Source organism: Niastella sp. sgz303648, from assembly GCF_059587045.1.
On sequence record NZ_JCAPSW010000006.1, the window covers coordinates 288,356 to 346,026 of the forward strand.

Here is a 57,671-nt window from a genome sequence, read left to right on the forward strand (position 1 = left end):
GTTACAGTACCTCGTATAGCCACTACTATTTCGTTGCTGGCAGTATTAATAGCAAAAAATCCATAATATTGAGGATACGTTGTTTTGCCGAAAAAATCTTTCATCTGTATATTAAACAACAATTTGTAACCTGAAGGAAAAGGAGGGTAGTCGTTTGGGGAAGGATTGGTGTTATCGGGATTGGCATCGTATACATCATAAGCTATTTTAACAAACGTGCCATATAGTAAGGCATTGGGTGGTTGTACTGCGGTAGAATGTTGTAACATGTTACTTTGGTTTAAATGGTTATGGTGATTAAATGAGGGTGTAATTTAAACGGCAGGCTGATTTCAAAATACAGTACTAATACCTGATTTAGTGTTCTCCCGCCTTTTCAATAATAGTAGTAGCATGATAATATTTACGGGTACATCTATGTATAATATCTGATATAGAGTATGACTGTCCCTGTCTGTTAATTCAGGCATTTATAAACATCCATTACGCAACCGTATTCGTAAAAACATAACCCAGCACTAAGCCAAAACATATCTGCCTAAAACCCAGATAGGTTCTTCAATAATAATAAGTGTTACATAAACAATTTATAAAAAAATCCAATTTATTGGAGTCGGAAAAGTTATGAAAGCTTAATGTTGTAACATATATTTGTCCCGCATCATATGATTGATCTCCGTTAAACCTACTGTTTACTCTGTGTCATTGTCTTCGTGAGGATCTTTTCTATTTAAACCTGTTATAGAAGCTTTTTCTGCACATGATTATGTTATCCGGCATTAGCCGAACTGTTATACCATAGCATCTATGCCTTTGGTGTATATACGCTTCTATAATTTATTTCCCATGATTCGTTAATGCCATAATTGAAGAAAATTTATTGCAACATGCTTTGCAATCCTGTTGTGTATTCACAGGCAGGCCATCGTGTGCCTGTACCTGAAAATACATTGCAACAGGAACAGGAAGCGTATTGCATATGCTTAACACTTTGTCCCAATAAATTAAACCCTTAAGTACAATGAGAAAATTGCTTTTGATGGCATTCACATTCCTTGTAACTGCTGCAGGGGCATGGGCCCAGCAGGTTGTGAAAGGAAAAGTATCCGATGAAAAAGGCACTCCGGTTAGCGGAGCCACTATTAATGTAAAAGCCTCCGCTACAGGCACTGTAACAGACTCTGCTGGCTTGTTTTATTTAAAAATTCCTTCCGACGCCAAAGTGCTTGTAATTTCTGCGCTTGGTTATTCAATAAAGGAAGTTCCGGTAAACAATGAAACAGAATATAATATTTCACTTATTGCTGAAAGTGAGAACATGCATGAAATTGTGGTGGTGGCTTATGGTACTGCCCGCAAGCAATCGTTAACTGGTGCGGTTGCTACCGTTTCGGCAAACACGCTCGAAAAAAGACCTTTAACCAATGCTATAGCCGCTTTGGAAGGCGCAGCCGCTGGTATTCAGGTTAATAATACGGTGGGGCAACCGGGCTCTTCTCCAACGGTGCGTATCCGCGGATTTGCTTCTGTAAATTATAGTAACGATCCCCTGTATGTTATTGATGGTGTTCCGTTTGGCGGTAATGTCGCCGACATCAACCCGGCCGATATTGAAACTATTTCTGTACTGAAAGATGCCGCTTCTTCTGCCTTGTATGGCAGCAGGGCCTCGAATGGTGTTATTATTATGACTACCAAAAAAGGCAGCAAAAGTAATAGTAGTTTAAACTTTACCATGAACCAGGGCGTGTACGACAAAGGCATCAATGAATATGAAAAGATGAATGCCAACGAGTTTATGGAAACCATGTGGAAGGGGTATAGAAACTATCTCAAAAGTTCAAACCCTGGTACCTATCCTACAGATGATGTGGCCGGCGCCAAAGCTACTCAATCATTGATTAGCGACTACCTCAAACTGAACATATATAATAAAGCCGATAATGCCTTGTTTGATGCGAATGGCAAACTGGTATCCGATGCGCAGATTTTACCGGGATATGCCGATGACCTGAACTGGTATAAAGACTATGAACGCCTCGGTCAACGATCTGATTATAACTTAATGGGAAGATCCGGTACTGATAAAAGCGCTCTGTACTTTTCAGTGGGTTACCTCGATGAAAAAGGCTACATAAAATATTCTGACTTTAAACGTTTTTCAGGTAGGATCAATGCCGAATTACAGGCTACCAAATTTATCAAATTCGGTTTCAATGTAGGCGCTACGCATCAGATGGCCAATAATACGCCGGCTACTACCAATAGTGCTACCTCTTTTGTAAACCCGATTTATTATTCCAGAACTATTGCGCCCATTTACCCGGTACATCTGCACGATGCGGCAACCGGTGATTACGTGTTAGATGCCCTTGGCAATAAACAATACGACGATGGCAGTACTTCAAGGAACCAGTATGCCGGCCGTCATGCCATTTGGGAAAACGAATTGAATAAAGACCAGTTTACCCGCAATACCTTAATGGGACAGGCTTATGTAAACTTTAGTTTTTTAAACCAGTTTACATTGGGTATTACAACCGACCTGAATGCACGTAGCGATGATGAGGCCATTTATAACAATGCGATCATCGGCGACGGATCGGGCAATCATGGCCGGGCGTCGCGCAACAACTACAGGTATCTTAATTATACCGTAAGGCAATCGCTTACCTGGAACAATAAGTTCGATGCGCATTCGGTTGATGTAATGCTTGGTCATGAAAATTTCAATTATGAGTACAACTATTTGTACGCCTATAAAACAAACGAATCTTTTGCCAATGCTACCCAGCTCCAGAACTTCACAACCATTACCAGCTTAACCGACTACAAAGATGTATACCGCACCGAGGCTTATTTCAGCAGGGCCCGGTATAACTATGCCGATAAGTACTTCCTCGAAGGATCTTATAGAAGAGATGCTTCTTCGAAATTCTTTGGTAAATGGGGTAATTTCTATTCTGTTGGCGGTAGCTGGATGATTTCGAAAGAACCTTTCTTTGAATTTGTTTCTGATAAGGTTAATTACCTGAAACTTCGCACTTCTTATGGTGAAGTGGGAAGCGATGCCGGTCTTTCCTATTACGCCTGGATGCCATTGTACGATATGAACCAGAATGGCAATGCATCTGCCCTGTTTAAAAGCCAGAATGCAAACAAAAACCTGATCTGGGAAACTTCTGCTTCTCTTGGCGCTGCCATTGAAGGAAGAATTTTCGGCAGGGCTAATTTTATGGTGGAGTATTTCGACAAACAATCGCATAACCTGATCTTTGATGTGAACCTACCTTTGTCTGCAGGCGCTACCTCAGCATCAAATGCTGTATCTGTTATTACAAAGAACATTGGTTCGGTGTCTAACAGAGGTTGGGAATTTACTTTCGATGTTGATCTGGTGCGAACAAATGACTTTCGTTTTAATCTCGGCGCCAATGCCACTTTCATGAAGAATAAAGTGATGAAACTGCCCGACGAAAACAAGGCAAATGGTATCATCAATGGTTCCAAGAAGATCATGGAAGGACATAGCATCTACGACTTCTGGCTGCCTCAGTTCGTTGGCGTTGATCAAATGACTGGTAATGCCCTGTATTTACCCGATACGGTTATCTTCACTGCCTCAAATCCCATTCCTGCGCAATACCTGGTAACTATTAACGGGCAAAACTATACAACCTATACCACCTATGCAAAAAGAGACTGGAGTGGAAGTGCGTTACCCAATGTATTTGGTAGCGTTACTTCTACTTTCAGTTATAAAAGTGTAACACTGGCAGGATTGTTTACCTACGCAGTAGGTGGAAAAACATACGACAACTCTTATGTTACGTTGAGAAGCATGAGTGGTACGCCTTCGGCTTTGCACAAAGATCTGTTGAATGCCTGGGATGGTGCTCCTAAAGACATGACAGCAACTTCTCCCGACAGAATTGCTGCCAAAGGCATTCCTGTGGTTGACTTTTTCAGAAGCGATAAGAACAATGCTACCTCAACACAGTTCCTGAAGAATGGCTCTTTCCTTGTTGTGAAAAATGTGAACCTCAGCTACAAATTATCAAAGGAAGCTTTAAGCGCGATCAATTTAAGATCGTTGTCGGTTGGTGTAAGCGTTGAAAACCTGTATACCGGAACAAAGTTAAGAGGCATGAACCCGCAGCAGTCTTTCACCGGAATCAGCGACAACGCGTTTGTAACGCCAAGGATCTTATCATTCATGTTAAATGTTGGTTTGTAAAAACAAGAACTATGAAAAAAGTATTTAAAAATATATTGATTGTAACAGCAGTTTCGTCGATAGTGAGCTGTAAAAAAACTTATCTCGATACAGAGCCTACCAATGCTATTTCAATCGGTACCGTTTTCGAAACTACCGATAATGCAAAAATGGCCGTTAACGGCCTGGCCAAAATGATGACGCAACAATACCTGGGTACACAGGGCTTTAATGGCGAAGGCACTATTAAGATGTATTATGGAAACTATCCCGGTAATCATTTTTCTATAAACCTGTCGTCATGGGCGCCGATTATTAACTCAACTTTCAACGATAATACCACAAGCGTTTACTGTTATTATCCCTGGTATTATTATTACAAAATAGTAGCCAATGCCAATGCGCTCATACTGCATGTAGATGATGCTACCGGCGCTGCTGCACAAAAGGATTTTATCAAAGCGCAGGCATTAACCTACAGGGCATACAGCTTTTTAATGCTGGCGCAGTTGTATGGCAATCGCTGGGATGATTCACATGCCGGTTCAACACCCGGTATTGTTTTAAGGATCGATGAAACAGACGGCGATCAGGCAAGAGCTACCCTCGGGGATACGTATAAACAAATATATGCCGATCTGGATCAGGCAATTGCCTTATATAAAAGCTCGGGTTTGAAAAGAACCAAAAATTATGAAGTAGATGCCAATGTAGCCTATGCCATTTATGCAAGGGCAGCATTAACACGCCAGGATTATGCGAATGCCGAAACCTATGCGGTGAAAGCTATGGATGGTTATCCGCTGATGACCAACACCGAGTACAATGCAGGATTTTGTAATGCTAATCGCGAATGGATATGGAGCAGCTATGGCTCTTCTGATGAAACCTTATACTTTTATTCCTATTTTGCTTACATATCCTACAACTCAAGTGCAAGTGCTGTAAGAACCACGCCAAAGATGATCAGCAGAGAATTGTATAATAAGATACCTTCAACAGACATACGCCGGAGTTTGTTCCTTGATCCTACGGGATACACCTACACTACCTCAACCGGCAATGCGGGTTCATCTACGCTGCTGTATAAATATGCGTTTACTGCGCATCCAACTTTGTACAGTACTGCAAGCGTATATGCCTACATGCAGTTTAAAATTGCCGCCAATGATTTGCCAGGTGTTGGTAATCTCAATCATTTCAGAAGCGCCGAAATGTACCTGATTGAAGCAGAAGCCAAATACCGCCAGGGTAAGCCGGATGCCGATGTACAGAATCTGCTGGTGGCGCTAAATAACACATCGGGCCGCGATGCCAGCTATACCTGTACCAAAACAGGCGTTGATTTGCTGAATGAAATTAAACTGTACAGGGCCATTGAATTATGGGGCGAAGGTTTCGATTGGTTTGATATGAAAAGATGGAACGACCCCATCAATCGTAAAGCATATGCCGGCGGTGGTAATTTCATTACGAGTTTGGCAGTAACCATCACTCCCGATGCCAACAACAATTGGACCTGGAAACTTCCATTGAAAGAAACAGATTTTAATACGCTGGCTGAATAATATTAGTCCCGCCGTAGGCGGGAGAAAGTTGGTTTTTAGGTTTTAATTCGTGTTATGCAATCAAAAGTGGCTGCCTCAAAAGAAATTTTGGGGTAGCCCTTTTTTTAATTCTTCGCGCTACCAAATGCCTTCAACTCTTTCGGAAACCACGACTTATACCTTTTAAGCTTTTCTCCGGTGCTTTCATTCACCGGTATGCCCCAATATGTAAAGAAGCTTGTTAAGTTTCTGTTGGTGGCAATTGACAAACGTTCAACAAACCGGTTTATCTTAAATTGGTTCACCTGTTTATAGGTGCTGTCGCCATATTCTGCCATCAGTTCATCGGAGGGATGATCTAAATACCATTTGAAAGTTTGTTTGAATGGCTTCCAGCCAAATTGTTGCTGTATTTGCATAAAAGGGATCAATCCCAGAAAAGGATCCTGCTGGTAATTTTCGTAATTAGCTCCTTTGGCAAAATAATCCTTCATTAATTTTTCCTGGTATTCCTGTTTGATATTGGCATGTGCCCCTTTACGTGATTTTACTACGTTATCAAATACATATAGAGCATATAAATTACAACTCACTTCGCCTGTTCCATCAAATACCCATTCATAGTTTTGAAAATCATGTCCTATTTCATGAAAGAAACCCCAGTTGGCTCCACCTTCGCTGGGTTGCAATAATTTTTGTGGATTGGCGATCACATCGAGCGATACCAGTCCTGCCGAAGGACTATGGCCAATCATTATGGGGTAGCCTGCATGCATGGCCCCTGCGGTTATTTGTTCATCAACCACCATTCGAATGGGCCGCAGAAAAGGGGATGGCAATTGTGCCAGCTCCGTGGCTGTTGATATGATGGTATCCCATAATGTCATTACTTTTTCCGGATCATTGATTGTTTGTAAGGTAGATGCCGGCAGGGTAATAATTACTTTATCGGAAGCTATTTCTCCCCACGGGGCTTTATTATTTTCCAGCATCGTTTTCCACTGTTGCAGGGTGGTGCTACCTTTTTTAAATACAGGAGCCGGTATTACGTTTTTAAATTTTACTTCAGCGGTAAGCGGCTGTTCGTCGGTCGTTGCCAGGTATATTAACCCCCCAAATGGCGAAGTAGCAAAGCGAAAATTGCTATCCAAACGTATAATTGATATAACATCGGGCATCCGCCTCCAATCGTCCATCGGGTCACAATTGCCCAGGTAATCATAAGTTCCGATGATTAAATAGATTTCTTTTTTTAAAACATCAGATGGAAGTGAAACGTAAACCGGTTGACCGGGTACAGCATACAAACCGGTACTATGATAAGCTGGTGTTCGTGGATGAGCAAAAGAAAATCGCTTCGATAAATTGTATTGGATACTGTTTACCGATTGAGAAATAAATCGATAAGTAGTATCAATTAACTGATACCCCGGTTTTACACTTCCCGGGAAATATTTGGCTGAGGCATGTTCGCTGAATTTTAAATTGGGGATTTGTAAAAACTGGCTCCATTGCAACAGTCTATTACGCAGAGTTGTATCATCATGTTTTACCGGATGCTCCGGCGATACAACGAGTGAAGTTACATCCTGACAGTATAGGATACATGGAAATAAATAGCAATTTGTACATAGCAATAAGGCAAGTACTTTTCGGGTAAAGGGTTGTTTGGGTTTCACCGGGAAATGATTTAATGCGGTGAAATTATCGTTCTGTATTATAATAAAACGATAAAATTATTTTTCGCCCTGTAGCCTTTGTTTTATGAAGCATTCGCCTTTACCTGGTAAAGCAAATTGCCAACATTATCGCAGATATCATGTAATATTCGAATATATTCTTCCGACTTGCGGTGATTTCGCAACTGCTTTGAGGAAGAAAAAATATCGAAAAACCATACGCTGCTTTTTTGATATTTTTCCATGGTAGCGAAATGTCCGACATATAAATTGGTAAGCTTACTTATTTGTTCATTATTTTCACGGGCCGCATACTCCTGTAAAAAAGGAATGATTTCACGGTAAAACTTCCTGAATGAATTGACATCGGCTTCTTCATGAACATGGCGGTCGCCTCTTGCATCGGCAAGTATGATTCGCCCGGTTTCTTCGATATATAATAATGATCTGATGAGATTTTGCGCCTGCATAGCGGGGTGCATTTAAATGATTCAAAATTGTTTATCGTTGCGGCGTTTCATTTGTTACAAAAGAAGGCACCATTAGCAAAGCAATCGTACCAACAGTATAAAAATGATTGTACGGCACGCAGGATAATGAAGATAATATAAATTTTATAGTAAACCACACAAAACAACATGAATATACGGGTAACGGTAATGATGCTTGTCATAGCCCTGCATGCTTCTGCTCAGGATTTTGTACAAACTGCCGCAGCGCTATTGCCAGATAGATAGTTTGGAAAAAGTACCTCAATAATACATGAACTGGCCGTTAAAGGATTAGTGGTTATCCCGGAAAATAGTTACTTTCAAATAGCTATTAATCAGGGAAAAGATTAAAAAAAATAAACATGAGAACGATCCTTGCCACACTGCCTGTCCTGTTTGTTGTTAACAACTACCTTCGTAAAAAAAATAAATACCGGTTGTGTGTTTTCGGTTTCAGCTTTGTCTCAAACTCTTAACCGGATTGATGAGAGATGATCTTATTGTTTGAAAGCTAATTACAAATAATGCAATGAAAACAGTAAGCATCGCGGTCAGGGGAAATATCCACCAGTTTATGTCAATCCTGTAGATGAAATTTTCAAGCCACTTATGAAGGAAATACCATGCCAGTGGGGTAGCGATCAGGCAACCTGTAAACACAAGTTTTAAAAAGTCTTTCGATAAAAAGATCGCCAGGTATGATGTAGAAGCCCCCAGTATCTTGTGTATTCCTATTTCCTTACGGCGTTGAAACATTACAAGAGAAACTATGGCAAATAAACCAAGGCAGGATAGGGCTATTGCTATGATCGCCGCCAAAAAAAATATGGTTGACAGGCGTTGTTCTTTTTCATACCAACGCCGTATATTTTCAGTAAGGTAAGTAGGAGAAAATGTGTTGTCGGGCTCAATTATCTTATACTCATCGGCAACCATATTTAATGTGGCAGAAGGATTGGCTGTTTTTACCTTTACAAGTATATAACTCAATACCTCCTGTGGATTCATTTGTAATGCAACAGGCATCAGTTGCTCATGCATGGAATAGATGTGAATGTCGGGAATAACGCCTATTATCGTCCATTTAGGTTTTGCCTTATCGGGGTAAAAGGAAAGTCCCACCACCTGATCGGAGCCGAATTGTTTGGCCATACTTTTAGTAACAATAACGTGTGTTACAGAGGTATCCCCCTCTGATTTATATTGCCTGCCAAAATCCCGGCCTTCAAGCAATTTTATGTCGAAAGTTTTCAAATAGTCATACCCCACTGTCAGCAGTTCAGTATTAATGGATTTATCGTTATACCGGAACCCTATACTCCGGTTGCTTTCACCGTTATCTCCTCCAATACCAATATTCATGGAGCTTCCGGTTATGCTAACTAACTGCGGCCGGGAGAATAGCCGGTTTTGCAATTGTTCAATATATTGCCGGGTTTTATCAGTATGTTTTACCGGGATACTAATAACAGACTCCTGTGAAAAACCCAGCGGTGCAGTACGCATATATTGAAACTGGTGATAAATGATCAGTGTGCTGCATATAAGTATGTTGGCCATTAAGAACTGAAATATGATCAATCCATTTCTTATTCCGGAAGAGTTGCTTACAAATACATTACCTTTTAAAACGGATGCCGCTTTAAATCGCGACATTAGTATTGCAGGATACCCTCCTGCCATAAAAGCCATCATTAGGATACCCAACACAATGCTTACGATGATGGATGGCTGCAATAGGATGGCAGCCTGAATGTTTTCAGAAAACAAAAGATTAAAAGATGGTAGCAAATAAGCCGATAAGAGAAGTGCGATGATTACAGCCACACAACAACAGAAAAGGCTTTCCACCCAAAACTGCCAGAATATTTGCGATGATCCCGCGCCGATTGTTTTCCTTACACCTACTTCCTTTGCTCTTGTAAAAGCATTGGCAACACTAAGATTAACGAAGTTGAAACAAGCGATGATTAGTACAGCTACAGCGATAAGAACGAGTAAATACAAGTATTTTTTGTTGGCCGTATTACCCATTCCCAACTCTTCGTCAAAATGAAGGGTTGTAAAAGGCGCCAGCTTCCACACATAACTATCCCCATTTTGGTCTTTTCGGTATCCCTGTTGAGTTAACTGATTTTCATCAAAAAGATTATATTTTTTTACAAGTTGCCGAAGCTCACTTTCCAACTGCTTTTTTGAAAAACCCGGTGCAGCCTGAACAAAAATGGTATGGTTTTGCTCCTGCCAGTTATTTTTAAAAATTGTATAATTGCTATTCAGCTCAATTCTTGCAAGCAGGTTGTAGTGTATAGATGAATTGTTGGGAGCATCCTGTATCACGGCCGAAACAGTTACATCCTTCCATTCTCCGCCTACGTTTATCTTTACGGTTTTTCCAATAGGATCTTCGGTTCCAAACAAGGCTTTAGAAGTGGAATAATCCATTACAAGGTCGCCTGTACCGGCAAGGGGAACGGTTTTGATACCGGATAGAATGGAGAAAGAAAACATTTCAAAGAAATCATTGTCAACCAGTATAAGGTCTTTTTCGAGCTCTTTATTTTTATACATGATACCCTGCCCGCCCCACATCACAGAGGAAGCTTTGCTGATTCCCGGTATGTTTGCTTTTAAAGCAGGTACCACGGGGTAAGCCATAGCTCCGTTTTTTTCATCACCGCCGGGGGTATGACTTACTTCGTACAGTTTAAACAGTTGTGATCTGTTTTTATGAAACCCGTCGAATGAAAATTCAAAGTAGAGAGTAAGGAAAAGCAACAGGCAGCAGGTGAAGCCAAGAGCCAGGCCTGCTATGTTAATGAAAGCGTTCAGCTTATTCTTCATTAAATTTCTCCAAACAATCCGGAAATAATTAAGCTTCATACAAGTTCTTTAGTAAGTAACCCAATTTCACACTGCATTAGCGTCCTAATTCCAACTGGTTTTTGACCAGGTTATAATATTCACCATCTTTCTGAATAAGTTCCTTATGATGACCTCTCTCAATTATTTCTCCGTTTTTCAGAACTACTACCTGGTCGGCATTTTTAACAGTCGATAACCGGTGTGCAATAATGATTACCGTTCTACGTCTAAAGAAATTCGTCAGATTATGATGAATTATTTTTTCGTTTTCTGCATCCAGCGAACTTGTTGCTTCATCAAAGAAAATATAACGCGGAGCCTTATATATGGCTCTTGCTATAAGTATTCTTTGTCGCTGACCGCCTGATAGTCCAATGCCTGCCGCACCAATTTTAGTAGTGCCTTTTAGTGGCAGGCTGTTTATGAACTCATCTATATTAGCTATTCGAATAGCGTCATTTAATTTAGCGTAATTGATCATTTCTTCGCCTGTAGCGATATTTCTTTCAATGGTGTCGGAAAAAATATATCCGTCCTGCATAACAACACCGCTATTTGATCGTAAGCTTTCGGCCGAAACAGACGAAATGTGCTGATCGTTGAAGAAAATATTTCCTGCCGATGGGTCATAGAATTTCAACAGCAGTTTCATCAGGGTTGTTTTACCGCTTCCGCTGGATCCCACAATGGCCGTGGTTTTACCCTCCGGAATGAGTAAATCGATATTTTTCAATACCAGGGGTGATTTTTTTCCGCCATACCGGAAGTTAACGTTTTCAATGCGAATCCCTGCCTCCTGTAAATGTTTGTTTAATGGCGAATCTTTAATGGGTACCTGTTCGGGCTGTTCTTCTTCCGGGTGATAATGGATTTCATCTAATCTTTCAAAACTTAATTTAGCATCCTGCAAAGAGCGGAAAAACGTGATCAGCTGGTTTACCGGAGAATTCATCTGGCCAATTATGAAAGTAATACTTAATAGCTGGCCCAATGTCATATTGTTTTCGATAACATAATTGGCCGAAAGAAATGTTACGAGAATATTTTTCAACTGGTTGATAAACTCAAATCCGGATATTTGAAATTGGTCTATTTTCAGGACCCGCACATTAAGCCTGAACAACTTACGCTGAATTTGTTCCCATTTACTTAGTTTATAACGCTGAAATTGATTCAATTTCATTTCAACAACCCCATTAATAATTTCATGTATTGAGCTTTGATTTTCTGTTCGTTGCTGAAAACGTGTATAATCGAGCGCTCTCCTTTTTCTTAAAAATAAGTAAGACCAGCAAATAGACAAAGCCGTTAGTAATAAATAAACGCCTAATATATAACGATTGTAATAATATAAGACGCCAAGGAATGCGGTAACAGTAAGGAATGAAAACAGGGAGAGCAGGCTTTGCGAAGTCAGGAATGTTTCAATCTTTTCATGGTCTTGTATACGCTGATTAAAATCACCTATTAATTTGGTTTCAAAGAATTTAACCGGCAGCTTAAGCAATTTGGTGAGGTAATCAGAAAGGATCTTTATATTTATCCTTGCTCCTACAATTAACATCAGCCAGCTTCTTATAATCTCTATAAATAATGAACCAAGGAACAAGGCCAGTTGCCCCATCAAAATGAGCAAAATGAAAGAGTGATTTTTGGGCTGAACTCCTTTATCGATGAGATTTTGCGTAAGGAAGGGAAGAACAAATGTTATACTACTCCCGAGGAATAGCAGTAAAAAGGTTATGCCCAGCTGCTTTTTATAAGGATTTAGATAGCCAATCAAATGCTTTAGAGATAAGTGTTTGACCGGGGGAGGTTGCTGTTGGAAAAAATCATCTGTTGGATACAGCAGGAGTGCAATACCGTTATTTCCTTCAACAGCCCAGTATTTCCTTACCTGATCGGCGCTACAGGAAATAAACCCCATTGCCGGATCAGCAATTTTATAAATATATTGACCGGATCTTTTAAAAACTTTGTACAGCACTACAAAATGCTTCTGATTCCAATAGAGAATGCAAGGCAGGTCGAGTTGGTGCAGATTCTCCAACCCGACTTTTGCAGATATAGTTTTAAAGCCTATTTTCTGGGCGGCCTCACTAATGCCTGCCAAAGAAACTCCCTCGCGGGTAATAAAAGAGTGGTCCCGCAGGTATTGAAGCGGATATTGCTTACCATAATGGCTCGCAATCATAGATAAACAGGCGGGACCACAATCCATCTGGTCGAACTGGTACGTAAATTTCATTATGCCTGATGATTAACGATTCTGATCCCATTCTGTTTATACACAGATTCTAACAAATACAATCCTATTTCCGGGTCCCAGTCTTTATCTAAAACATTGATCAGGTCTTTGACTTTAATGGGATCTCCGGTATTTATCAGATCAATGAACAACTTTATTCCATGAAATTTTTTCAATTCGGTTTGAATACCCCTTACATACATGTACATTTTATCGCTTTGAAGCGCATCGCAATATAAAATGCGGTATGGCTCCTCTACCTGAATGATATCTTCAAATCCAAAATGAATATCTTCCTTTTTAGGAAAAGGACTTTTCCTGTAGCCTGCGTTACTTCGCAGGCTATATCTAAGGTTTTTATACATATATCTCATCAGGTCTTTAAAAGTCATTGCTTCCAGTTCAGCAGGGAAATCGTAAGCGGCAAGTGTCTTTTCAATTCCGTTGGTGTCATCCAGCTGGTTGCAGTCAGGCTTCAGCATGAGATCTGTCTTTCGCAAATATTTTTCAGAGACCATGGCCTGTAAACTTGTTGCAAAATCATGATTAGACCGGTTGTTGCACCAGCAGGCTATGCCGATTGATAACCCTTCCTGCGTACCTACATGATAAATGTTCTCCGGCATAAAATAAAGATCTCCTTCCCGGAAGAAATGTTTAGCTGCATAGGGCAGGTATTTACCAATTTCCTGGTTATTATGTTTTTGTTCTCCGGCAATGCTTTCGTATTCTTCCGTATTCCAGGTATACATAGTTTTAGGTCCCGGCCCCAAATGAAAATGGATGACGCTTTTGCCCGGTAAATCTGTATGTATGCCCAGCGGTGTACTATCGTAATTTCCAATAAAAAAAGTAAATATGATACCTTCAGTCGGAACTCCTTTTTTTTCAAGCAGCGGCTTTAATTTCAATGCTATCAGCTTCGATAATTCGCGATGAAAACGTTCTCCCTGGTTGATGATCATACCGAATTTTTTGTCGCCGAATACCCTGGTGCTCCAATCGGATACATCTTCACCTTCCAATGGGGGACTATCATAAATTGCAAGCATTTCGTTCTTGTTTAGCTGCTTGCCTTCCACAAATACCCTGTATCCATATTTGTCTGTTCGCAATTTGGCGAGGCCAGCCAATAACTGCAATATATATTTTCGCATCAAAGCTGTTTCTTCTTTGGGCATACAATCAGCAAAGACGGCGGTTGTTGTCATATCCCCGGTGTTTTCAAAAAAATGGTCCCACCAGTCCGCATCAAACTTATTTATGGATGACTGCATAATGATACGATTGAAAATTAATAATGAATAATACGGATGCCATGATTAACATGGAGCATATTTAAAATGTAAAGGCCTACCTGCGGGTCCCATTCCTTGTCTAAGACTGCCACAAGATGCTTTACCTTCACAGGCTCGTTGTTATTGATCAGGTCTATCATCCGCTTTATACATTCGAAGTTTTTAAATTCCAGTTTTACGCCACGTACAAAAACATGCATTTTATCTCCGGTTATAGAATCTTTATACAATATCCTGAAAGGTGATTCTATCTCTACGATGGTTTCTGCATCACTAATTGCATTTTCTTTTTTAGGGGCAAGGGTGGTGCGATACCCTGCATTGCTATGTATCGAGTAACGATAATCTTTATACACCTCCTGCATGAGTTCTTTATAAGTCAGCCCGGCAAGCTCCGGAGGAAATTTAATAATATCCAACACCTCATTCAACCCGCTAACCTCATTCAGGTCGGTTTTATCGGGTTTTAACAGATCTTCGTTAAAGTCGAGAAATTCGCTCAGCATTACTTTTATTAACTTTTTGGCTATTTTTTCTTTTGTAAGATTATACTGCCACGCAGTGAGTGCAATCGAAAGCCCCTCCTGTGTACCAATATGATATTCGCCTTCGGGCATATAGTACAGGTCTCCTTCTTCAAATGCGAATTTGGTAGCATAAGGTAACAGTTGATCAATATCCTTCCTGGAGTAACCATTCTTTGAAATAAGATCTTCGTATTGAGCATTATCCCAGGTATACATAGTTTTACCTCCCGGTCCTAAATGAAAATGTATCACACTCTGACCAGCCTGGTCTTTATGAATACCCAACGGGGTTTTATCATAATTTCCAATAAATAAAGTAAAGTTGATGCCATCTCTTGGGAATCCAACTTTTTTAAAAAGCGGCGCAAGTTTAAGCGCTATAATTTTAGAGAGCTCCGGATTAAATTTCTCGCCTAAATTGATGATCATCCCAAATTTTTTGTCCTGAAATACCCGCTTCGTCCATTCATCCAGGCTTTCAGTTTCCAAAGGAGGAGAATCATACATTTCATTCATCCCATCTGCATCCAATAAAATCCCATCTGTATAAACCCTGTAACCGTATTTATTGGTTCTCAACGTTGCCAATGTTCTAAGGATTTCCAGAACATAGTTGCGCAGGGATGCTGTTTCGTTTTTATCCATACAGTTTTTGAATACGGCGGTATTTGACAGGTAATGAGTCTCGTCCATAAAACTGTCCCACCATTCAGTACTGAATTTATTTTGTTCGATTTCTGTTAATGTTGTCATACGAATAGTTTTACCCAATTTTCATTAAAGGGTAGGAAGCAGGAGAAACGCCCTACTTCCTATCCATGTTGATTAAGGAAATCTTACTTTTAACTTACATCATGATCATGATGCTGAAAAATATCATGATGATGCACATGCTGTTCTTTTACAGGTACTGTGCCGCCTACAATTGTATTTTCTTCCAGAGGTGTTAATACTTTAGCCTCCAGGAATTGCATGGCTTTTTTGATTTCATCTTGTTTCATTTTTTAAACAATTGAGTTTGTTAAAAAACCTTTTTTATATTTCGGCATCGGCTTATTCCTTTTTTTGTATTTTTTCTTTGGGTTACAAATTTTATAATCATTCCCGCCATTCTGCGCATGAATATTTTAAGTCATTATATGACCTGTATTATTATAAAATAGAAATGGATTGAGTTATCTGATAGATGGCTATCAGAGCAGGTGATAGGGTGCGGAGAAAATAGAAGCAACTATATCATCAGAAATGAAAATACTTACAACAGACTTTAATATTAACAGAACAAAAGAAGGTGCAAAGCACTTTCCGGGAAATTAGTAAAATCTGATACGTAAATGATTCGTAACAGAACAAGTAAGAATAAAAATGGAATTTATGTAGTCGCTATTTTTTAAAGTAAAACAAGGGGTGCGGAAACTTTATAAATAATGGATATCAGAATCTTTATGTAATAAAACTAATAAGACTTCTTTATAAAACCTCGATTTATCTCATTGATTTGGTAAGTGTGCCATTTTTGGCAAAAAGCGTGTTGATTTTGATAAAAACCGCGTTAAACAGGATTGTTTAAATTCGTTTGTTATAAAACGTTAGTGTTATAATAGTCTTGATAATAACAGTGTTGTAGATCTACTGCTGTATTTCATGTATTGTTTTTTTAATTTATATTTAGAAAATGGAATACTTCATATTGCTAAAAAATTTTACTTTCAAAGAATTATTGATAATGATAAGGAAAGATTAAAAAACAACTATGAATAAAACGATCCTTGCCATACTGCCCGCTTTGCTTGTTGTGTGTGCCTTTCAATGGTCAACACCTTATAGTGAAAAGAATAAACCTGATTCAATAATCACCGCAACGGTTAAAAACCGTATAGATTCTACCTTAAAAAGTTTTATCGATTCAGGCAAAACGGTTGGTGTATCGGCACTGATTTTTGAAAAGGGAAAGGAAGTGTATTACAATGCTTTTGGCGATGCCGACCGCGAGGCAAAAATTGCCATGGACCGCAATACCATTGTGCGCATCTTTTCCATGACCAAACCGGTAACCGGTGTGGCGCTGATGACCTTATACGAAAAAGGCGCCTTTCAGCTCGATGATCCGCTGTCGAAATATTTGCCTGAGTTCGCTGATATGAAAGTGTTTAAAGGAGTTGATCAAAATGGCAATATGATTCTGCAACCTGCCAAACGCCCGATCACGATACGTGATATAACCCGGCATACGGCCGGCTTTGCAGGTACTGATATTCCCGCGCTGGCCGACCTGGTACGAAAAGTGGATGTGATGAATCCTTCCAATACGCTGAGTGAAATGGCAAAAAGACTGGCAAGTTTGCCATTGCAATTTGATCCCGGTGATCAATGGGCTTACGGACCTTCGGTAGATGTACAGGCCTGTTTGGTTGAAAGGCTTTCGGGCAAACCGTTCGACCAATACCTGAAGGAAACCATTTTCGATCCGTTGAAAATGACGAATACCTGGTATATAGTTGCCGAAAATAACCGGCCACATTTTGCGGCCTTGTATAACCGAAGTGATAACGGCACGTTAACCCGCGTGCCCGATGAACAGGCCAATGCATTTAATACAAAAGACTGGGCATTGAAACCGGGCGGCTTCGGACTTACCTCTACACTCGATGACTATATGAAGTTTGCACAAATGCTGGTGAACAAAGGCCGTGCTGGTAAGGTTCGTATTTTAAAACCCGAAACAGTGCAGTTAATGTCGACCAGTCAACTAAGCGATACCATTTCAAAACGTATGTGGCTGCCCTCGAAAGGACGCGTTGGTTTTGGAATTGATTTCGCGGTGCGCACCCAACCACCTGCCACCAAAGACGAGAACAATGGCGTAGTGGGTGAGTTTTTCTGGGATGGCGCCGCCAGTACCGTGTTTTGGGTTGATCCGGTAAATGAATTGACCGCAGTATTATTTACTCAAATGGTTCCTTTCGATAAAGTGAAACTGCACAAACGCTTCCGCGATGCGATATATGGGGTGTATGAACCGAAGGGCAAGTAAGAATATTTCTCGCTAAGCCGCAAAGGCGCTTTTGAAGAAGCCGTGCCACGGTTCAAAATCGTGGCACGGCTTTGCTTTTCTTTGTGGCTTAGCGCCTTTGCGCGAACTTAAATATTAACTTGCTACCGTGAATACTACTGATTGGATTGTACTTTTTATTCTTTGTCTCGGCGTTACAGCAAGCATCTGGTTCCGTAAATTAACCGTTCCCGGTGCGTTTACCGGCGGTTGCCTTGGCTGGTTGGTATACAAAGGCGGCGATATCACTGGTTTAATGATGCTGGCTGCTTTTTTTGTTGCCGGCACCCTCGCTACTGCGATCGGCCGTAATGAAAAAGAGCGGCTGGGCATAGCCGAAAAAAATAAAGGACAACGCACTGCAGGACAGGTGCTGGCCAACGGCGGTGTAGCCGCACTGGCGGGCTTGCTGGCCTGGATATATCCTCACCAAATGATTATGTGGCAACTGGCGACTGCTGCTGCACTTTCTTCGGCCAGCGCCGATACTTTGTCGAGCGAGTTGGGTAGTGTTTACGGAAAGCGTTTTTATAATATCCTTTCCTTTAAAAAAGATAAACGTGGTTTGGATGGCGTTGTAAGTTTCGAAGGCACCTTATGGGGTATTGCCGGCAGCGGTATGATCGCTGTTATTTATCTGACCGGCTATGCTCACAGCGCTCATGCAATATGGATAGTATTGGCGGGCACCGCTGGTAACCTCGCCGATTCCATTCTCGGTGCATCTTTTGAACGGAAAGGATGGATCACAAATAATTGGGTGAACGGATTGAACACGCTGGTAGCTGCTTTAGCGGCTTTATTTTGTTATTGGTTTTTTTAATTGCTTCCTCACAACTTTATTATAGTAAGCACAAACCCCCTTCATCAAACAAACCGGGCATTCGGGTTTGGGCCTGCAAATCTCTCTCCCTAAAAATGACATAGCCATGCCGGCATCCCATTGTTTGGGGGGCAACATTTCCATTAATTGTTTTTCGATCTTTTCAGGAGTCTCTGTATTTACAATGCCTAACCTGTTTGCGACCCGTACTGTATGCAGATCAACGATAATGCCTGCCGGCGTTGCATTCGCTCCGCGTCGTATTACATTGGCCGACTTCCTGCCAATGCCCGGTAATGCAACAAGCGCTTCTATGTCAAGTGGAATATTGCTGTCTTTTTTAATTTCTTTTGCCATGCCAACAAGCCACTGTGCCTTGTGTCGAAAATTTCTCACCTTGCTTATGTAGGGAAATAATAGTTCGGCATCAGCATTCGACAATGCCCGCATATCAGGAAACGCTTTAAAAAATTCGGGAGCAATTTGATTGATCAGGTTATCGGTTGATTGTGCAGATAATACAACCATTACAATCCATTGATATGGATTTTTCGCTTCAAGCGGATGCTTCTTTTTGCTGTATTTTTTCAGCAATGGCGTCATGGCCGCAGGCCAATCGATAACTGAAGCTGAACGTTTCGTTTTGTTAGTGTGACATATAATAAATCTACGTAATTACAGTGATATAAAGAATTATTGTTATAGAATAACACCCGGGTTTCAAAAGGCGGGGCTGGTTAACCATTGTGGCAATTTATAAGGCTGCTTAAGCTGGAATTGGGAAGTAGGAGGTAAAAAGCAGGAAGTAAGATGCAGGAACTGAGATGTAAAAAGTATGAAGTAGGAAAGCAGAAGTCTGAAATAGAAAGCCGCAAGTATGAACTACGGCATTTTCTGACTTCAGACTTCCGATCTCATTATCGCCCGTTCGCGCGCAGCACCGTTATATCCTTCTTCAACTGATCATCATATGTTTTTTTAACAATATAATGCCATTGGCGTTCCGATACATCTACAAAAAATATTTCGCCGGTTTTATGCGCTGCTACAGCCTCCTGAAATTCTTTTGGCATCATTAGTTCTCCAAAAAACCAGTCGGTATCGCCATGGGTTTTATTGCCGTCCATAGTATACTGGTCAGAAAGCTGGTCCCATGATGCGCCGGAATTTGCTTTTTGCACGATGAGCTTTTTCAGACTGTCTACTTCAGAATTGGTTAAGGATCCGCCATCCAGAAAAATATAACTTGCCCGGTATTTAATGGATTCTGTTGCTTCAATTATTTTGTAGGTAACATAGCCCACCGAAAAAACATCTCCCTGTTTCTGCCGCAATAATCTTTTTTCGATGAGGCTGGAATCTTTACCGGCAGAAAGTTTAAGCAGGGCCGGCTTTAATTCGGGATTGGCGTCGATGAATTGTTGTGCCTGTTGAACATTGCCGATCTTTTGAAATTTTTCAACAACCGTTTGTTGTGCAAAACCTGTCGTTGATAAGAGTAGTAAAAAGAAAGCGAAGCTATTTTTCATATTTCTATTTTAGTTCTGTTGTTTTAAAAGCCCGGGTCACCTGCTGGTTAATTAAGGCATAGGTGATTGAATATACAATTTTTTCATAAATTCTGCCTGAACAGATAATATGGTATTGTTAATTAATTACAAAAATTCTACCATTTTGTTTCAGGCACACACTTATTTCATCCCGGTCGGGTTAACCGTTGCTTTTCCCTTGTTCCGGAAACGCTCAGCTGACCTCCGTTAGTGATGGGCTCTTTTCAAACAACATTACATATGCATAGACTATTTTATGTGTAGATGGTAGGAGTAATGCACCATTTACACCGGACTTCGCGGTGAGAAACTTTCTATATTGTAAAAAATATCAGCTTATCTGTCACTGACCTGATAACGATAGTTTATATAATCCAATTCAAGCCCGGCATTATATAAGGCTTTCATAAATTGGTAACGATTGGTTGAAGATATGTTGCGTAACTGTTGATAATATAGTATACCATCCTTTAAGTTCTGATAAAACGTTGAATAGTATTTTTTGTTTTTTAATAATTCCTCAGGATTTGTGTTTTCCAATTGTTCTTTCAGGTAATCAATATATAAATGTAGTTCCGCAACAAACATATGCGGCCTGTTTGTTTCTGTTAATATATTTTTTCTTCCGTAAATATGATCTGTCATGGTTTGCAGCGAAACCGTTTTGTCGAAGTTGACAATATTTGGGCCGGGACAAATTGTTACTGCGTTCAGTTTCTTAATAAAAGTTTCATCATAATTAATAGCAGCGGCATTGCTTAGTCCCACGCATAAACATTCTTTGCTTAATACCTCATTCAATTGCTTTTGGTATTCAACTGATGGCAGATTAAGCGATTGCAGTTGAGCAATTTTTAATTTCTGATATTTATGCGATGCTGTGCAAATAGGCTCTTTGGTAAATTCTGTATTAAAGGCAAGATGCTTTTCAGTGCAGGGACTACCTGGTTTACCATTCTTAATACGTAACAATTTTTCATTTTCACTACTGGTTCCCTTAAGGTAATGAAAGCGAACGCCTAACGGAGAGTTCCGGCTCAACGTTACATCATTTTCTTTTGCGGCACATAACAGCTTCAACGTTTCTTCATCAACAGTGGTAGCTTCGGGTACCAGCAGGAAGGGAGTACCCCATCCCGTACTTTGTATATCGTAATGTTGATGCAAAAAGTTGTCTTCCTCAGAAGTACCGATTCCTCCCTGTGCAGAAAATATCATTTGTGGAGGATACCTGAATGTTATATTACTTTTTTTCTGAAGCGCAGTATTATAAATTTCGAAAAGCGAATCAATAAGCTCCTGTTTTTTTGTTTTGAATTCCTCCAGTATCGGTCCCATCAAATAACCTTCAGTAGCAAAAGCGTGTCCTCCGCAATTCAAACCCGATTCAATTCTGAATTCACTTACCCAAATTCCTTTTTTGGCCAGATACTTTCCCTGTATTAATGCCGAACGGTAATCACTGACTTTTACAATTATTTTTTTTGAGAATCCTCCATCTTCGTTTATATCAAACTCTTTACATTGTTCAAGGTAATTATATAGCCGGGGGTTCATCCCTGCAGAAAAAACAACAGAAGAATTGCTGAGATTGCTTTGGGCATAACCCCGTAACGCAGCCACTGCATCGGAGCCATCTTTCCTCAATTCACCCTGCTTGGTATAATTATTTCTGTCTGTTTTTGTCATAATATTTACATCAATATGACCGGGCTGTATTTGACTACGCAGATATGCTTCCATTTTTTCTTTTTCCTGCGAATTGTCTGCCTTCATCATTTGAACGTACAGTTGTTTGAGCGAACTGTCTTCCGGCAACATTTCAAAGTATTTCACTATTTCAGAGCCTGCTTCAAATGCTGCTTTCCTCAACTTTGAAACCTGCGACTGAACGATTGTATTTACCAGGTTCAGGTAATCGGTAATTCGTTTGGCTCTGTAATCGTCTTCATGAGTGGGTATAGGGCAATATTCCAAACCGATTGCAGGATAATAATGTTTCCGCATCATTTCAATCAACCGGTCTTCAACTATTGAAATAACTGAAGAAATCCCAAACCGGGCAACTTTTACAGGACTATCAATGGTATAAGCCAAACCCATTACTGGTATGTGAAATCTATGATGCGATTGATAATGCATGATATTGGTTTACAGTTATTGACATGTAAAATCACCTTCAAACAAGAAGGGTAAAGCAAGCAATTGTTCAGATAACCTGAACACGTGCTTAAAAAAAGTTCTAAAAAAAGATGTATTATCTAATGCATCATTTGCCGGCTGGTAAAAATTCTTTCAAAATTTTTTTTCGGCAATTGTAATCCCTTTGCTAACAGGAAGAATGATTCCTGCAGCTGTGGAAATACCTTTAAATTGAGCGGGTAATTATTGGCGAAGATACTTATTAAGATATATTTATTGGTAATTATTTTAAGCGTGAATAGCACAACCCTGGTCAATGGTTACGGTGAGTAATGCCTTTATTTGAAAAACCACAAACGATTGATTTCAGGGGATGAGTCGCAGTGCAGGAAACTACTCAAAAACTACCCAAATAATGGCGCCGATTTATGTAACTGCCTCCTGTAAATTATGTATTTGGGTATGTTTACAAACAGTACACCGGCTAAAATAATAAACAGCGCAATGATTTGAATAAACTGAATATGCTCACCGGCAAACAGCCATCCGAGTAAGGTTGCTACCAATGGATTCACATAAGCATAGGTGCTCACAACAACAGCTGGCTGTGTTTTAATAAGCGACATATATGCCAGAAAGGTGATTAGTGAACTGGCAATGGAAAGGTACAGCAGGGCAACCATTGAATCTGTTCGTATGGTATCGATTGACAGATTCATTGCGTCACCTTTAAAAAGGCTTAGCAAAAAACAACATACTCCGGCACTAAGGAACTGTATACAGGTATTGACATACACCGAAGCACCGGTTGGTTTGTATTTCAAATACAGGGAACCTGCTACCCACAAAAAGCTGCCTGCTATCATAATAAGGATGCCCAATAATTGCATTTCTTCAGAAACATTGCCGGCCCTGCCTTTTTTAAAGCTGAGTAAAAGTATTACTCCTGATAAACCGGTGATCAGGCCTGAAATGATCCACTTACTGGAGAAATAAAATTTCCATTGCTTTTTATCGAGAATGATAAACCAGAAGGGGGTGGTTATAATTACTGATGCAAGACTTGATGAAAGAAATTGCTGCGCCCACACTACAGCAATTATGCCTCCGCCAAAAAGTACAAGTCCGCTGACAGCATTTGTTGCGATAGCTTTGAGTGCAGGCATTTTTTCTTTTCTCATCATGCAAAATACCATCAATGCAATGCCTGCTATCAATAAACGCAAAGCAGATAGCAAAAAGGGTGGAAAGCTTTTTAACGCAACCTGTACACCTAAAAATCCTGATCCCCAGATAATGTAAATTGCTGCAAAAGCGAGCAGCGTTTTAATTCTGCCTGTTAATATAGTTGGTGGCATAGCTTTTTATATTAAGCTTTTTTTGCAAACCGTTCTGCCTTTTCGATAGTTTTCGATTTCAACCAGGCATCGAGGCTCCATTGAAAATTTTCAACAGTAGATAACAGAAAGCTGGCGGCACTGAGGGTAAAAACCGAATAACTGAGCGGGGAAACAATGCCGAAAGAAATGGCCATTGAAACAGCGAATAAAAATGCAAGTATGCCACTTCCCAAAGCGGCCATTCTGGTAAACAAACCGGCTAACAATAAAATACCCAAAATAATTTCGGCGCCGGTGGCAATCATCGCTAACATATTAGCGAGGTAAAATGGTAAAAAACTCATCACTTTTTGCGCATAGGCCATAAAGTGCGACCAGTCGCCCCAGGCAACATTCTTACTTCCGTTCGGACCCCAAAAACCTATTCTGTCGAGCCCAAAAACCAGATAACCTGCTCCGATAGCGATTCTCAAATACAATTGTGCGACATTGATAAATCTGTTCATGGTTGTATTTTTTATAGGCAAATCAAAAATAGCATGGTGTTGGACTATTCAGATAGTCCAGATTTCAAATAAGCGGTAGTACAGCAAAGAAAAAACTTTTATCTTCATTTTAATTAGCCGGTAACATATATCTTAAATTATGCAGGAGATCATTCAGGAAAAGCTTCGGAATATTGAGCAACAACATGGTGCAAAAATTTTATATGCGTGTGAGTCGGGTAGCAGAGCCTGGGGCTTTGCTTCTGTGGATAGCGACTACGACGTGCGTTTTATTTATGTGCGGCCTGCAGGCGATTACCTGAGCATTCGCGATCATAAAGATGTAATTGAACTACCGGTGAATGAAGTGCTGGATGTAAACGGCTGGGACCTGAAAAAAGCGTTGCGTTTATTCCTGAAATCAAATGCGCCCCTGTACGAATGGTTGCAATCACCCATTATTTACCGACAGCAGGTAGATTTTACTTTGGAATTGCAAAAATTAATGCCTGGTTATTTTTCAAAACGCGCCGGTTGTCATCATTACCTGTCGATGGCTGCCAACACTTTTGAACATGACTTGCAAGGCGATCAGGTTAAATTAAAGAAATATTTTTATGCTCTGCGCCCGGCGTTAGCCTGTTTGTGGATCATTAAAACAAACCAAACACCACCGCCGATGGAATTCGGTCGGCTACGGACTGTTATTGAAGATGTCGGTTGGCATCGCGCGGTTGATGAATTATTGAAACAAAAAGAAATGGCTGATGAAAAGGCAATGATTAGTCCGGTACCTGTTTTGCAGCAATGGATCGGGGAAACTTTAAAATATTGTAAAGAGCAGTCTGATGCTATTCCACCTGTTACACAGGATACGGTTGAGCTGGATGCATTATTCAGAAAATATATAAACCATTAATGACTTTCGCACAATTAATACAGCAACCACAACATCTTTTACTGAAATGTATCAGTGGCAGCAAAGCTTATAATCTTAACATAGCCACTTCCGATACCGATATAAAGGGCATATTTGTTTTACCGAAACAGGAATTATATGGGTTAACATTTGCTGAGCAGCTTGGCAATGAAACCAATGATGAAGTTTTTTTTGAGATCAGACGCTTTGTTGAGCTGCTCACAAAAAACAATCCGAACATACTGGAATTGTTGAGCACGCCTCCTGAATGTGTTTTGTTTCGTCATCCGCTGATGCAATGGATCAAGCCGGAAGACTTTTTGTCGAAATTATGCCTGGATACGTTTGCCGGTTATGCTAAAACACAAATCAAAAAGGCGAGGGGATTGAATAAAAAGATCAATAAACCGCTTGAAAAAGAACGTAAAACGGTGCTTGATTTCTGTTATGTAGTGAAGGGCAATACAAGCATTCCGTTACAAAGCTGGCTTAATGAAAATGCAATAGTACAGTCAGCGTGCGGACTGGCGAATTTGACACACTTCAGAGATGGATATCTGCTGTACATACAATCACAAATTACCACCGGCGAAAAATTGAAAGGAATTATTTCGGGAATACAGGCAAATGATGTTCAGCTTAGTTCAATACCAAAAGGAATAGAACCCGCAGCCGTAATGCATTTTAACAAAGATGGTTATTCGGTATACTGCCGGGAGTATAACGAATACTGGCAGTGGGTGAACAAGCGGAATGAGGCCCGTTATCAAAATACGCTGACCCATGGAAAAAATTACGATGCCAAGAATATGATGCATACTTTCCGTTTGCTAAGCATGGCCGAAGAAATTGCCCTGGAGCATAAAGTAAATGTATACAGAACCGACCGCGACTTTTTACTGCGTGTCAGGGCCGGTGAATTTGAATACGATGATTTAATAAAAATGGCCGAAGAGAAAATGTTGAATATTGAAACGGCATACCGGAAATCTGATTTGCGGGAAGCGCCGGATGTACAAAAAGCCGAAGCTTTATTGGTTCAGCTAAGGGAATCGTTTTATTCAACATAACGACGAACTGATTACTTTGACAGTTTCATGCATATGAAAAAAATACCCAACCACTTTCTGTTCATTATATGCCTGTTGCTTCAGGCCCCTGTTATTGCTCAAAATGCTATTCGTATAGCCTGCATTGGTAACAGTATTACGGCTGGCGCCCGGCTTCCTCACCCCGAAAAAAATGCATACCCGGTGCAGCTGCAGCAGTTGCTGGGCAATGGCTATGAAGTAATGAATTTCGGTGTAAGCGGCCGCACCGTACTACGCAATTGCGACCGTTCATACATGGCTACCCCACTATATAAAGAGGCGCTGAAGAGCAACCCCAACATCGTATTTATAAAACTGGGCACCAACGACAGCCGGTTGCCTTATCGCTTACAGGTAGATAGCTTTAGTGCCGACTATAAAATGTTAATTCACTCTTTTAAAGAATTGCCTTCGCATCCGCGCATCATTCTGTTGTTACCGGTTACCTCGTACCTCACCGATACCATGAAACAAACCGATGACGCCATTACAAAACTGATTATTCCGCGCATCAGGCAGGTGGCTTATGATGAAAAGCTCGAGCTGGTAGATCTGCATTCCATTACAGCCGATATGGCGACTACTTTTCCGGATAGTCTGCATCCTTCGTCGTTAGGCGCTACAACCATTGCCAAAAGATTATATGAGGTAATAATCAGTGAAGAAGAAAAAGGCTTTGACATCTTTACAAAAATAAAAGAGCCTTTCACCGTTTCTTCATTTTATGGATATGAATGCGCCGATTTTACTTTCAACGGACGAAAAGCAAAAATTGTAAAACCGCGCAAAGTGGCTGCAGGCAAACCCTGGATATGGCGCGCACGATTCTGGGGAGTAGAGCCGCAAACTGATATCGCTCTTTTAGACAGAGGCTTTCATGTTGTGTATTGCGATGTGGCCGAATTGTTCGGCAATGCAGAAGCTATAGACGCCTGGAATAAATTTTATGCCTGGCTGCAAAAAGCCGGCCTGGCTAAAAAAGCATGCATGGAAGGCTTTAGCCGGGGCGGGGTATATGTTTACAACTGGGCTGCAGTAAATGCTGAAAAAATAGCCTGCGTGTATGTTGATGCGCCGGTGCTCGATTTGAAAAGCTGGCCTGGTGGTAAAGGACAAAGCAAAGGCAGCCCCGCCGACTGGGAAAAGTTTAAAAAAGATTACGGCTATACAAGCGATGAAGAGGCTATAAAATTCAGAGGAAATCCAATTGATAAAGTAGCGCAGATCGTAAAAGGCAATTTTCCCATGTTGCATGTAGTGGGCGATGCCGATGATGTGGTGCCGGTTAATGAAAATACCGGGCCATTTGAACAACAGGTGCTGGCATTAGGCGGACGCATAAAAGTAATTCATAAACCGGGCGTGAACCACCACCCGCATAGCCTGGCCAATCCTACGCTGATTATTGATTTTATTTTGAAAGCCACCAATAGAAACATAGTTTTTGCTACGGTGTCGGCCCCCGGCTCAGAATACCGCTTTGGCAACGGAACCGACTGGTGGGACAACTTTAGCGACATTCAACATGCGCTCGATAGCATTGGCAAAGTAGATGTTTTGCTTTTGGGTAATTCTATTACACAGGCAATCGGTAAAAGAAGTCTTGAACCCAAAGGCACCGGTGAACATGCATTCGATAGTGTGCTGGCAGGTTATAAATATGCAGTGGCCGGCATTCGGGGCGATAGAACTCAAAACCTGTTGTGGCGCGTTCAGCATACTTATTTTTCAAAAGCCGATCCGAAGGTTATTGTGGTAACAATTGGCGTAAACAATTTCCGCGACGACGATCCCGAAGAAGTAACAGCAGGCATCAAAGCGGTGCTCAATGCATTGACAGCCAAATTACCCAAAGCAAAAGTTATTCTGATTGGCCCTTTGCCAACAGGCAATACTGCAACGGATGATTATCGCAAAAAATACATGGCGGTAAATCAGCAAATAAAGGCCTTTGTTAATAACAAGAATATCTTCTTTTGCGATCCTTCCGGCGCATTAATAGATACGGCTACAGGCAATTTGATGAACGGTTGTTATCGGCCCGATGGCATTCACCTGCAGGAAAAAGGGTATGCCGTGTGGGCGGGTCAGTTATATCCGGTCATAAAATCGGTAATGGGTAAATAAAAGCTGCACCGTGGTGCCTTGCGTTGATAATCTGGTCACCGGTACGCAGCTTATCTTTTGGGAATGATAAATTCTTTAACGGCCTTGATAAATGCTTCGGCTGCGGTAGTAACACAGGCGCCATGTCCGCCTTCCAACGTAAGTGGAGTCGAAACCGGTAGCTCTGTCTGCAATAATTCGTCAATTCGTTTGTGATAAGCAGCCGTTTTACTGCCGGTGCAGATCAATACTGGCACATGAAAAGAATTGAGTCGTTTAATGGAGTCGGTATGTTCAGGAATAACCGATAAACCTCTTAATAATTGCATATTTTTTACCCGGCTATTCCATTGCGGATCCTGTTTGGGCGAAACCCCATTGGCACAATTGCCCACCGCACACACGAATTTTTCAAGTTGGTGTTCGGTGATTACACTGTTGGGATCAAAATCTTTTGTTATAGCAATTATTTCATCCATACCGGCCGGATGTTCTCCTTTTTCCTGCGCTATCCAGAATGCAGGTGGTTCAACCAGCACTAATGACCGTATTCTTCTGGGATGATTGAGCGCGAAATCCAATGCAATGACTGCTCCATATGAGTGCCCCACCATAATAACCGGTCCATCAATTTTTAATGAATCCAGCATATGGTTTATTCTTTCACTTTCCATATTTACAGAATAACCTGCAGGAATTGGCTGGTGGGTTAAGGTGTTATAAACATTCAGCCGTTCAATTCGTATCACTTTATATTGTACGGATAGCTGGTTGGCATGCCAGTCAAAAACGGTTAAGGGATAACTGCCGCCCTGCAACATCACCAGAGGAACGCCTGAACCCTGAACAACAACCTGTGCAGGTGATTGAGCATTTGCTGAATAATAAATGCAACCTAATGCGAAAAACAGGATGATGCATTTTATCCGTATCATAAAAATGATGATTGATTCACTGAAAGTACAATTACGCTACGATGCCCTGCATTATTTCTGTTGTGCGCCCCATAAAATGGCCATATGCTGCTGCTGCCTGTTCAATGGCCTTTTTTGATTTGGGGGGCGTTTCAAAATACTGTGCTTCTATGATGATCGTATCTTTTTTTATTGTCCGTTTCCAAACGCCTGCTGCTTTTCCATTTATAAGAATAACAGGTCTGAATAATCCATTGTTCGATATGGCCTTTTTTTGATTTGTTGCAGGAATGATGGTCGACCGGTCAGTATAGCCGATAATATATTCATCATAAGCCGGTATAAAGTAAACGGATTGTTTTTTGGGAGGAACAACAAATGAATCGGGCAGCCAATACGTATGTGACTGCATTTTTTCAGCAACAAATTTATCTTTTATAGCTTCCATGCCTTCTCTGGCCTCGGTAATATTTAAACCCGACCACCAGATGAAGTCCTGCAGGGTTGCCGGTGCATGGCTGTTAAAATATCGGTGAACCAGTTGGGCAATGGCTTCCTTTCGATCGTATGTTTTCTTTTTGGGCGCCCATTCGTTTAATAACGCGTAGGTGGGTTGCTGATCTTTAAGACTGCCGCTGCAAATGAGGCCTTCCAGTTCGGCCCACAGGAAAAGGTGCGATGCCCGGTTGTTATCAACTGCAATTTTTTCGTTTTTGAGAACGGTCACCAGTTCATCTCGTGTTAGATGGCCGTTTTTTGTTAATGCCTTTTCAAGTAACGTATTGCTTTTTTTGCGAACGGCGTCGGTAAGTTCCAGTTCCTTGTGCCGGGTTTTTAGTGAGGCTTTCAGTTTGGGAGCCGATAGGTCGAGCATCCAGTGTATATCATCCGGCGAAACAAAATGCCAGGTGGGTCGCAGTAAGTGCGTTCTTAATATTTCGCCTTTATGAATAGCCGCTTCTATTGTTTTTTCGATTGATCCCGGCAACCGGATGCCGATGGCCCATTTAGCCATGTTATAATCCTGCGACTGCATCACACCCATCCACGAAACAATGTCCTTAGCTTTTTTGAAAGTTGTTGCTGCAAGCTGATGACTGGCCAGGCGAATATTACCTATGTCGGTTGTATTCATGCTACTATTTCATGGATATGAACGATACGAAAGTAGTTATAAACCGTTACCGGATCCGGGTTACCGGCAACCGGCAACTGGTAACTGGTAACTGGTAACAGGTATCCTGTTTTTATACTTCAAGCGCTTCTTTATTGTATTTATTTCTGTATTCGATGGGAGATAATCCGGTTATCTTTTTAAATACCGACCTGAATGCTTTGATGTCGGAATAGCCTACATCGTACATGACTTCATTTACATTTTTCCGGCTGTTTTCGAATTGCTTTTTGGCGGCTTCAATTTTCACCCGCTGAATATATTCGATGGGCGTATTGTTGGTGGCTTTTTTAAAACGCCTGATAAAATGCCGTTTACCGATAGCATATTTTATGGCCAGCTCTTCGACCGATATTCGTTCTGTAATATTCTTTTCAATAAACTCCTGCGCCTGTTTAATGGGCTCGTCTTCATGCTTTTTTTGACCATTAAACATGATGAAAGGCGATTGGGTTTTTCGGTCAATTTCCAGGGCATATACTTTGGCGGCCATGATGGCCATTTCACGGCCGGCATATTTTTCAACCAAATGCAAAAGCAGGTTCCAGTACGAAGTGGCTCCGCCGCTCGAGTAAAGACCCTGTTGTTCGGTAACGATGCGGCCATCTACCAGCGTTACATCGGGGAACATGGCCCTGAATTCTTCCGCAAACCGCCAGTGGGTTGAGCATTCTTTGCCTTTTAACAAACCGGTTGAGGCCAGCAAAAAAGCACCGATGCACAAACTGGCTGCTTCAGCTCCCTGGTGATATTGATCAACGATCCATGGAAAAAATTTTTCATTCTTTTTGATGGCGGTTTTTAAATCGCCGCCGGTAGCGGGTATAATAATCAGGTCGGTTTTTTGTACTTCGTTTATTAGCCGGTCGGCATGAACCGTAAATATTCCATTGTGCAATTGTACTTCTTTCACAAGCCCAACAAGTTGCACATTGAATGCAGGCGGTTTGCCGGCAGCCTCTAAAAATTCGTTTACTCCCGTGAATATAACACGCGGGTCAACAATACTTGCCATGACTGCATCATGAGGAATAAGAATACTTACGTGTTTCATAATTATATAGCATTAAATCGTAGAAGAGTTGATTTAGGCAAATCAGGCATCCCCGGCTTTTTTGCCTCATTGCAAGGTAAGAAACAAAAAAGTCGCGAACAACCCTTCAGGAAGTCATTTTCACACTCTGTCAAACCTAATTACCGTCGGTACATTTGTATCAGCAAATCGATCACAGATCATTAAAAATTACAAAGATGAGAAAGCTAAAATTGCAGGTTCAGGTTTCGGTAGATGAGGTTTGTATGCGGCCCCAATGGCGAAATGAACTGGATGGTTTGGAACTGGGGATGATGCATTAGGTAATTATGTAAAAGAAATTACCGAACCGGTTGATACCATTGTTATGGGCCGCAACCTGGCGCAGGGTTTCATTCCTCATTGGGAAGGCGTGGCAGCAGACCCGAAAAATCCGATGGCGGATGCCGGCAAAAAAATGCATGAAACACCGAAGGTTGTTTTTTCCCGCGCGTTGAACGCAACTGTCCCGTTAGTTGCTTCCTGTATACGCCTGCCGGAAAATAAAATTAACTATTCAAAAGCTGCCAAAAATTAAAATATAATGGAAGATTTTTTAAGCAGATGAAGAAATAAACCTGTGCTGTATGCGAAAAATAATTGTATCGATGAACGTAACCCTTGATGGTTATATGGCCGGCCCCGAATGTGAGTTAGACTGGCATTTTAAAAGCTGGAACGAAGAAATGGCGCGGGCAACAGCTGAACAATTAAGCAGCGCTGATACTATTTTACTGGGAGGCATTACCTACAGGGGCATGGCACGTTACTGGACTTCGACCCCTGTTAGCCTGTTGGCTCCGAGAGAAGACCTTGACTTTGCCGACATGCTAAACAGATATCCGAAAGTGGTTTTTTCGAAAAGTATGTCAACGGTTAACTGGAACAATGCCCGCCTGGCCAAAAAAGATATTGCTGATGAAATAGATGAACTAAAACACAAAGATGGGAAAGACATGATCATTTATGGCAGCGGTAAAATTGTTGCCATCTTAACAAAACTGGGTTTGGTAGATGAATTTCGGATGTGGGTTCACCCGGTAGTGATAGGCAGTGGTAAGCCTTTGTTCAGAGATTTACAAAAAACGCTTCAACTGGAGTTGGTTAAAACCGAAACCTTTAGTTCGGGCGTGGTGATATTGTTTTACGCAGTTAAAAAATAAAAGTTACCCCGCCATGGCGGGGTAACGATTGTTTATACATAAAACTGTTCCGCTACAATTTTTCCATCTTTTACCTGATAAGTGCAAAGCTCAGTCATGTCCATGTGTTCTTTGTTCTTCATAGTAACATCCATGTGCATGGTGCAGGCAAAAGAATTACTGGCTACCAATGGCTCAGATACATCAAGCTCATTAACCTTGTCTACCATAGATCCCCATTTATGACCTTTTTCGAGGATGGCAGATAAACCCTTTGTTTCTTTTTCGAAAGCCGGGGAAGCATTTGGTTCAATACTAACTGCATCATTGGCAAATAATTCCTTCTGTGCAGTTTCCCACTGCCCCTTCCGGCATAATTCAACCAGGCGGTTGGCAATTTGAGTCGTATTCATAGCTTATTTTTCTATGAAGCTACTTAAAAAACAAAGACATATTATATTAAAATTTCATGAAGTGTGCGCTTTTTGACAATTGCCTATTGCCTGTTTCCCATTGTTTTCAACTTCTCAGGGTCCAATACATTGCTGATTTGAAAAATTCTATTGGTGCCTGGTTCAATACCGAATACCTGGCAAATTTTAAGTTCGGTACCATCATAAAATAATAGAGCAGGCTGATGATTTATTTCCGTTGCCGTAACCGATAGATTGGTATCGAATTTATGATAAAGGAATATCAACAGATCGGCCACTTCCTGTGCGCCGGTGCACCTTTGTGCAAACACTTTAAGCGACGAACCGCCATCAGCATAAAAGGCAATATCTTCCGACAATACGTTTTCGAGTGTTTTTGTATCCCTGCTCCTGATGGCATGCATAAACTTTTCAAGAATGGCCGGTGTTATGGCTTCTTTTTTGGTTGATTTTACCGGCTGGTGCAGCTGATCGAGCTTTCCTTTGGCACGGCTGAGCAGTTTTCTTGAATGTTCGGTAGTAATTGCAAGTGTATCGGCAATGTCTTCATGCGTATAGGCAAATGCTTCTTTCAAAATAAAAACAGCACGTTCTTTGGCATTTAACTGTTCAAGCAGAATCAACAGCGAATACGAAACAATTTCACTGAGGTTGATATTGGTGTCGGCCTGTTCTGTGTCAACAGGTTCCGGTAACCACATATCGCCCAATTGCAATTTCTTTCTTTTGTTTTTGATGTTGATAGATTGATTGATGACGCTACGGATGAGGTAATTCTTAGGATCTTCAATACCTTCTTTTCCCGCAGTCAAAAAATTATACAAAACATCCTGTACAGCATCTTTCGCATCTTCCGTTGTTCCCAATATATTATATGCATAAGGGAATAATATGTGTTGATAATCTTTCATGGCTGCGAATTTCCTTTTTCCGTAGTGAATAAAATTACAGGTGCAAAAAAATATTTCTCACGTTATTGTGCCACCGGTTAATTGCTAAGCCATTTGTGCAATAATTTATGCAAAGCGGGTACAAGGGCATACACCATTAAGGGCACCACAACGATGGTTGTGGCTAATGTTTGCAACGGGAGTGATTTAATTTTTTTAAGATGATCTCCAAAAAAGATCATGATCAGGGTAATGGTTGGATAAATGGCTATCCAGATCAGAATAGCCATTTTCCATTTTTTAGGTTGTTGGGCCATGGTTGGTTACAAAGATTTAATTGAAAATTTCATAGGAGGCTGCTACAAAATCCATTGCCTCGATGGCTGGTTCTTTTTCAAGGCCGCTGGCATCTCTTTTCTGCTGAAATAATTTGAACGAAGGCAGTTCAAGCAGCGTTTTTTGAGCCTGTTCATTATCATATATGGCAAAGTGATTAAAAGTTTTGCCGTCGTGGCCGAGATAAACATGATACCGAATGCCTGAATCACTGATGCCGGCTACTTCATTAATAAATGTGCTGATGTTTTCCTGATTCTGTTGTACAAAAGAGTCTTGTACTGTGTATGTTACTTTAACTATTTTCATTGTTTTTATTTTGATATTTGTTTGTAATGGAAATTTAAGTCTGCCGGTTTTAATTAAACTGACCCACTTTATAGTTGCCGGGTGTGGTTCTGAATGTTTTGTTTAGCCGGTTCCAGCTATTGATTTGCGCTATAGCCATGGCGAGGTCGGCGATTTCGGCTTTTGAAAAAAATTGTGTCAATGCATTATATAGCTCATCCGAAACATCCTGCTGGTGGGCAAACGTTAATGCTTCTGCGAAAGCCAGTATGGCTCTTTCTTTTTCGCTATAATATGGGCATTCTTTCCATGCGGCTAATGAATGCAGCCGCTGTTCGGTTTCACCCATGGCCACCGCTTCTTTATGATGCATATCCAAACAGTAGGCGCATCCGTTGATTTGTGATACCCGGTATTTCATCAGTTCAAGCAGTTTGTGATCAATGCCTGATTTTTTCAGATACATGTCGGTTTTTAACATGCCGTCCCAAAGACCCTTTGTTGTTTCCTGATAACCAATTCTTTGTGTCATAATTGTTTTCGATTTTTATTTGATTAAATGTGGTTTCCGGTATAAAAAACAAGAGAGGGAAAGAAAACGTGACAGGAATTTTTATTTTTTTTAAAAAAGCGCTTCCTGACTTAAAACACCCGCCTTTCTGATATTAATCATTTATCCCGCAACCGTTTTGTTATTCCTTTGACATCAGATTTTATGATGCACACCGGTAAATGATGAACCGGATTCTGCTGATGCCATTTGCTATTTTTTAATCATTATTACCTTTTATCAATTGTTGCCGAAGGGGGGTGAGCGGATACATTTCCGGCCGGTGAGCTGTGTACTTTCCGCACATTCTGAAGTGGAAGCACAGGTGAATGGCAGGGTTTATGCGGCGCCCATGCAGACCTGCTTTCATTATTGAATCGAAAAAAGGTTAAAGCGGATTGATTTAGAAACCGTTAGGTCGGTTCATAAATCGGGCACAATTTGATGCAGTTGACAATAAAATCGCTAAATTTAGAATCACGCAGCTGATTCTTAAACATTACAAATTCGCCATATGGGATCTGTCTCTCTCATAGTTTTAACCATCGCTGCCATTGCTTTTTCGGCCGGTGGAATACTCGTATCAAAAGTTTTGGTAAGACGATCAACAAATGCACAAAAGGGGCAACCTTATGAGTGCGGTATTCCTTCTGAAGGATCGCCGTGGAACCAGTTTAACGTTGGTTACTACCTGTTTGCATTGCTGTTCCTGATTTTTGATGTGGAGCTGATATTCGTATATCCATGGGCTGTAGTTGTAAAAAAGATCGGATTAATGGCGCTTGTTGAAATCGTTATTTTCTTTTTTATACTATTTACGGGGTTCTTATATGCTCATAAAAAGGGAGCATTGAAATGGATGTAAAACCTCCCCCTAACCCCCTCCGGTGGAGGGGGAACGAAAACAGAAAGTATCATTATGGAAAACAATATAAATAAAGAAGTAGAAGCCGGCTCCTCAACCGGCAATGGGAAGTTCCCCGGACAGATACACGAGTTGCCCGGGGGCGGAATGATTGTAAGCTCCTTAAATGATATTGTTAACTGGGCGCGCAGTAACTCGCTGTGGCCCCTCACATTTGCTACCAGTTGCTGCGGTATTGAAATGATGTCGGTAGCTTCTTCAAAATATGATTTTTCGCGTTTTGGTTTTGAAGTAGCACGCGCTTCACCCCGGCAGGCAGATGTAATTATCATTGCCGGCACCATTGTAAATAAAATGGCGCCCGTTCTGAAACGCCTGTACGATCAGATGCCCGATCCCAAATATGTGATAGCGATGGGCGCCTGTGCCATCAGCGGCGGTCCCTTCTTTTATAATACGTATTCGGTAGTCAAGGGCGCCGACCACGTGATCCCTGTAGATGTATACATTCCGGGCTGTCCGCCAAGGCCCGAGGCATTGCTGCATGCATTGATCAGTTTACAGCAAAAAATAAAAAGCGGTTTAACCCGTGAACAAATACGTGCCGATAAACAATAGCTATGACCAACGAAACAATAAAACAATCTATAACGGCTATTCAACCCAACGCTGTTTATGACGAAACCGGCGAATGGCTGAATATTCAAATAGAAGCAAATGCCTGGAAGCCTTTTGCACAATGGTTGAAGAATGGCGAATTGAAAATGGATTATTTGTTTTGTCTTACCTGTATCGACTGGTCGGCTACTGCAGCAGGTAAAACACTTTTGACCATGGTGTATCATTTTACGTCAACAGTTTTTCGTCATACGGTTGTGGTAAAAGTGAAACTCGATCGTACGAACCCCGAAATAGAAACCGTATCGGATATATGGCGAACTGCAGAGTTTCACGAAAGAGAAGTGTTTGAATTGTTTGGTGTGAAATTTTTGCATCACCCCGATCTGCGGCGGCTGATATTAACAGATGACTTTGAAGGCTTTCCGTTGCGTAAAGATTTTGAAGATCCGGTGAATATGATAAAGCTCTGAGGTATTGAATAGCGAACAAGACCCTGAAGATGCGACGCAACAAAAGTTGAATAGAAATACAAAAGCTGGTAACAAAAAAATACAACCTTGTACAGAGAAACACACATAATAAAAGATGGCGCTCCGGCACAGTTGATCGATGGAGATCTGACCGAAGCGGTGGCCGATGCCGGTGAACTGGTGATCAACGTAGGGCCGCAACACCCGGCCACGCATGGCGTATTGCACCTGGTGATCACGCTGCAGGGCGAAACCATCAAAAAAATTGAGCCGCATCTGGGTTACATCCATCGCAGCATTGAAAAAATGTGCGAGAGCCTTTCGTACCGCCAGTTTATTTATGTTACCAGCCGCATGGATTATTTGTCGGCCCATATGAACAACCATGCCTGCGCAATGTGCATTGAAAAGGGGCTGCAGATAGAAGTTCCGGAACGCGCCAAAGTAATTCGCGTTTTAATGGATGAGCTCACCCGTATTGCTTCGCACGAATTATGGTGGGGAGCCATGGCGATGGACCTCGGTGCTTTTACACCGTTTTTTTATGCCTTCAGAGAACGGGAAGTCATAAATGATATAATGGAAGAAACCTGCGGCGCGCGTTTAACCATGAACTATATGGTGCCCGGTGGGGTAATGACCGATCTGCATCCCAACTTTCAGAAACGCGTAAAAGATTTTATACAGCTTTTCAAAAATAAGATTGATGAATACGACGACCTGGTAACGGGTAACATCATTTTTCAAAACCGTACAAAGGGTATTGGTATATTATCGAAAGAAGATGCCATTTCATACGGTTGCACAGGACCGGTGGCAAGAGGCAGCGGTGTACAAAGCGACATAAGAAAGCTATATCCGTATGAAGTGTACGATAAAGTGGCTTTTGATGAAATACTTGAAACAGGTTGCGACAGTTTTGCCCGTTACCTCGTGCGTATAAAAGAAATGCGTGAATCGGTTAAGATCGTTGAGCAGTTGATAGATAATATTCCCGATGGAGATTTTCAGGCAAAAACAAAAGCAGTGCTGAAATTACCCAAAGGCGAATTTTATTCGAGAGTTGAAACAGCCCGTGGCGAACTGGGCGTATACATAGTTAGTGAAGGAGGAACAACACCCTATCGCATCAAATTCAGATCACCCGGTTTTTCGAATTTATCGGCCCTTGACCATATGTGCCGGGGCAGTAAGATCGGCGACCTGATGGCGACCATGGGAACGCTTGATTTGGTAATCCCCGACATTGACCGGTGATTTTGAGATTTTTGGATTTCGGGATTTTGAGATTTAATTAAATCACAAAATCACAAAATCCCGAAATCAGAAATAAATAGGGGTATGAACGAATAAAAATTATAAAGGATGTTTAGTTTAGAAAGCATTACAGATTCGATTCAGAAATGGTTGTACGGTACGTTCAATCCAACAATGGCGTTGATACTCGAAGGTGCTATCGTAATGCTTCTGGCTATTGGTTTGTTTGCCGTTTTGGGTTTAACGCTGGTGCTGATGGAACGAAAAGTGGCCGCCCGCATGCAAATACGACTGGGGCCTAACCGTGTTGGACCGAAAGGTATGTTTCAAACGGCTGCCGATACGTTGAAGCTGATCATGAAGGAAGGACTAACGCCCGATGGAGCCGATAAATTTCTGTTTAACCTGGCGCCTTTTGTTGTAATGATCGTAGCCATGCTGATTCTCGCCCCGATTGGATTTGCCAAAGGTTTTCAGATATGGGACATCAATATTGGTGTGCTGTATGTTTCGGCGGTGTCGTCTGTTTCGGTGATCGGGATTTTAATGGCGGGCTGGGCCAGTAATAATAAATATTCTCTGCTGGGAGCCATGCGAAGCGGCGCGCAAATAGTGAGCTATGAATTATCGGCGGGTTTATCAATTCTATCAATTGTTGTTTTGTCGGGCAGTTTGCAGATTTCTGAAATCGTTGCTTCACAACAAACAGGCTGGTGGCTGTTTCGTGGTCATATTCCGGCAGTTATTGCTTTTGTAATATTCATTATTGCAGTAACGGCCGAAACTAACCGGGCGCCCTTCGATCTGGCTGAAGCGGAGTCGGAATTAACCGCAGGTTTTCATACAGAATATTCAGGAATGAAGTTCGCGCTGTTTTTCCTGGCCGAATACATCAACATTTTTATTGTATGCGCTATAGGCGCCACCTTATTCCTGGGTGGATGGATGCCATTACATATAGGCCACTGGCAGGGGTTTAATCATATTATGGATTACATCCCCTCATCGGTTTGGTTCTTTGGAAAAACATTTTTCCTGATCTTTTTGATCATGTGGTTCCGCTGGACGTTCCCGAGGTTGCGGGTTGACCAGTTATTAAATCTTGAATGGAAATATCTGTTGCCGATAAGTATGGTGAATCTGTTGGTGATAACATTGATAGCCATTATGGGCTGGCATTTTTAGCCCCGGCCCCTGAAGGGGGACGGAAAAAACAATAACAATATGTTTTTAAAAGAATATATATCCGACGTATATCATGCAGTATCATCACTGCTGAAGGGTATGAAAACAACCGGTTATTATTTTATAAGGCCGAAAGAAATCATTACCCAGCAGTATCCTGAAAACAAGGATGAGTTAAACTTACCCGATCGTTTCAGGGGCGAAGTAATTATGCCGCACGACGAAAATAACGAACACGCCTGTACGGGTTGTACAGCCTGTGAACTGGCTTGTCCGAACGCAACTATAAAAATCATTACCAAATTCGACACTACGCCCGAAGGAAAGAAGAAAAAAGCGCTTGACACTTTTGTATACCATCTTGAATTGTGTACGATGTGCGGTTTATGTGTAGAGGCTTGTCCCACCAGCGCTATAAAAATGGGGCAGAAGTTTGAACACAGTGTGTTCGACAGAAACCAGCTATTGAAAAAGCTGAATACGCCGGGATCGAAAATCAGAGCAGGGGTTGAATAAATTTTAAAATCGTATGAACGCATCACAAATTATATTTTACCTCATTTCGGCCTTTGTGCTGGGAACGGGTATTGCGGCAGTTACAGGTAAAAAGATCTTCAGGTCGGCCATCTGGTTATTGTTTAGCCTGGTGGGCATAGCTGCCCTGTATTTCTGGATGCAGGTTGAGTTTATTGCGGCTGTTCAGATCATTGTATATGTGGGCGGTGTTGTGGTACTGATCATCTTCTCTATTTTTCTTACACAACGGTCGGGTAGTGAAATGCCAAAGCCGCCGTTGAAACGAACACTGTTCTCGCTGCTGGCTGTGCTGTTTGGTTTTGTCTTTTCGTACCGCATCATTTATGAATATGGTTTTACACCGCCTGTTGCATCAAAAACATTTTCGGCACCGATCAATGCTATCGGCGAGCAAATGCTCAGCACCACCGAATACGGATTTGTATTGCCCTTTGAAGTGGTGAGTATGTTGCTGCTGGCCGCCATGATAGGTTGTATCGTAATTGCCCTGAAAGCTGCACCCGGCAAAAAACCGGTTCATATAGATAAGCAACCGGTAGTAACAAAGTTGAATGGCGAATCTGATAAAAAAATGGTAGCGCAGGACCTGTCAGCTTCGTATAACGGCGCAAACGCCGACAAACCTCACAAAGAACCTATGGAGGAAAAAGCATCATGAATACAGTTCCGTTAACACATATATTATTTGTAAGCACTGCCTTATTTTTTGTGGGTATGTATGGTTTGTTTACCAGGCGTAACCTCATAACCATGCTGATGTCGATTGAGCTGATGCTGAACAGCGTGAACATCAACTTTGTGGCTTTTAATAAATACCTGTATCCCGATAAGCTGAACGGCATCTTCTTCACCTTATTTATTATAACTATAGCGGCTGCCGAAGCAGCGGTTGCCATAGCGATCATTATAAATCTGTACCGGAATCATCATTCGATTGATGTTGAGGATACCAAGGATTTGAAATATTAATAACAATAAACAATAGGCAATAGGCAATAGACAAAATTGAAAACCAATGCTGATTGCTAATCGCCCATTGCCCATTGCTAATTGCCAATTGCCCATTGATTATGAACTATTCATCATACATAGCATTGATTCCGTTATTGCCGCTGGCAGGCTTTGTTTTGCTCGGCTTCTTCGGACGGAAATATTTTAAAACATATTCCGGTATTGTTGGTTGTTTGGTGTTGCTGGCCGCTACCGTATTATCGTTATACACCGCTTACAATTATTTTTTTGTAGTGGGCAAAGTGAATGGTGCATATCAAACCATCACTGTATTGAAATATACCTGGCTGCAGTTTTCGCCCGGACTATCAATCGATATGGGCATACTGCTCGATCCGGCTTCGGTAATGATGCTGGTGGTTGTCACTTTTGTTTCGTTAATGGTGCATGTATTTAGTTTGGGGTATATGAAAGGCGAAGAGCGATTTTCGGTTTACTATGCTTTTTTGTCGTTGTTTACTTTCTCAATGCTGGGACTGGTGCTATCGAGCAATATTTTTCAGATATATATTTTCTGGGAATTGGTGGGTGTTTCATCATTCCTGCTTATTGGGTTTTATTACGACAAGCCATCGGCAGTTGCAGCCGCCAAAAAAGCATTCATTGTTACGCGTTTTGCCGATCTGGGATTTTTGATCGGTATACTGATACTGGCGTTTTACAGCGGCACTCTTGATTTTGGTACCCTGATACAACGGTTAACAGATGCGCAATCACCGTATCTGGCACAAATTACAGGCGCAGGTTTCCTCGGCATATCTATGTTAAGCTGGGCGCTTACGCTGGTATTTGTTGGCGGCGCCGGTAAATCGGCCATGTTCCCGTTGCACATCTGGTTGCCCGATGCCATGGAAGGTCCAACACCCGTATCGGCCCTGATACATGCCGCTACCATGGTGGTTGCAGGTGTTTACCTCGTTGCGAGATTGTATCCTGTGTATTTGATTGATCTGCCCGTATTAAAAATAATTACCTGGGCCGGTGCGCTGTCGGCTTTACTGGCTGCATTGATCGCCTGCACACAAACCGATATCAAACGGGTATTGGCTTATTCAACCATTTCACAAATAGGGTATATGCTGTTTGCGCTGGGCGTACCCGCTTATGGCGATGCAGCCGGCACTGGATATACTGCTTCTTTATTTCATTTGTTTACGCATGCCTTCTTTAAATCATTACTGTTCCTCGGCGCAGGATCGGTTATACATTTTATTCATAGCAATGAAATGAGCAACATGGGTGGCTTGCGGAAGTTTATGCCTGTTACGCATATCACTTTTCTGGTAGCCTGTTTGGCTATTGCCGGTATTCCGCCTTTTGCAGGTTTTTTTAGTAAGGAAGAAATTTTGCTCACCGCCTGGGAAAATAACCGGGCGATCTATTATATAGCGCTTATTACATCGGGCATTACCGCCTTTTACATGTTCAGGCTTTACTTTTCAGTATTCTATAATAAGCAACGCCAAATTTATGCCGAAGCCAATCATGGCGAAGGAAGCGGCAATATGAAATATCCATTAATGATACTCGCGGTGGCGGCAGCAACGGCAGGATTCATTCCTTTTTCAAAATACGTAACAGCGGATGGCAAAAGCGTTGAAACTGTTTTACATCTTAGTTTTTCTATTGCGCCTGTTGCCATGGCCGTTGCCGGTATTGCCTTTGCCTATATGTTGTATTTCAGGGAAAACCAGCAGCCGCAAAAACTGGCCGGTGCTTTAGGCGGACTGTATAAAGCGGCGTATAAAAAATTCTATTTCGACGAAATATACCTGTTCATTACCAAAAAGATCATTTTTAACCTGATAGCAAAACCCGCAGCATGGATTGATAAATATATTGTTGACGGGTTTATGAACCTGCTGGCCTTTTCAACAGCCCGTTTATCAGAAAGGATCAAAGCATTGCAATCGGGTAGCGTTCAAAACTATGCCCTGTATTTCTTTGGCGGCATTGTGGCAATTGCGGCGGTGTTTATATACTGGCTGAAGTAAATGCAAATTTGAAAATGTGATGATTTGAAAATTTGAAAATGAATGGCTACTGAATAGTAAGGGAACAGAGAATAGGCGGAGGGATAGCATTTAAAGAACCACAAACTACAAACCACAAACCAGAAACAAATAATCATGTCTCTTTCATTACTTATCATATTACCCCTTGCCACGGCGCTGCTTGTTTTGCTGAGCAGGGGCTTACGGCAGGTGCGGGCTGTTGCATTAGGCGGATCTGTTGTGCAACTGGTACTGGCTTTTGCATTGCTCGTTTTATATTGGCAGGCACGCTCGGCCGGTGATCATTCGCCTATGCTATTTGAACAGGATCATACCTGGTTTGCTCCCCTGAACATACATTTTCATACCGGCGTCGATGGCATATCCATCGCTATGATATTATTAACTGCTTTTGTAACCATCGCAGGCATATTGGTTTCGTGGCCGATGGAAAAGCTGAATAAGGAGTTTTTCTTTCTACTGCTGCTGTTAAGCATGGGCGCTTACGGGTTCTTTATATCGCTCGATCTGTTTACCATGTTCTTCTTTCTGGAAGTAGCGGTTATTCCAAAGTTTTTGCTAATCGGCATCTGGGGCAGCGGTAAAAAAGAATACAATGCCATGAAGCTGGCGCTGATGCTAATGGGTGGCAGTGCGTTGGTTTTTGTTGGACTGGCAGGCATTTATTTCAACACAACTACTGCTAATGGTAGTCATACATTCGACCTGATGCAGATTGCGCAAATGCAAATACCAACAGCAGTACAAAAATTATTTTTCCCTTTTGCTTTTATAGGTTTTGGCATTTTCACCGCATTGTTCCCGTTTCATACCTGGGTGCCCGACGGACACTCATCGGCCCCCACTGCGGCTTCAATGTTTTTAGCCGGTATATCGATGAAGCTGGGTGGTTACGGATGTTTGCGGGTAGCTACCTTTTTAATGCCCGAAGCGGCACATGCGTATTCAACTATTATTATAGTGCTGGCAACGATTGCCATTATATACGGAGCATTCGCTACCATGATGCAAACCGATTTAAAATACATCAACGCTTATTCATCGGTTAGCCATTGCGGATTTGTGTTGTTAGGAATTGGTATGCTTACCAAAACGGCCATAACAGGCGCTGTAATGCAAATGGTGTCGCACGGTTTAATGACGGCCCTTTTCTTTGCCGCCATTGGCATGTTGTACGATCGCACGCATACCCGGCAGGTAGCGCAACTGGGCGGCTTATTAAAAATAATGCCATTCATTTCAACTGTATTTGTGATTGCCGGTTTGTGTTCATTAGGATTACCAGGCTTAAGCGGTTTTGTAGCAGAGATGACCGTGTTTATGGGTTCGTGGCAAAACCCCGATACCATTTACCGCGTAGCTACCATTTTGGCCTGCGCATCAATTGTGGTAACGGCAGTGTACATACTACGTGCGATGGGTAAGGTAATTATGGGGCCTTTGCTGGTCGAAGGCGGCGGTTCCAATTCGCATGGTATAGGCAGCCTGACGGCCGATGCCGGATGGAATGAGAAAGTAGCTGCCGCTATATTGATCATCGGCATTCTGGCCATTGGCATGGCGCCCTTTTGGCTGAATGAATTGATCAGCGCCGATACAGGAGTTATTATGAGTAAGATCTTAGGCAATGGGCAGTAGTGAATAGGCAATGGGCAATAAGCAAAAGGCAATAGGCAATGGACAATAGGCAGTAGGCAATAGTATACAAAGCGGCAAACGCGGGTATAACGATAAACAAAAAACAAAAAACCATAAACCATAAACGGTTTTAATATATGGATTTTTTAATACTGATGAAACAGGAACTGATCATTACGGTGATCATCTTTATACTGTTATTGTTGAAAATCGGAAAGGAGCTCACCAATGAACAGGTAATCAATATTGCCAATGTGTTATTGCTGTTGAATCTGGCCGCGGGCTTTTTCTTCAACCGGCAGGGAGCATTATTCAGCGGCATGTTTCAAACCAATGCTTTGATTGTACTGGAGAAAAATATTTTAAGTTTCGGTACATTGATCATTTCGCTGCAGTCATCTTCCTGGTTAAAGAAACACGCACACGTAAGTGAGTTTTATATATTGTTATTGAGCACCTTGTTGGGCATGTTTTTTATGATTTCAGCGGGCAATCTGTTGATGTTTTATGTTGGGTTGGAGCTGTCGAGCATTCCATTGGCAGCCATGGCCAATTTTGATTTGGGCAAAAAGAAATCTTCCGAAGCAGCTATGAAGTTTATTATATCATCGGCATTTGCATCGGGTTTGTTATTGTTTGGTATTTCGATGGTTTATGGTGCAACCGGTACGCTTACTTTTAGCGAAATGGCTGCCCATTTAAACGGTGCCCCTTTGCAGGTGTTTGCTTTTGTGTTGTTACTGGCTGGCTTTGGTTTTAAAATATCGGTTGTTCCGTTTCATTTGTGGACGGCCGATGTGTACGAAGGAGCACCGGTGGCTGTTACATCCTATTTATCGGTGATATCAAAAGGATCGGTGCTGTTTGTGTTTATTTCAGTATTGTATACTGTATTTAAACCAATGGCGGCAACCTGGTACAATATGTTGTTCCTGTTATCGGTAGTCACCATTTTAGTTGGCAACCTGTTTGCCATCAGGCAAAATAACATCAAGCGATTTTTGGCTTTTTCATCCATTGCGCAGATAGGATTTATTCTTGTAGGTATAACCGGAAGTTCGCAAATGGCTGTAGCCTCGGTAGTATATTTTGTACTGATATATGTATTCAGCAACCTGGCTGCCTTTGGTGTGGTGGCATTGGTGAGTGCTGTAACGGGGCGTGAACAGGTCAGCGATTACAAAGGATTTTATAAAACCAATCCTGTTTTATCGTGGGTGCTTACTATTGCGTTGTTCTCGCTGGCAGGCGTTCCGCCTACAGCCGGATTTTTCGGTAAGTTCTTTTTGCTGATGTCGGGCGCCGGACAAGGAAATTATATTTTGATCAGCATAGCCGCCCTGAACATGATCATTTCGTTTTATTACTATCTGCGCATTGTGAAAGCGATATTTATGGATGCGAATGAACAACCGATTGAACGATTAACCATCCCCGCTTACTCAAGACTGGCCTTATATATTTGCGTTGCCGGCATTTTAGTAACCGGTGTGGCAGGCTATGTGTATGATTATATTCATTCGCTGAGTTTTAAGTTCTGAGCGTAGTCGAAGGATCGCATTATTGAAATTTTAACTCTCATGTATGGCTATTAATAAAAACCATGAATTTGAAGATCTGAATGGCGTTAAATGCGCCATTGTAGAAAAGAATGCATCACAGGAGCGGGTTGATTTTTTACGGGCATTGCTTGAGTTTAATAAATATACAGTGATGGTAGTGGCTTCACCACCGCCAAAAGGCGCCGCGCCTGCTGCCATATCTGCTGCGACAACCGCAGCAACAACAACTGCAACTGCCGCCGCTGCAGAAGCTACCCCTGCTCCACCACCTGCCCCTTCTACTTTCACCATTGGTGTAACCGATGTAACCTTTAATGCGATCAATGCGGTGTTTGGCAGATCATTGAAAACCCGCGACGGACGCATTGTAACCCTTGCTTACTGGCAGCAAAAAGAAGCGGTTAGCCACGACGAGGTCCCATACTTTAAATATAGATAACAACGGTAATGATCCGGTACGCCATATACCGGCGAAAGTAAAAGAGACTGCCCAATATGCTATCGAGGCAGTCTCTTTTTTTGTGCTAATTATATTTTCAGGAATGTTATGGCAATGTATACTGTTTAAAAAAATCCCATAGCAGATCAGTGGCATTAATAACTGTAGAGGGAGGATCGGCCTGGGGCCTTGGCTTAAGGCCGCCCGGCCATGAATGACCGCCATCCTGTGTCAGATAAAGATCGATGGCCGCTTTTCCGGCTTGATTCTTCCATTCGGTGAATGTATACCCGTCGTAATTTATAACGCGCGGAGTGGTTTCACAGGAATCGAGTGCCGTCCATACTGCCATGGTAGAATCAACAGGTGTGAAATAAAAACCGCCCATGCCGATACCACCATTAAAAGGAACTGTTGTATCAATGGCAGAATGGATATGAAGGATCGGAACAGCCCGGTTGGGTTTACAGGGCGATGATTTCATCAGGGTTCCGCTTACAGAAGTAATGGCTGCAATTTTATCAAACAAATCGCAGGCAAGTGTATAGGCCATCATAGCGCCATTCGACATCCCGGCCACATATACTTTTTTAGGATCTATTTTATAATCAGCAATCAACCTGTCGATCAAAAGACTTATAAAATGCACATCGTTGACATTATTTGTATTGGCAACCGGACAACAATTACCCGCATTCCAACTGCGCAAATGTGCAGGACCGTTACTTTCGATGCCTTCGGGATAAACGACAATAAATTGTTCCCTGTTTGCCTTGTCTGTTATAAGGTAGTCATTTTCGGCCTGGCTCGCGCTGCCGCCAAAACCATGTAAAACGATCACTAACGCAAAATTGGAGCTGTCGTAATAATTCGGGGGTAAATTAAGCAGGAAAGTCCTCGTCCTTCCGTCTGCGTTTATCACACCATCAAAGCGGTATTGATGGGTGGTGTCTGACTTTTTACAATTTGTAAGCGACAAACTGAGTAATAAGGCCGCCAGTTGAATGAACCGGCCTGAAAATAATTGTAACATATTCTGATTTTTTTTAACGGTTTTATCGTTGGTAAATGTGACGCAAAAAGAGGTTGCGTATTAAGCGATGTACAATGAAGCAGGCAAAATTGTAAGGGAAACGGGCATTCAATACCAGGTGAGTAAGGACCTTACTGAAAGAACCCAAAACGGCAACGGCTGCCCGTTTCAACTGCTTTTTTTACCGCCTCATTAGAAATTTGTACCATGAAACACAAAAAGGGCACATCTTGCAGGATGAGCCACTCATATAATATTAAGACCGGACTGATGTTTGCTGTTTTAATGGGGTTCATGACTATGGTATTGCCCCGGATCATTCGTCTTGACATCGATCAGCCGCGTATTGTTTTTATTAATTTCATTCATCTGTTCGTGGCGGTTTTTTGCTATTGGCTGATCCATCATTTCTTTTTAATCAGGTTTACTGCAGGGGTTCTTTCGCACCGCATTGTAAATCCTGTGATCAGTATCTTAACCAGCGTTTTTATTATTGTACTACTCACCTGGTCATTTAATGTAACGACCTCCATTCCCGTTAACAGCAATGCCGGTTTTAAAATGGCATACGGCCAGTTTCTTTTTATTCGTTTGTTCAGAGCCTTTATTATCAGCTCACTAACCTGGTTCGTTGTGTATTATTACCGGGTTCAGTTAGCGCTTCGTCAATCGATACTTGAAAATGCATACCTTAAACAGGAAAATCTTCAGGCGCAACTGTCATCTCTGAAACAGCAAATCAGTCCGCACTTCCTGTTCAATGCATTGAATACGTTATCGTCGCTTTCGCATGAAGAGGAAGTAAAGGAATACGTTCTTAACCTCAGTGAAGTGTACAGGTATGTGCTTCGCTATCAGCAGAAGAAAGATGTTCAGGTAAAAGATGAACTCGTATTCATCCACGCATATGTTTATATTCTGAAATCAAGGTTCGAAGAAGGAATAAAAATAAACATTACCGTGAATGCGGATAATTTACAACAAAAAATATTACCATTCTCATTGCAGTTGCTGGTAGAAAATGCCATTAAACATAATTCGATCTCGTACGGTGATCCCCTGTCAATTAATATATACGACCTGAAAGGTGGGCTGGTTGTAGAAAACGATTTCAGGCCCCGGGCAACGATGGAAAGCCCTTCGGGGACCGGCCTGCATAATTTGTCGAAACGTTATCAGCTAACTGCAGGCCGTGACATACTGATCACCAGAAATTCATCTACATTTAAAGTTGAAATTCCGTTTTTAACATGAGAGTCCTTATCATAGAAGATGAAAAAAAGGCTGCCCGGGAATTACAATCACTAATATTACAAGTAAAACCGGAATGGAATATAGCTGGCATCATTGCCTCTGTTACCGAAGCCGTTGAATGGTTTGCTGAAAATAAAATGCCCGACCTGATCTTTAGCGATATTCAATTAACGGATGGGGTTTGTTTTAATATTTTTGAAAAGGTGAGTATTGAATGCCCGGTTATATTCTGCACAGCCTATGATGAATATGCTATAAAATCTTTTGAAATCAGCAGCATTGATTATTTACTAAAGCCCGTTGACAAAAGCAAGCTGGAAAGAGCCTTGTTAAAGCTGAACAAAATGAATGAAATGTTCGCTAAAACAACTAATACCTATGGTGATCTGGGCAAACTAATACAACAGTTATTGCCAAATAACAGCAGAACCCTGCTTATACATCACAAAGAAACGATCATACCCGTTTCTTATAATGACATAGCATGGTTTCATTATGATCAGGGGGTAGTAACTGTTAAATTGATCAACGGACAATCCTATCATATCAGCCAGGGTATCGATGAAATAGAAGCCGGTGCCGATGCGAGGCTCTTTTACCGGGCTAACCGGCAGTTTCTTGTAAACCGCCTTGCCATTCATACAGTTGAAAAGTTCTTTGCGAGGAAGCTGGTCATTAAAATGAAAACTGTTACTCCCGAAGCGTTGGTTGTAAGCAAAGCCAGGGCCAGCGACTTTTTAAAATGGTTGCAGAGCGGGGGATGATGTATTCTTCTGTAAAAAACAATCACCAACCGTTAGTTAAACGTTGGTGATTGAAAAAAGGGCGTCCACGAGATAATACGTAAAGCAACATGAAGTTGGTATCGATCTGTAATACTATTTGTTATCTGAAACGAACTTCCAACTCATTATAGGTTTATATATTTCTTTATAATTATTACAATCCTTTCAGTGTTTGCAATTTTTCCCATCTGGCGGTTTTGGCGGCTTCTGCCATTTGCAAAAACTCACCGGCCAACTCGGGATTTTTAGCTTTGATCACTTTAAACCGGGTTTCGTTGTACATGAAGTCGCTCAATGCCAGCGAAGGTTCTTTTGAATCGATCACAAACCGTTCGCCTTTTGGCTTCATGGGATTATAGTGGAATAATGGCCAGTAACCCGATTTAACGGCAAGGTCCTGTTCTTCGGCCCCGTGGCTCATTTCGATGCCATGTGCAATACAATGCGCATAAGCGATAATGATAGAAGGACCGGGATACGCTTCTGCTTCCAGAATAGTGCGAACGGTATGCATGTCGTTACCGGCCATGGCAATCTGTGCCACATAGGCGGTTCCATGGGCTATGGCCTGCAGGGCAAGGTCTTTTTTACCACTTGACTTTCCGTTTACCGCAAATTTGGCGCTGGCGCCGATAGGTGTTGCCTTTGATTTTTGTCCGCCGGTATTTGAATACACTTCGGTATCCATAACCAGTATGTTTACATTTTCACCGGTGGATAATACATGGTCTAATCCGCCGTAACCAATATCATAGGCCCAGCCATCACCGCCAATGATCCAGATCGATTTATCGGCCAGAAAATCGGCGAGGTGAAACAGGTTTTGCGCTGCCGGTGATGGAATATTGCCGAGGCGGTGTTTCAATTCGGTGATCAGTTCGCGTTTTATATTTTTTTCGGCTTCTGTTTCTTCGCGTGTATTGAGCAGGGCGTCTGCCAATTCTTCGCCTACCTGCACCCTCAGTTGATGTAACAGGGCAATAGCCGTTTCTCTTTTTTTATCGCTGGCCAGTTTAATACCCAGGCCAAATTCGGCATTGTCTTCGAACAATGAGTTGGCCCATGCCGGTCCCTGTCCGTTTTTGTTGGTTGTCCAGGGAGTGGTTGGCAGGTTGCCGCCGAAGATAGAGGAGCAGCCTGTTGCATTGGCAACGATCATTCTGTCGCCAAACAATTGTGTTAACAGTTTCAGATATGGTGTTTCGCCGCAACCCGAACAGGCGCCGGAAAATTCGAACAAAGGTTGAAAGAATTGAGAACCTTTTACTGTATTGCGGTTGATGCGGGTACGATCTGTTTCGGGTATCGACAAAAAATAATTCCAGTTGGCAATTTCATGTTGCTGTATAGGCATTTTATCATACATGTTTATTGCCTTGTGGCCGGGATCGGTTTTGCTGGTAACAGGGCAAAACTCAACACAAAGATTGCATCCGGTACAATCTTCAGTACTTACCTGCAGGGAGTAGGCTTCTTTGGTTTTGTCCCATTCTTTACCAATGGGCGCAACATGTTTAAACGTTTCGGGTGCATGTTCAAGTAAGGTTTTGTCGTAAACTTTGACCCTGATGGCAGCATGCGGACAAATCATTACGCATTTATTACACTGGGTGCAAAAACTTTCATCCCATACAGGAACTGCATCGGCAATATTTCGTTTTTCCCATTTGGTAGTACCCGAAGGGAAGGTGCCGTCGATCGGAAAAGCACTAACGGGTAGTTCATCCCCTTCACCGGCAATAATTTTACCCAATACTTCTTTTACAAATGTTGGTGCGGTGGCCGATAAACCTTCATCGAGCGGCGTATTGCCAATAGTTAGATTGCTGTAATCAATTTCATATAAGTGTGCCAGCGTACTATCTACTGCATCATAATTTTTTTGCACTACGGCTTCACCTTTCTTCCAGTAGCTTTCATAAATAGCTTCTTTAATTTTTGCAATGGCTTCTTCACGCGGAAGAATATTGCTGATGGCAAAGAAGCAGGTTTGCAATATGGTATTGATGCGACCGCCCATACCGGTTTCCTGTGCTACTGCATGCGCATTGATGGCATAAAATATCAGGTGCTTACGCATGATCTCTTCCTGGATCTTTGCCGGCAGTTTATTCCATACCTCTTCTTTGGCGTAAGGCGCATTCAGCAGAAATACGCCGCCGGGTTCGGCATCTTTTAATATATCGTATTTGGTGAGGTAATTAAAATGGTGGCAGGCAATGAAGCTGGCTGAGTTGATAAGATAGGTAGATTGTATCGGTTTCTTACCAAATCGCAAATGCGAAACAGTGAGCGACCCTGATTTTTTGGAGTCGTATACAAAGTATCCCTGTATATAATTATCTGTTTTTTCGCCAATGATCTTGATGGAGTTTTTATTGGCGCTCACGGTGCCATCGGCTCCCAGTCCAAAAAACAGCCCGCGGAACAAATGCTGCGGATCGAGTGAAAAACTATGGTCGTAGGCAAGACTCAAATTAGTAACATCATCATTAATACCAATGGTGAATTGTTTTTTGGGATCGGGCTTCTGCAGTTCATCGAAGATGGCTTTCACCATGCCCGGTGTAAATTCTTTTGATGATAAACCATAACGGCCGCCAATGACCAGTGGTAACCGGCCGGTAGCAGACTGGTTCAATGCATTTATCACATCCATAAACAAAGGTTCGCCAATGCTGTTGGGTTCTTTACAACGGTCTAATACAGCAATTTTTGTAACAGTAGTTGGGATGGCATCGATGAAATCGGCAACAGAAAAAGGTCTGAATAACCGGATGATCAGCACGCCGGTTTTTTGACCTTTTTTATTCAGGTAGTCAACGGTTTCCTTTACAGCGCCGGCGCCTGAACCCATGATGATGATCAGGCGGTCGGCCTGACGGTGTCCATAATATTCAAACAAATCATAATGACGGCCTGTGAGCTCAGCCAGCTGACGCATTCTTTTCTTTACAGTTTCTGCTACTTTATTATGATAGGTATTGGCAGCTTCCCTGTTCTGGAAAAATACATCGGGGTTTTGGGCGGTACCTCTGATAAACGGATTATCGGGCGACAATGCGCGCGCACGGTGTGCATTTACGGCATTGATATCAATCATTGATTCGATTGCCTCATCGGGAATAACATTTACTTCAGTGAGCTCGTGCGATGTGCGAAAACCATCGAATATATTTAAGAAGGGTACTCTTGTATCTAATGTAGCAGCCTGTGCTATCAGCGCCATATCCATCACTTCCTGGGCGTTGTTGCCAAACAACATACTAAAACCGGTTGCACGCACAGCCATTACATCGCTGTGATCACCAAAGATACTCAGGGCATGGGTGGCCAGCGCTCTTGCTGCAATATGAAATACAGTTGGCGTTAATTCACCGGCAATTTTGTACATATTCGGGATCATCAGTAGCAATCCCTGCGAAGCGGTAAAGGTGGTGCTCAGTGCGCCTCCCTGCAGGGCGCCATGTACGGCGCCTGCTGCGCCGGCTTCGCTTTGCATTTCAATTACACGCGGCACCTGATCGTATATATTTTTTATACCTTTGGCGCTCCATTCATCGGCCCATTCGCCCATGGTTGAAGATGGTGTAATAGGATATATGGCGCATACCTCATTGGTTTTATAAGCAATATACGCGGCTGCTTCATTGCCATCCATAATATCCATCGCTGGTTTTTGTGTTGGCTCAACTTCGGCAACGGCCTCTTTTGGTACTATTTCCATAATTTATGAATTAAAATGGAAAACTACTCAAGGGCGGAAGTATAATAAATGACAATGGTCAGCCGTATGCAGGATATTGGGCAGCTATTAATTGATTATCATCAATGAATTTCAACTTACTACTATTGTGGTATTGGCTGCAGGCCTTTGAGGGTTTACATTTGCACTCGTTTCTGCACTATGAAAAACGGGCATGGTTACATATACTGCCCGCATCAGAAAGGTTTACCGATTATTAGCACTGCACATTTTTATTAAAAGGGATTTCGCGCTATTGATGCAATGGCGATGCGCTATCCCTTTGTATAAATAATTATAACCTAAAAAGCAATTTAATTATGAAATCATTTTTGAAAACCGGTTTAATTTTTCTTTTATGTTCCATTACGTTCATGCACGTTGTTTATTCACAGGCGTGGGTTGCCCGTCATAATTTAAGCCCTGCACAATACCAGGCGGCATTTGATGATTATACCAAACAGGGTTACCGGCTTACTACAGTGAGCGGTTATACCTGTGGCGGTCAGGAAAGATATATTGCCCTGTGGCAAAAAACATCCGGGCCCGAGTGGGCAGCGCGTCATGGCCTCAGCAGTCAGGATTATCAGACTGCTTTTGATGATTTTGTGAAAAAGGGATATCGTCTTACGTATGTGTCGGGTTATGGTGTAGGTTCACAGGCTAAGTTTGCAGGCATCTGGCAAAAAATATCGGGTGCTGCATGGGCTGCCAAACACAATATGACTGCTGCACAATATCAGGCTGCATTTGATGATTTTAAAAATAAAGGATACCGTCTGTTGCATGTATCGGGATATGTAGTAAATAATACAGAATACTTTGCTGCCATTTGGGATAAAAGCGCAGGTAATGCGTATATAGCACGTCATAATCTTACATCGGGCGAGTATCAGCAGGCATTTAACGACTATACAAAACAGGGATACTTTTTAAAAACTGTAAGTGGTTATACAAAAAACGGTACCAACCTGTATGCTGCTATCTGGGAAAAAGTATCTGCTCCATTGTGGGCTGCCCGTCATGGTGTTGGCAATGGCAATTATCAGTATGTATTCGACAATATGTACTATCAGGGATATAAACCGGTTTATGTAAACGCATACGCATCGGGTAATAGTTGCGAATACAATGCCATATGGACGAACACTAATATGAAAGGTTCCGATATTGCTGCTATTGATGAAGCCGTAAATAATTATATGACCAGTCAGAGCGTAAAAGGATTATCGATTGCTATTTGTAAAGATGGCCGCCTGGTGTTTGCCAAAGGCTATGGGTATGCCGATGCATCAAATGGTGAAGAAATGTCGCCCGATCAGCCGCTGCGTATTATGAGTATATCTAAACCTGTAACTTCAGTAGGCGTAATGACCCTGCTCGATCAGCATAAGATATCGCTCGATAAGCCGGTGTTTGGTCCCAATAGCATTCTTGGTTCAAAATATGCAACACCGGCCGGTAAAGAAAAGCTGAATAATATTACCGTGCGCCAGTTGTTAACGCACACTTCAGGTTTACGCACCTGTAACGGAGAATCGGTTTTCTGGGACCAGAACAAAACACCAGATGATGCCATGAATGTGTTATTGGGTTCATCTGATTTAATTACCACCGATACTTCGGCCAAATACATTTATTCCAACACCAATTTCTTTATTCTTGCGCGTGTTATTGAGCAGGTAAGCGGACAGTCGTACGAAAATTATATCCGCAATAATGTGTTAAATAAATGCGGTATCGGCAATACCATGTACGTGGGAGCTGCTTCGGGCAATGCACAGTCGGGCGAAGCACATTATGTGCCTATGGATAAAATGAACCTGCAATTATGGTCTGGTTTTGGTGGCTGGGTAGCCAGGCCTATGGATCTGTTGAAATTCCTGAACCGGGTAGATGGTACGGCAACGCCGGCTGATATACTCACCGATAACACGCATACAGTAATGACCACCGGAACTTCGCTTAATAGCGGTTATGGATGTGGCTGGATTGTTTCCGGAAATCTGCAGGACCATAACGGATGTTTCGACGGAACAAGGTCTTTTCTGGTAGAACTTGGCGGTGGCGTAAGTTACTCAGTGATCGTAAATAATAATCCTTCGGATGATGGTTGCGGCTGGACGATGAAGAGCACCATCGAAGGCGGATTGAATAAAGTGTCGGGCTATCCTTCGTATGATTTGTTTTAAGCTAACAGTTGAAAGGAAAATTCTTTCCCGCGCAGTGGGGCTCAAAAGAGATAAGGAGAATTTCCCGGAAAACTAAGAAACGGCATCCTGTTGCAGGGGTGCCGTTTTGCATTTGTATTTCAGGTAGCCGGCCAATCTTCACTGCTACATAACGGGTATAGGAATTGAAAATATAAAAACGTAGAATTGTATACACAGAATCCGTCAATCGTCAATGGAATCAACTCCCTGTTTTTCATAAGCATGATTGTATGTTCCATGTGCCTTGTTCCTTGTTTGCTGTGCCTTTCCTGAGGCATTCTTTTTGCGGCCATATTTAAAAGAGTATGAAACTAATTCCTCTACTGGGCCGGATATTATTCTCGCTCATTTTTTTGATGACCATTATCACACATTTTTCAAAAGCAGCCATTGGCTATACAGCATCGCATGGTGTGCCTGCAGCTTCCTTTCTGGTACCTGCTTCAGGAATTATTGCAACGATTGGAGCGATAAGCATTATACTGGGATTCAGGGCGCAGTGGGGCGCCTGGCTGATCGTGTTGTTTTTGGTGCCGGTAACACTCATAATGCATAACTTCTGGACAATAAGCGATCCTATGCAACGTCAAATGCAAATGGGTATGTTTATGAAAAATCTATCTATACTGGGCGGCGCATTGATCATTGCTTATTTCGGAAGCGGGCCTTATAGCGTGGATGAAAAGCGAAAGGGATGATTTAAAAAACAATAGGGATGCAGATCTTAATAATTTATTTTAGAAACTTTTCAGGTATGGGGTGTTTCTTTAAAAAAGCTGCTGCTTTTTTATCTTTTTCTTTAAAATAAGGAGCTTTGGCATATTTGGCCAATTCTTCATTTTCAATATTCTTTGAAGAATGGGTATTTTTTTTATGCGCTTTTATATTATTTGCCATAGTTTAATCTCCCTTTCTCAAAGATACATTATTTACGTTTAATTAGGAAGGCTTCAAAGTTAATTCCTTTCTTAAAAAGCCGCCATTGCCCATTTACAGACCCAATTACAGTGTAATGTTTCTTAATTTCATCCCAAACCTTAGAAACCCCCATTTGATATAACCTGGTTCGGGATGGGGTACTACCCTGTATAAATATTAACGCCTCTGGATGGTTTTGGATGAAATTCTCTATTGTATCTGCAACGGTTGCAAGTACTTTCTGTTGATCATGGTTATTGGTTATTACCAAATCATTTATATCTTTTGTAACTTCATCCCAATCTCCAAAGCCTAAATTATAAACTGGGTTAGGTGCTTCTTCTATCAGACTATAACGAACGACCTTTTTTATTTTCCCTTTCGGTCCCTCACTGAAAAAATTATAATAATAAATTTCAGGCCCTTTTATAAAGGTGTATTTTTCCTGATCCATATACAGGTAAAAATACCATAAAGTATTAATTTATTCTTCAATTGTCATATGTTCTTTACTGTTATAATGTAAAATATTACTACAATTCCAGTCCTATGGGAAATTTGATATTTATTCCATTATTTCCGGAAGTGCATGTACGAATTTGGGTAGCATTAACAATGCTGCCGTATGTAATTGGATATGAGTGCCCGCATTGACAAATAACTCTGAAAATGCAGTAAACAAGAGAGACCGAAAGTCTGAATGTATTTTTCAGACTTTCGATCTTCCTTTTTTTGTTCTTCCTATTTCCTGTTTCTGACTTCTGACTTCAGACGTCAGACTTCCGTTCTACAACGCCTTTCTGTATTTTTCGGTTACGCTCAAATTCCCTTCAGTGTCGGCCTTTACTGTGAGCCAGTTTTTGTCATCTTCGAGCTTTACAAAATACTCAACTACCGGATTGGTTTCTGACTCGGGAATTACCGATACTTCAATAACACCAAAG

At 41.7% G+C, this 57,671-nt stretch carries 51 protein-coding genes (2 of these 51 running past the window's edge); 25 read left to right on the forward strand and 26 right to left on the reverse strand.

Annotated features, from left to right (window positions below; all coding sequences use genetic code 11):
- On the reverse strand, positions 1-269 hold the 5' portion of the coding sequence (locus tag AC59IL_RS19385; RefSeq protein WP_496553839.1) for a lipase family protein. The gene continues 574 nt to the left of window position 1, outside the view; 269 of the gene's 843 nt are visible here — the first part of the coding sequence; the start codon lies at positions 267-269; its stop codon lies off the left edge, out of view.
- Positions 270-1,021: 752 nt separating this feature from the next.
- On the opposite strand from AC59IL_RS19385, the gene AC59IL_RS19390 reads away from it, so the two are divergent.
- A complete protein-coding gene (locus tag AC59IL_RS19390) occupies positions 1,022-4,237 on the forward strand; it encodes a SusC/RagA family TonB-linked outer membrane protein (RefSeq protein WP_496553840.1) in 3,216 nt (1,071 codons plus the stop codon).
- 11 nt (positions 4,238-4,248) lie between these two features.
- A complete protein-coding gene (locus tag AC59IL_RS19395) occupies positions 4,249-5,784 on the forward strand; it encodes a RagB/SusD family nutrient uptake outer membrane protein (RefSeq protein WP_496553841.1) in 1,536 nt (511 codons plus the stop codon).
- A gap of 104 nt (positions 5,785-5,888) precedes the next feature.
- Here the strand turns inward: AC59IL_RS19395 and AC59IL_RS19400 are convergent, their stop codons facing one another.
- From AC59IL_RS19400 to AC59IL_RS19430, 7 genes are all read right to left on the reverse strand, one after another.
- Entirely contained in the window at positions 5,889-7,442 is a 1,554-nt protein-coding gene (locus AC59IL_RS19400; RefSeq protein ID WP_496553842.1) for a M60 family metallopeptidase, read from the reverse strand.
- 83 nt (positions 7,443-7,525) lie between these two features.
- Entirely contained in the window at positions 7,526-7,912 is a 387-nt protein-coding gene (locus AC59IL_RS19405) for a hypothetical protein (protein WP_496553843.1), read from the reverse strand.
- Positions 7,913-8,386: 474 nt separating this feature from the next.
- The gene (locus AC59IL_RS19410) at positions 8,387-10,816 is read right to left on the reverse strand and encodes an ABC transporter permease (protein ID WP_496553844.1); all 2,430 of its coding nucleotides are present in this window, start codon (positions 10,814-10,816) and stop codon (positions 8,387-8,389) included.
- 37 nt (positions 10,817-10,853) lie between these two features.
- Entirely contained in the window at positions 10,854-13,046 is a 2,193-nt protein-coding gene (locus AC59IL_RS19415) for a peptidase domain-containing ABC transporter (RefSeq protein WP_496553845.1), read from the reverse strand.
- A complete protein-coding gene (locus tag AC59IL_RS19420; protein ID WP_496553846.1) occupies positions 13,046-14,257 on the reverse strand; it encodes a hypothetical protein in 1,212 nt (403 codons plus the stop codon). Before AC59IL_RS19420 ends, AC59IL_RS19415 begins: the two co-directional genes overlap by 1 nt.
- 83 nt (positions 14,258-14,340) lie before the next feature.
- A complete protein-coding gene (locus AC59IL_RS19425) occupies positions 14,341-15,624 on the reverse strand; it encodes a hypothetical protein (RefSeq protein ID WP_496553847.1) in 1,284 nt (427 codons plus the stop codon).
- 89 nt (positions 15,625-15,713) lie between these two features.
- Positions 15,714-15,872 (reverse strand): hypothetical protein, encoded by a 159-nt coding sequence (locus tag AC59IL_RS19430; RefSeq protein WP_496553848.1) that lies wholly within the window; start codon positions 15,870-15,872, stop codon positions 15,714-15,716.
- A gap of 752 nt (positions 15,873-16,624) precedes the next feature.
- Here AC59IL_RS19430 and AC59IL_RS19435 point away from each other — a divergent pair.
- Both AC59IL_RS19435 and AC59IL_RS19440 read left to right on the forward strand, forming a co-directional pair.
- A complete protein-coding gene (locus AC59IL_RS19435) occupies positions 16,625-17,905 on the forward strand; it encodes a serine hydrolase domain-containing protein (RefSeq protein ID WP_496553849.1) in 1,281 nt (426 codons plus the stop codon).
- Positions 17,906-18,032: 127 nt separating this feature from the next.
- Positions 18,033-18,746, forward strand: a complete 714-nt coding sequence (locus tag AC59IL_RS19440) for a DUF92 domain-containing protein (RefSeq protein ID WP_496553850.1) — start codon at positions 18,033-18,035, stop codon at positions 18,744-18,746.
- On the opposite strand, the gene AC59IL_RS19445 is transcribed toward AC59IL_RS19440, so the two are convergent.
- From AC59IL_RS19445 to AC59IL_RS19465, 5 genes are all read right to left on the reverse strand, one after another.
- Complete coding sequence (locus AC59IL_RS19445) at positions 18,723-19,349, reverse strand: endonuclease III domain-containing protein (protein ID WP_496553851.1); 627 nt, start codon at positions 19,347-19,349, stop codon at positions 18,723-18,725. The genes AC59IL_RS19440 and AC59IL_RS19445 overlap by 24 nt on opposite strands.
- A 314-nt stretch (positions 19,350-19,663) precedes the next feature.
- Complete coding sequence (locus tag AC59IL_RS19450) at positions 19,664-20,275, reverse strand: peptidylprolyl isomerase (protein WP_496553852.1); 612 nt, start codon at positions 20,273-20,275, stop codon at positions 19,664-19,666.
- A 357-nt stretch (positions 20,276-20,632) separates the two neighbouring features.
- Positions 20,633-22,438, reverse strand: a complete 1,806-nt coding sequence (locus AC59IL_RS19455; protein WP_496553853.1) for a hypothetical protein — start codon at positions 22,436-22,438, stop codon at positions 20,633-20,635.
- A 404-nt stretch (positions 22,439-22,842) separates the two neighbouring features.
- Positions 22,843-23,796 carry an EamA family transporter gene (locus AC59IL_RS19460; RefSeq protein ID WP_496553854.1) on the reverse strand — a complete coding sequence of 318 codons (954 nt, stop codon included), beginning with the start codon at positions 23,794-23,796 and terminating at the stop codon, positions 22,843-22,845.
- Positions 23,797-23,807: 11 nt separating this feature from the next.
- A complete protein-coding gene (locus AC59IL_RS19465; protein ID WP_496553855.1) occupies positions 23,808-24,284 on the reverse strand; it encodes a DoxX family membrane protein in 477 nt (158 codons plus the stop codon).
- Positions 24,285-24,423: 139 nt separating this feature from the next.
- Here AC59IL_RS19465 and AC59IL_RS19470 point away from each other — a divergent pair, with 139 nt between their 5' ends.
- The 3 genes from AC59IL_RS19470 to AC59IL_RS19480 are packed head-to-tail and all read left to right on the forward strand — an operon-like array spanning position 24,424 to position 28,400.
- Positions 24,424-25,182, forward strand: coding sequence for a nucleotidyltransferase domain-containing protein (locus AC59IL_RS19470; protein ID WP_496553856.1), 759 nt, complete (start codon positions 24,424-24,426; stop codon positions 25,180-25,182).
- Entirely contained in the window at positions 25,182-26,252 is a 1,071-nt protein-coding gene (locus AC59IL_RS19475) for a DNA polymerase beta superfamily protein (RefSeq protein WP_496553857.1), read from the forward strand. The genes AC59IL_RS19470 and AC59IL_RS19475 overlap by 1 nt, the downstream gene beginning before the upstream one ends.
- Positions 26,253-26,285: 33 nt before the next feature.
- Entirely contained in the window at positions 26,286-28,400 is a 2,115-nt protein-coding gene (locus tag AC59IL_RS19480) for a GDSL-type esterase/lipase family protein (protein WP_496553858.1), read from the forward strand.
- 50 nt (positions 28,401-28,450) lie between these two features.
- Here the strand turns inward: AC59IL_RS19480 and AC59IL_RS19485 are convergent, their stop codons facing one another.
- The 3 genes from AC59IL_RS19485 to AC59IL_RS19495 all read right to left on the reverse strand — a co-directional run bounded on the left by AC59IL_RS19485 (position 28,451) and on the right by AC59IL_RS19495 (position 31,521).
- On the reverse strand, positions 28,451-29,314 hold the full coding sequence (locus AC59IL_RS19485) for an alpha/beta fold hydrolase (RefSeq protein ID WP_496553859.1): 864 nt from the start codon (positions 29,312-29,314) through the stop codon (positions 28,451-28,453).
- A 31-nt stretch (positions 29,315-29,345) separates the two neighbouring features.
- On the reverse strand, positions 29,346-30,428 hold the full coding sequence (locus AC59IL_RS19490; RefSeq protein WP_496553860.1) for a winged helix DNA-binding domain-containing protein: 1,083 nt from the start codon (positions 30,426-30,428) through the stop codon (positions 29,346-29,348).
- A gap of 112 nt (positions 30,429-30,540) precedes the next feature.
- Entirely contained in the window at positions 30,541-31,521 is a 981-nt protein-coding gene (locus AC59IL_RS19495) for a GlxA family transcriptional regulator (RefSeq protein ID WP_496553861.1), read from the reverse strand.
- 346 nt (positions 31,522-31,867) lie between these two features.
- On the opposite strand from AC59IL_RS19495, the gene AC59IL_RS19500 reads away from it, so the two are divergent.
- Positions 31,868-32,077 carry a hypothetical protein gene (locus tag AC59IL_RS19500; protein ID WP_496553862.1) on the forward strand — a complete coding sequence of 70 codons (210 nt, stop codon included), beginning with the start codon at positions 31,868-31,870 and terminating at the stop codon, positions 32,075-32,077.
- A 49-nt stretch (positions 32,078-32,126) separates the two neighbouring features.
- On the forward strand, positions 32,127-32,702 hold the full coding sequence (locus tag AC59IL_RS19505; protein ID WP_496553863.1) for a dihydrofolate reductase family protein: 576 nt from the start codon (positions 32,127-32,129) through the stop codon (positions 32,700-32,702).
- Positions 32,703-32,734: 32 nt separating this feature from the next.
- On the opposite strand, the gene AC59IL_RS19510 is transcribed toward AC59IL_RS19505, so the two are convergent.
- The 5 genes from AC59IL_RS19510 to AC59IL_RS19530 form a co-directional block, all read right to left on the reverse strand.
- Positions 32,735-33,094 carry a SnoaL-like domain-containing protein gene (locus tag AC59IL_RS19510; RefSeq protein ID WP_496553864.1) on the reverse strand — a complete coding sequence of 120 codons (360 nt, stop codon included), beginning with the start codon at positions 33,092-33,094 and terminating at the stop codon, positions 32,735-32,737.
- A gap of 83 nt (positions 33,095-33,177) precedes the next feature.
- Positions 33,178-34,026: a sigma-70 family RNA polymerase sigma factor gene (locus AC59IL_RS19515; RefSeq protein ID WP_496553865.1), complete on the reverse strand. Its 849-nt coding sequence runs from the start codon at positions 34,024-34,026 to the stop codon at positions 33,178-33,180.
- 77 nt (positions 34,027-34,103) lie between these two features.
- Positions 34,104-34,322, reverse strand: a complete 219-nt coding sequence (locus AC59IL_RS19520) for a putative antibiotic biosynthesis monooxygenase (protein WP_496553866.1) — start codon at positions 34,320-34,322, stop codon at positions 34,104-34,106.
- A 16-nt stretch (positions 34,323-34,338) separates the two neighbouring features.
- Complete coding sequence (locus AC59IL_RS19525) at positions 34,339-34,650, reverse strand: hypothetical protein (protein ID WP_496553867.1); 312 nt, start codon at positions 34,648-34,650, stop codon at positions 34,339-34,341.
- A 49-nt stretch (positions 34,651-34,699) separates the two neighbouring features.
- A complete protein-coding gene (locus AC59IL_RS19530; RefSeq protein WP_496553868.1) occupies positions 34,700-35,161 on the reverse strand; it encodes a carboxymuconolactone decarboxylase family protein in 462 nt (153 codons plus the stop codon).
- A 532-nt stretch (positions 35,162-35,693) separates the two neighbouring features.
- On the opposite strand from AC59IL_RS19530, the gene AC59IL_RS19535 reads away from it, so the two are divergent.
- The 12 genes from AC59IL_RS19535 (at position 35,694) to AC59IL_RS19590 (ending at position 46,779) form a co-directional block, all read left to right on the forward strand.
- Entirely contained in the window at positions 35,694-36,044 is a 351-nt protein-coding gene (locus tag AC59IL_RS19535; RefSeq protein WP_496553869.1) for an NADH-quinone oxidoreductase subunit A, read from the forward strand.
- A 54-nt stretch (positions 36,045-36,098) separates the two neighbouring features.
- The gene (locus AC59IL_RS19540) at positions 36,099-36,662 is read left to right on the forward strand and encodes an NADH-quinone oxidoreductase subunit B (protein WP_496553870.1); all 564 of its coding nucleotides are present in this window, start codon (positions 36,099-36,101) and stop codon (positions 36,660-36,662) included.
- 2 nt (positions 36,663-36,664) lie between these two features.
- On the forward strand, positions 36,665-37,135 hold the full coding sequence (locus tag AC59IL_RS19545; RefSeq protein ID WP_496553871.1) for an NADH-quinone oxidoreductase subunit C: 471 nt from the start codon (positions 36,665-36,667) through the stop codon (positions 37,133-37,135).
- A gap of 87 nt (positions 37,136-37,222) precedes the next feature.
- Positions 37,223-38,392, forward strand: coding sequence for an NADH-quinone oxidoreductase subunit D (locus AC59IL_RS19550; protein WP_496553872.1), 1,170 nt, complete (start codon positions 37,223-37,225; stop codon positions 38,390-38,392).
- A 108-nt stretch (positions 38,393-38,500) separates the two neighbouring features.
- Positions 38,501-39,577 carry an NADH-quinone oxidoreductase subunit NuoH gene (gene nuoH / locus AC59IL_RS19555; protein ID WP_496553873.1) on the forward strand — a complete coding sequence of 359 codons (1,077 nt, stop codon included), beginning with the start codon at positions 38,501-38,503 and terminating at the stop codon, positions 39,575-39,577.
- A gap of 39 nt (positions 39,578-39,616) precedes the next feature.
- The gene (locus tag AC59IL_RS19560) at positions 39,617-40,093 is read left to right on the forward strand and encodes a 4Fe-4S binding protein (protein ID WP_496553874.1); all 477 of its coding nucleotides are present in this window, start codon (positions 39,617-39,619) and stop codon (positions 40,091-40,093) included.
- A 13-nt stretch (positions 40,094-40,106) separates the two neighbouring features.
- Positions 40,107-40,772, forward strand: a complete 666-nt coding sequence (locus AC59IL_RS19565; protein WP_496553875.1) for an NADH-quinone oxidoreductase subunit J family protein — start codon at positions 40,107-40,109, stop codon at positions 40,770-40,772.
- Positions 40,769-41,083, forward strand: coding sequence for an NADH-quinone oxidoreductase subunit NuoK (gene nuoK / locus AC59IL_RS19570; RefSeq protein ID WP_496553876.1), 315 nt, complete (start codon positions 40,769-40,771; stop codon positions 41,081-41,083). Before AC59IL_RS19565 ends, nuoK begins: the two co-directional genes overlap by 4 nt.
- 101 nt (positions 41,084-41,184) lie before the next feature.
- A complete protein-coding gene (gene nuoL, locus AC59IL_RS19575; protein ID WP_496553877.1) occupies positions 41,185-43,119 on the forward strand; it encodes an NADH-quinone oxidoreductase subunit L in 1,935 nt (644 codons plus the stop codon).
- A gap of 135 nt (positions 43,120-43,254) precedes the next feature.
- Positions 43,255-44,778 carry a complex I subunit 4 family protein gene (locus AC59IL_RS19580; protein WP_496553878.1) on the forward strand — a complete coding sequence of 508 codons (1,524 nt, stop codon included), beginning with the start codon at positions 43,255-43,257 and terminating at the stop codon, positions 44,776-44,778.
- A 137-nt stretch (positions 44,779-44,915) separates the two neighbouring features.
- The gene (locus AC59IL_RS19585) at positions 44,916-46,319 is read left to right on the forward strand and encodes an NADH-quinone oxidoreductase subunit N (protein WP_496553879.1); all 1,404 of its coding nucleotides are present in this window, start codon (positions 44,916-44,918) and stop codon (positions 46,317-46,319) included.
- 43 nt (positions 46,320-46,362) lie between these two features.
- Positions 46,363-46,779 carry a hypothetical protein gene (locus tag AC59IL_RS19590; RefSeq protein WP_496553880.1) on the forward strand — a complete coding sequence of 139 codons (417 nt, stop codon included), beginning with the start codon at positions 46,363-46,365 and terminating at the stop codon, positions 46,777-46,779.
- A gap of 106 nt (positions 46,780-46,885) precedes the next feature.
- Here AC59IL_RS19590 and AC59IL_RS19595 read toward each other — a convergent pair whose 3' ends face one another.
- The gene (locus AC59IL_RS19595; RefSeq protein ID WP_496553881.1) at positions 46,886-47,812 is read right to left on the reverse strand and encodes an extracellular catalytic domain type 1 short-chain-length polyhydroxyalkanoate depolymerase; all 927 of its coding nucleotides are present in this window, start codon (positions 47,810-47,812) and stop codon (positions 46,886-46,888) included.
- 207 nt (positions 47,813-48,019) lie between these two features.
- Here AC59IL_RS19595 and AC59IL_RS19600 point away from each other — a divergent pair, with 207 nt between their 5' ends.
- The gene (locus AC59IL_RS19600) at positions 48,020-49,066 is read left to right on the forward strand and encodes a sensor histidine kinase (RefSeq protein ID WP_496553882.1); all 1,047 of its coding nucleotides are present in this window, start codon (positions 48,020-48,022) and stop codon (positions 49,064-49,066) included.
- Positions 49,063-49,830, forward strand: coding sequence for a LytR/AlgR family response regulator transcription factor (locus AC59IL_RS19605; RefSeq protein ID WP_496553883.1), 768 nt, complete (start codon positions 49,063-49,065; stop codon positions 49,828-49,830). The genes AC59IL_RS19600 and AC59IL_RS19605 overlap by 4 nt, the downstream gene beginning before the upstream one ends.
- A 175-nt stretch (positions 49,831-50,005) precedes the next feature.
- Here AC59IL_RS19605 and nifJ read toward each other — a convergent pair whose 3' ends face one another.
- Entirely contained in the window at positions 50,006-53,578 is a 3,573-nt protein-coding gene (gene nifJ, locus AC59IL_RS19610; protein ID WP_496553884.1) for a pyruvate:ferredoxin (flavodoxin) oxidoreductase, read from the reverse strand.
- A gap of 338 nt (positions 53,579-53,916) precedes the next feature.
- On the opposite strand from nifJ, the gene AC59IL_RS19615 reads away from it, so the two are divergent.
- Both AC59IL_RS19615 and AC59IL_RS19620 read left to right on the forward strand, forming a co-directional pair.
- Entirely contained in the window at positions 53,917-55,788 is a 1,872-nt protein-coding gene (locus AC59IL_RS19615; RefSeq protein WP_496553885.1) for a serine hydrolase, read from the forward strand.
- Positions 55,789-56,114: 326 nt separating this feature from the next.
- Positions 56,115-56,507, forward strand: coding sequence for a DoxX family protein (locus AC59IL_RS19620; protein WP_496553886.1), 393 nt, complete (start codon positions 56,115-56,117; stop codon positions 56,505-56,507).
- 34 nt (positions 56,508-56,541) lie between these two features.
- Here the strand turns inward: AC59IL_RS19620 and AC59IL_RS19625 are convergent, their stop codons facing one another.
- The 3 genes from AC59IL_RS19625 to AC59IL_RS19635 form a co-directional block, all read right to left on the reverse strand.
- Positions 56,542-56,706 carry a hypothetical protein gene (locus AC59IL_RS19625; RefSeq protein ID WP_496553887.1) on the reverse strand — a complete coding sequence of 55 codons (165 nt, stop codon included), beginning with the start codon at positions 56,704-56,706 and terminating at the stop codon, positions 56,542-56,544.
- A 28-nt stretch (positions 56,707-56,734) separates the two neighbouring features.
- Positions 56,735-57,181: a DUF6934 family protein gene (locus AC59IL_RS19630; RefSeq protein ID WP_496553888.1), complete on the reverse strand. Its 447-nt coding sequence runs from the start codon at positions 57,179-57,181 to the stop codon at positions 56,735-56,737.
- A gap of 333 nt (positions 57,182-57,514) precedes the next feature.
- Positions 57,515-57,671, reverse strand: partial view of a hypothetical protein gene (locus AC59IL_RS19635; RefSeq protein ID WP_496553889.1) — the 3' end only. 302 nt of this gene lie beyond the right edge of the window; only the last 157 of its 459 coding nucleotides appear in the window; its start codon lies beyond the right edge, outside the window; the stop codon is at positions 57,515-57,517.

Coding starts and splice junctions, on each gene's coding strand:
- AC59IL_RS19580 (WP_496553878.1), top strand. CDS start 43,255: ATGTCTCTTTCATTACTTATCATATTACCCCTTGCCACGGCGCTGCTT.
- AC59IL_RS19455 (WP_496553853.1), bottom strand. CDS start 22,438: ATGCATTATCAATCGCATCATAGATTTCACATACCAGTAATGGGTTTG.
- AC59IL_RS19500 (WP_496553862.1), top strand. CDS start 31,868: ATGGGCCGCAACCTGGCGCAGGGTTTCATTCCTCATTGGGAAGGCGTG.
- AC59IL_RS19510 (WP_496553864.1), bottom strand. CDS start 33,094: ATGAATACGACTCAAATTGCCAACCGCCTGGTTGAATTATGCCGGAAG.
- AC59IL_RS19600 (WP_496553882.1), top strand. CDS start 48,020: ATGAAACACAAAAAGGGCACATCTTGCAGGATGAGCCACTCATATAAT.
- AC59IL_RS19490 (WP_496553860.1), bottom strand. CDS start 30,428: ATGAATACAACCGACATAGGTAATATTCGCCTGGCCAGTCATCAGCTT.
- AC59IL_RS19495 (WP_496553861.1), bottom strand. CDS start 31,521: ATGAAACACGTAAGTATTCTTATTCCTCATGATGCAGTCATGGCAAGT.
- AC59IL_RS19480 (WP_496553858.1), top strand. CDS start 26,286: ATGAAAAAAATACCCAACCACTTTCTGTTCATTATATGCCTGTTGCTT.
- AC59IL_RS19530 (WP_496553868.1), bottom strand. CDS start 35,161: ATGACACAAAGAATTGGTTATCAGGAAACAACAAAGGGTCTTTGGGAC.
- AC59IL_RS19565 (WP_496553875.1), top strand. CDS start 40,107: ATGAACGCATCACAAATTATATTTTACCTCATTTCGGCCTTTGTGCTG.
- AC59IL_RS19590 (WP_496553880.1), top strand. CDS start 46,363: ATGGCTATTAATAAAAACCATGAATTTGAAGATCTGAATGGCGTTAAA.
- nuoK (WP_496553876.1), top strand. CDS start 40,769: ATGAATACAGTTCCGTTAACACATATATTATTTGTAAGCACTGCCTTA.
- AC59IL_RS19540 (WP_496553870.1), top strand. CDS start 36,099: ATGGAAAACAATATAAATAAAGAAGTAGAAGCCGGCTCCTCAACCGGC.
- AC59IL_RS19475 (WP_496553857.1), top strand. CDS start 25,182: ATGACTTTCGCACAATTAATACAGCAACCACAACATCTTTTACTGAAA.
- AC59IL_RS19430 (WP_496553848.1), bottom strand. CDS start 15,872: ATGAAACAAGATGAAATCAAAAAAGCCATGCAATTCCTGGAGGCTAAA.
- AC59IL_RS19420 (WP_496553846.1), bottom strand. CDS start 14,257: ATGACAACAACCGCCGTCTTTGCTGATTGTATGCCCAAAGAAGAAACA.
- AC59IL_RS19445 (WP_496553851.1), bottom strand. CDS start 19,349: ATGACGCCATTGCTGAAAAAATACAGCAAAAAGAAGCATCCGCTTGAA.
- AC59IL_RS19485 (WP_496553859.1), bottom strand. CDS start 29,314: ATGATACGGATAAAATGCATCATCCTGTTTTTCGCATTAGGTTGCATT.
- AC59IL_RS19410 (WP_496553844.1), bottom strand. CDS start 10,816: ATGAAGCTTAATTATTTCCGGATTGTTTGGAGAAATTTAATGAAGAAT.
- AC59IL_RS19395 (WP_496553841.1), top strand. CDS start 4,249: ATGAAAAAAGTATTTAAAAATATATTGATTGTAACAGCAGTTTCGTCG.
- AC59IL_RS19545 (WP_496553871.1), top strand. CDS start 36,665: ATGACCAACGAAACAATAAAACAATCTATAACGGCTATTCAACCCAAC.
- AC59IL_RS19450 (WP_496553852.1), bottom strand. CDS start 20,275: ATGAAAAATAGCTTCGCTTTCTTTTTACTACTCTTATCAACGACAGGT.
- AC59IL_RS19415 (WP_496553845.1), bottom strand. CDS start 13,046: ATGAAATTTACGTACCAGTTCGACCAGATGGATTGTGGTCCCGCCTGT.
- AC59IL_RS19515 (WP_496553865.1), bottom strand. CDS start 34,026: ATGAAAGATTATCAACACATATTATTCCCTTATGCATATAATATATTG.
- AC59IL_RS19525 (WP_496553867.1), bottom strand. CDS start 34,650: ATGAAAATAGTTAAAGTAACATACACAGTACAAGACTCTTTTGTACAA.
- AC59IL_RS19630 (WP_496553888.1), bottom strand. CDS start 57,181: ATGGATCAGGAAAAATACACCTTTATAAAAGGGCCTGAAATTTATTAT.
- nuoH (WP_496553873.1), top strand. CDS start 38,501: ATGTTTAGTTTAGAAAGCATTACAGATTCGATTCAGAAATGGTTGTAC.
- AC59IL_RS19520 (WP_496553866.1), bottom strand. CDS start 34,322: ATGGCCCAACAACCTAAAAAATGGAAAATGGCTATTCTGATCTGGATA.
- AC59IL_RS19390 (WP_496553840.1), top strand. CDS start 1,022: ATGAGAAAATTGCTTTTGATGGCATTCACATTCCTTGTAACTGCTGCA.
- AC59IL_RS19535 (WP_496553869.1), top strand. CDS start 35,694: ATGGGATCTGTCTCTCTCATAGTTTTAACCATCGCTGCCATTGCTTTT.
- AC59IL_RS19435 (WP_496553849.1), top strand. CDS start 16,625: ATGAATAAAACGATCCTTGCCATACTGCCCGCTTTGCTTGTTGTGTGT.
- AC59IL_RS19425 (WP_496553847.1), bottom strand. CDS start 15,624: ATGACAACATTAACAGAAATCGAACAAAATAAATTCAGTACTGAATGG.
- nuoL (WP_496553877.1), top strand. CDS start 41,185: ATGAACTATTCATCATACATAGCATTGATTCCGTTATTGCCGCTGGCA.
- AC59IL_RS19465 (WP_496553855.1), bottom strand. CDS start 24,284: ATGAACAGATTTATCAATGTCGCACAATTGTATTTGAGAATCGCTATC.
- AC59IL_RS19625 (WP_496553887.1), bottom strand. CDS start 56,706: ATGGCAAATAATATAAAAGCGCATAAAAAAAATACCCATTCTTCAAAG.
- AC59IL_RS19585 (WP_496553879.1), top strand. CDS start 44,916: ATGGATTTTTTAATACTGATGAAACAGGAACTGATCATTACGGTGATC.
- AC59IL_RS19470 (WP_496553856.1), top strand. CDS start 24,424: ATGCAGGAGATCATTCAGGAAAAGCTTCGGAATATTGAGCAACAACAT.
- AC59IL_RS19605 (WP_496553883.1), top strand. CDS start 49,063: ATGAGAGTCCTTATCATAGAAGATGAAAAAAAGGCTGCCCGGGAATTA.
- AC59IL_RS19620 (WP_496553886.1), top strand. CDS start 56,115: ATGAAACTAATTCCTCTACTGGGCCGGATATTATTCTCGCTCATTTTT.
- AC59IL_RS19560 (WP_496553874.1), top strand. CDS start 39,617: ATGTTTTTAAAAGAATATATATCCGACGTATATCATGCAGTATCATCA.
- nifJ (WP_496553884.1), bottom strand. CDS start 53,578: ATGGAAATAGTACCAAAAGAGGCCGTTGCCGAAGTTGAGCCAACACAA.
- AC59IL_RS19460 (WP_496553854.1), bottom strand. CDS start 23,796: ATGCCACCAACTATATTAACAGGCAGAATTAAAACGCTGCTCGCTTTT.
- AC59IL_RS19405 (WP_496553843.1), bottom strand. CDS start 7,912: ATGCAGGCGCAAAATCTCATCAGATCATTATTATATATCGAAGAAACC.
- AC59IL_RS19505 (WP_496553863.1), top strand. CDS start 32,127: ATGCGAAAAATAATTGTATCGATGAACGTAACCCTTGATGGTTATATG.
- AC59IL_RS19615 (WP_496553885.1), top strand. CDS start 53,917: ATGAAATCATTTTTGAAAACCGGTTTAATTTTTCTTTTATGTTCCATT.
- AC59IL_RS19595 (WP_496553881.1), bottom strand. CDS start 47,812: ATGTTACAATTATTTTCAGGCCGGTTCATTCAACTGGCGGCCTTATTA.